Origin of the sequence: Paraburkholderia sp. MM5496-R1 (assembly GCF_050436205.1) — a bacterium.
Classification (GTDB): domain Bacteria; phylum Pseudomonadota; class Gammaproteobacteria; order Burkholderiales; family Burkholderiaceae; genus Paraburkholderia; species Paraburkholderia tuberum.
In genome coordinates this window covers 3,445,180-3,499,714 of the sequence record NZ_JBNDLT010000002.1, presented here as the reverse complement: position 1 = coordinate 3,499,714, position 54,535 = coordinate 3,445,180, and the positions used below count along the sequence as shown (strand labels likewise).

Below are 54,535 nucleotides of genomic sequence, written 5' to 3'. Positions count from 1 at the left end.
CATAAAGTCACCAGCAGCATGCCGCCGACGAGACGCGGCGCGTCCCAGCGCCATGCGCACAAGATCAGCGCGGGGTAAGCGAGTTTCAGCAGCACCTGCCGGACGGTCCTGCTCCAGTGAGGCCGCGCGCCCGATTCGCTTGCGGCGGGACGTGGCTGCGACATCTGCGTGCGCGGGTGCGCGACCGGCATCAGCCTTGCGCCGCGAGCAGCGATTCGACCGCGCCGATCACGTCGCCGACCGTGCGCACGGATTTGAAGTTCTCCGGCTTGATGCGGCGGCCGGTCATCTCCTGCAGCTTGATCGCGAGGTCGACCGCGTCGATGCTGTCGAGATCGAGGTCTTCGAACAGGTGAGCGTCGGGCGTCACGAGCTGCGGCTCGATCGCGAAGTTTTCCTGAAAGATCGCGCGGATGCGCTCAAGAATCTCAGTCTCGGTCACGATTAAACCCCCTTCCTTGCGGTTTCGTTCGCAGCGTGCGCCGCTTCGCGCTGACTCTCGACCAACGCGGCAAGCGTGTTGATCGAGCGAAAGTGCTCGCGCGTGCGTTCGTCGTTCGCCACGATGGTCAATTGGTATTGTTTGCGCAGCACGATGCCGATTTCGAGCGCGTCGATCGAATCGAGACCGATGCCGTCGGAACCGAACAACGGGGCGTCGTCGTCGATATCGGCGGGGCTCAGGTCTTCGAGATCGAGGGCTTCGATCAGAAGCTTTTTAATTTCCAGTTTTAAAGAATCCATAGTCGAACAGGTGCTGGGTAATGTGGGCTTCTACGGCATTCGTCACGCTGCGCGCCGCAATGGCCGCGGTGGTGTCGTGCGCGGCCAGCTCGTCGACGCCAAGCGGCGCGAGCACGTTCACGCGCATCCGGAAAGCGCGCGCCGGCACGTCGTACCAGCGCATCTGCCGCGTGAACGCGGGCGGATCGCAATCCATCAATACCGGCACGATCGGCGCGCCGGCCTTCAGCGCCATGTGCGCGAATCCGCGCGAGAACGCGTGCAGCCGGTTCGGCGCCGGGCTGCGCGTGCCTTCCGGAAAAATGATCATCGTGTAGCCGGCCGCGAGCTGCTTCGCGCCGGCCTCGACGAGCGCGATCGCGTCCGCGTTGCTCACGTATTCGGCCGCGCGCACGATGCCCCAGAAACACGGGTTGTGCCAGTGCGCGTGCTTCACGACGCAGCACGCACGCGGCGTCAACGACAGCAGAACCATCACGTCGAGGTAAGTCGGGTGATTCGCGACGACGATCGCCGGCCCGCCCGCGCACAACGCCTCGGCGCCGGACACTTCGAGTTCCATCACGCCGAGACCGCGCAGCACCGCGACGAGCGCGCGGAAAAACCGGTGAATCACGACGGTCACCGCGCGCTGCCGCGACGCGCGATGCGGCCACAGCCACGCGAGCGGAAACACGAGTACCGAAAACAGCACGCCGCACACGCCGAACGCGACGAAAGCGAGGCCAGTCGCGCAAAAACGCCACGCGTAATCAAGCCGCGCGCTCATCCCACCTCCAGTGCCACAGCGCGCCGGCGCGCTGCCAGCGCGCGGGTTGGCCGGTTTCGAGGCAGTGCAGCAGCGCCTGGCTCTGGGTCGGAAAGCTCGGGGCGTCGCTCAACGCGGATCGCGGGTCGCCGCATTGCTCGGCCACCTCCTCGTCAGCGCGGGTCAAAGAGCAAACAACCTGCCCAGCCGATGCATCTTTGTCGAGCAACACCGCGATCGCACCGCCGTGCACTTCGTCTTCGATCGTGCCGTACGCGAGATCGGCCGGTTCGTCGGCATACACGAGCAGCACCGGCGCATCCGGTTGCGTTGCGTATTGCGCGTACGCTTCGAGCAGCGCATAGCCGAGCGTCTGCGCTCCAGCCGATACCGCGCTCGCGGCCGAGCGGTCGCCGCGCGCAATCCCGAACACGCCGGTCATCGCGTTCAACACCGACAGGCTGAAGGCGGTCGGCGACACCGGCTCGCCGGCACTGATGCTGCGCAGGATGTCGGTGGTACGCCGCAACTCCCCGTGCCGCGAAGCGAACACCACGCGCGCGGGTTCCTGCGCGACGCAGTCGTGCGCGACCTTGAGCGCCAGCTTGGACAGCGTGCTGAGACGCCGCCGCACGATCGGCTCGATGAAGCCGATATCGGGTGCGGCAGACGAGGTAGCCGGCCAGCTAGACCAGCGACCGACCGGAATGGTCCAGTGCAGATCGGGCATATTGGTGTTCGCGCGTGGAAACGGGGAAGGGGCTCAAGCGCCTGACGGAATACACAGCCGTCACGGCGAGCGCCGCCGCGCGGATCGGGAAGTTCCAGCCCGGGACCGACCAGTCTGCCAGTCAGGGAATGCAGCACCGGCGATCGGGCCGATTTGTCAGGCGCCCCTGACAATCGGTGTAGTGGATAGCGGCTCAGGCTCCTTTTGTGGCCGAATAGTACCGGGTATTTTGAATCAGATCGGCGAGGAAAGACGTATCCATCTGTATCCGCGCCTGTCACGCAACACATTGTTAGACGATTTGACAAGACCGGCCGCGCCGACGCACCGGAAAGGCGATCTCGTGCGTCGGCGCTGGCGCGACAACGCCGCCGGAACCGACGAAAAACCTTTCATTCGTCTTTCTTCGAATAAGCCGCAGAGCGAAAACACCGACGCCGCGTCGTGCGTGCAAACAACATTCGTGGCAATGATGCGCCCGCGCCTGCTATACTCCGGCCCTCATTGGGGAGTAGCCGCCCCGCGGCACGTCCGCACCGCTTCGCCGGTGCGTCGCACGTGTGGTTCGCGGGGGCGCCTGTCAACAGACTTGGCCTGCACGGCCATGGCAGTCGCAGCCTCTGGCCTGGCGAGACCGATGATCCACACGCGCCGCAACAGGGCCCGGCGTGTCGTGGGTCGTCGCTCGTTCATCTTCGGCCCGAGGAATCCGTTCAACGTGAATCAAGCTTTTCTGATTTCGACCGGAGCGGTCGCGCTCGCCGAGATCGGCGACAAGACGCAACTGCTATCGCTCGTGCTGGCCGCGCGCTATCGCAAGCCCGTGCCGATCATTCTCGGCGTGCTCACGGCGACGCTGATCAATCACGCGGGAGCCGGCGCGCTCGGCGCGTGGCTCGGCTCGATGCTGACGCCGACCATCATGCGCTGGGCGCTGGCGGCGTCGTTTATCGGCATGGGGCTGTGGATTCTCGTGCCCGACAAGCTCGACGAAGAGGAAGCCAACACGAACCGCACGCACTTCGGGGTGTTCGGCGCGACGGTCGTCACGTTCTTCCTCGCGGAGATGGGCGACAAGACGCAGATTGCGACGGTCGCCCTCGCCGCGCGCTTTCACGATTTCTTCGGCGTGGTGGGCGGCACGACGCTCGGCATGATGATCGCGAACGTGCCGGCGATCCTGCTCGGCGACCGCTTCGCGCATCGCCTGCCGACCAGGCTCGTGCACGGCATCGCCGCGGTGATGTTCGTCGTGCTGGGCGCGATGGCGTTGTTCGGGGTCGGGGTCTGAGCTACTGCGCGGCCTTCGGCGCCGACGCCGCGCCCGCGGGGGGCGTGGCCGCCGGCAGCGACACTTCGTTGGCGTCCGCGCCGCCACCGCCGCCGAGCGGAATTTTCACGGTGCGCACCGCGCCGTTGGCCAGCGGGAAATCAGCCAGCGCGCTACGCGCCAGATATGGCATTGCCCGCACCAGCGACGACTCCTCGCTGACATTCCGCGCCGTGACGTTGTAGACCTCCCGGCCGCTCGCGCGCTCGGTGATCCGGATGCCGAGCAGATGCGTGAACACCGGATAGCTCTGGTTCACGTACGTCGCCGGGAAAGGCCCCCACGGTCCCCACGTATCGAACGGCCGGCCCCAGTAAGGACCGGGCCACGGGTTGTAGTAGACCGGCTGCGCGACGGTCACGATGTCCGAGCGGATGCCATAGGCGAGCTCGACCAGATAGCGCGCATCGTCGTGCGAGACTTCGCGGAACGCGTGCAAGGCGAGCTCGTTCGCGACGATCCGCTCGTACGCGCTCAGTTCGAGGTTGTTCTTCTGATCCTCGTGCCGCGTGAACGCATAGGTGCGCGTCGCGTCGCTTCCGCTCCAGTCCGAGAACGCCGTGACCTGCGTGGTCACGTAGGTCGTGCAGCCGGACAGCAGCGCCGTCAGCGCGACGAACAGCAGCGCGACGCGGCGGGTCCATCGATCGATGTTCATGGTCTGCCTCGTGATGCCTCTGATTGCATCTATTCTGCTTCAATTAAAACTCTGCTTCAGTCGAGATTATTCCGTCGCGCGATCCGCTGCCCGGCGGACGATGCCGGCGCTCCGCCACGCGCGGCGCCCGATAATACGCTGACCTCGCCAGCCGGTAAATGGTTCTTCCCCTGTCCGTCGAAAGCGGCAGCGCTACCCGGCGCCGAGACTCGGCCCCCTTCCCTTCCGCACGATTGCCCGAGGCTTTGTACAATGAGTCGACCAAGCCCGGCTCGCGCGCCGTTTGCGCGCCCGACCGCTCGAGTACACCACCACAGAACGCCATGGCCGATACCGCAACGCCCAATCTGATCCGCCGCGCCGATTACGCGCCGCCCGCCTTCCTGATCGACACCGTCGCGCTGGAGTTCGATCTGGTCCCCGAACGCACGGTCGTCAGAAACACGATGCGTGTTCGCCGCAACCCGGATGCGTCGCGCGCCGCGCATCTCGAACTGATGGGCGAGCAACTGGAGTTCGTCAGCGCCGCGATCGACGGCAAGCCATTCCCGAACGCGCACCCCCACGAGCACGGCCTGCTGCTCGACCAGGTGCCGGACAGCTTCGAGCTGACCCTCACCAGCATCTGCAATCCCGCGGAAAACACCACGCTGTCGGGGCTGTATGTGTCGAGCGGCAACTTCTTCACGCAGTGCGAGGCCGAAGGCTTTCGCCGCATCACCTATTTCCTCGACCGCCCCGACGTGATGGCGAGCTTCACGGTCACGCTACGCGCGAGCAAGGCCGACTATCCGGTGCTGCTGTCGAACGGCAATCTTCTCGAACAAGGCGAGTTGCCCGACGGCCGCCATTTCGCGCGCTGGGAAGACCCGTTCAGGAAGCCGAGCTATCTGTTCGCGCTCGTCGCGGGCAAGCTCGTCGCGCTCGAAGAACGCGTGAAGACCGGCTCAGGCAAGGAAAAGCTGCTGCAGGTGTGGGTCGAGCCGCACGATCTCGACAAGACCCGTCACGCGATGGATTCGCTGATCCACTCGATCCGCTGGGACGAACAGCGCTTCGGGCTCGAGCTCGATCTGGACCGCTTCATGATCGTCGCGGTCAGCGACTTCAACATGGGCGCGATGGAGAACAAGGGGCTCAACATCTTCAACACGAAGTACGTGCTCGCGAACCCCGAAACGGCCACCGACACCGACTTCTCGAACATCGAGGCGGTGGTCGGACACGAGTACTTCCACAACTGGACCGGCAATCGCGTGACCTGCCGCGACTGGTTCCAGCTGAGCCTGAAGGAAGGCCTGACGGTGTTCCGCGACCAGGAGTTCTCGGCCGACATGGCGGGCGGCGCCACCGACGAAGCCGCGCGCGCGACCAAGCGCATCGAGGACGTGCGGGTGCTGCGCCAGATGCAGTTCGCCGAGGACGCGGGCCCGATGGCGCATCCGGTGCGCCCGGAAAGCTACGTCGAGATCAACAACTTCTACACGATGACCGTCTACGAGAAAGGCTCGGAAGTCGTGCGGATGTATCAGACGCTGTTCGGCCGCGACGGCTTTCGCAACGGCATGGACCTGTACTTCAAGCGTCACGACGGCCAGGCCGTGACCTGCGACGACTTCCGTCACGCGCTCGCCGACGCGAACGGCCGCGACCTCGCGCAGTTCGAGCGCTGGTATAGCCAGGCCGGCACGCCGCGCGTGTCGGTGCGCACGCGCTACGACGCCGCGCAGCAGCGCTACAGCGTGACACTGCGCCAGGGCTACGGCGATGCCGTGCCGGCCGCGCGCGAAACGCAGAAGGGGCCGCTGCTGATTCCGTTCGCGATCGGTCTGATCGGCAAGGACGGCCGCGATCTGCCGCTGCAGCTCGACGGCGAGCCGAAGGCGTCGGAGTCGACCACGCGCGTGCTCGAATTCACGCAGACCGAGCAGACCTTCACGTTCGTCAACGTCGGGCAGGAACCGCTGCCGTCGCTGCTGCGCAATTTCTCGGCGCCGGTGATCGTCGAATACGACTACACGGGCGAACAGCTCGCGTTCCTGCTCGCGCACGACAGCGATCCGTTCAACCGCTGGGAAGCCGGCCAGCGGCTTGCCACGCGCGAGTTGCTCGCGCTGGCCGCGCGCACGGCCACGGGCGCGGCGCTGCAGATCGACGACTCGGTGGTCGCCGCGTTCGCGCGCGTTTTGACCGACGAGACGCTGTCGCCGGCGTTCCGCGAGCTCGCACTGATGCTGCCGTCCGAAGCGTATCTGGCCGAGCAGATGGCCGAATCGAATCCGGCCGCGGTGCACGCGGCACGGCAGTTCGTGCGCAAGCGCCTCGCGAATGCGCTGCGTGACGACTGGCTGAAGGTCTACGAGCAGCATCGCACGCCGGGCGCCTATGAAACGACGCCCGAGGCCGCCGGTCATCGCGCGCTGAAGAATCTGGCGCTGTCGTATCTGACCGAACTCGACGACTCCGCGGACGCCGTGCGTGTCGCGGCCGCGCAATATGAAACCGCGAACAACATGACCGACCGCGCGGCCGCGCTGTCGGCGCTGCTCAACGCGGCCGCGCCGCAAGGCGGCAGCCCCGAGGCGCAGCACGCGCTCGACGACTTCTATCGACGCTTCGAGAAGGAGCCGCTCGTCATCGACAAATGGTTCGCGTTGCAGGCCACCCAGCGCGGCGGCGCACGACATCCGGTGATCGATACGGTGCGCAAGCTGATGACGCATCCGGCCTTCAACCTGAAGAACCCGAACCGGGCGCGTTCGCTGATTTTCAGCTTCTGCGCGGCCAACCCCGCGCAGTTCCACGCGGCAGATGGCTCCGGCTACGCATTCTGGGCCGAGCAGGTGATCGCGCTCGACGCGCTCAATCCGCAGGTGGCCGCGCGCCTCGCGCGCTCGCTCGAACTGTGGCGACGCTTCACGCCGGCGCTGCGCGACAGCATGCGCGCGGCGCTCGAGAAAGTGGCCGCACAGGTCAAGTCGCGCGACGTGCGCGAGATCGTCGAGAAGGCGTTGGCGTGATGCCTCTCTGAGTTCCCGAGTCACATCGGAAAGCCGGCACGCGTTGCCGGCTTTTTTTTTCGCGTTGTTTTCAGCTGCGTTCACGCGCTCGTGTCGCGCCGTTAGCCGTTTGGCCGACTGTTCATCGGAGCTCGCCGGGCAGAAAGTATACGTACAGGTTTGATGGTTTACATTTAACGCGGTACGTTATACGATTCGATGATCACGACATTCGCAGACAAGGCCACCGCAAGAATTTTCCAGGGCAGGTTCGTGCATTCGTTGCCACGCTCGATCCAGGCGCTAGCGCATCGCAAGTTGCTGATGATCGACGCCGCGAGCTCCGTCTCGAATTTGCACGCGCCGCCCGGAAACCGGCTCGAAGCCTTGCAAGGCCAGCGCAGCGGGCAATGGAGCATCCGCATCAATGCGCAGTGGCGCATCTGTTTTCACTTCGTCGGCGAGGACGCGCTGAATGTCGAGATCATCGACTATCACTGACTACTGGGAGACCGACATGGTCATCAAACGCTCCGCGCTCAACAGCATCGATTTCTCCCACATCGATACGGGCGCGGCCATTGCCGAGATCCATCCGGGCGAAATTCTGCGCAGCGAGTTCCTCGAGCCGCTCGGCATGTCCGTCAACGCGCTCGCGCTCGCGCTGCGGGTGCCGGCGCCGCGCATCAACGACGTCGTGCGCGGCCGCCGCGCAATCTCCGCCGATACCGCTCTGCGGCTCGAGCGCTACTTCGGCGCCAGCGCGCAGTTCTGGCTCAATCTGCAGATCGCCTACGACCTGCGCGTCGCCACCGCCGCCGCCGGCGAGCAGATCGAACGGGAAATCGAACCGATGCCGCGCGCCGAGCGCCCGAAACTGCCCCGCGTGCCGGCCGGACACGCCCGGGCCGCGGCCCTCGCGGCCAGCGTCAGCGGCACCGTCTCGGCCAAGGCGCGCCGCAAGACCTGAAGCCGGCCGTGCGACCAAAAGCACGAAGCCGACACAAACGAGCGGTTAAAATCCCATCATTCTTCTAGCCTTCCGGAGTACAGCAATGTCTTTGCAACGTCGTACCACTCTCACGAAGTATCTGATCGAGCAGCAGCGCGAAACCAACAACCTGCCCGCCGACCTGCGCCTGCTGATCGAAGTCGTCGCGCGCGCGTGCAAGGCGATCAGCTACCACGTCAGCAAGGGCGCGCTCGGCGATGCGCTCGGCTCGGCGGGCAGCGAAAACGTCCAGGGCGAAGTGCAGAAGAAGCTCGACATCCTCTCGAACGAAATTCTGCTCGAGGCGAACGAATGGGGCGGCAACCTCGCGGGCATGGCCTCCGAGGAGATGGAACAATTCTTCCCGATTCCGGCCAACTATCCGAAGGGCGAATATCTGCTTGTGTTCGATCCGCTCGACGGCTCGTCGAACATCGACGTGAACGTGTCGATCGGTACGATCTTCTCGGTGCTGCGCTGCCCGGACGGCCATCAGGCCACCGAGCAATCATTCCTGCAGCCGGGCACGCAGCAGGTCGCCGCGGGCTATGCGGTGTACGGCCCGCAAACGGTGCTCGTGCTGACCACCGGTAACGGCGTGAACTGCTTCACGCTCGATCGCGAGCTCGGCTCGTGGGTGCTCACGCAAAGCGACATGCGCATTCCCGTCGAAACGCGCGAGTACGCGATCAACGCGTCGAACGAACGCCACTGGTATCCGCCGGTTCAGCAATACATCGGCGAGCTGAAGGCGGGTAAGGACGGCTCGCGTCAGGCCGACTTCAACATGCGCTGGATCGCGTCGATGGTCTCCGACGTGCATCGCATCCTGAATCGTGGCGGCATCTTCATGTACCCGGCCGACAAGCGTACGCCGGACAAGCCGGGCAAGCTGCGTCTGATGTACGAAGCGAATCCGATGGCGTTCATCGTCGAGCAGGCGGGCGGCGCCGCAACCAACGGCGAGAAGCGCATTCTCGACGTCCAGCCGAAGAGCCTGCACGAGCGCGTCGCGGTGTTCCTCGGCTCGAAGAACGAGGTCGATCGCGTGACCCGCTATCACCTCGAAGCGAAGAAGTGATCTCGAAAGAAAAAAATGCCTCAAGGGCTTGCCAAGGCACTAAAGTAGTCCCTATAATTTCGTTTCTCCTGATGCCGGAATAGCTCAGACGGTAGAGCAGCGCATTCGTAATGCGAAGGTCGGGGGTTCGATTCCTCTTTCCGGCACCAATGAATTCAAGCACTTGGCCCAGTCCTCGCGACTGGGCTTTTTGCGTTCTGAAATCCATGTAAGTGCATGTGTAAGCATTTTTCCACAACGCGAGAGCCCTACTGTATTCCCTTCTCCCGGTAGGAAATCGACTGATAGAGAAATTGCTGGACCGCTAAATGCTCAGGCGCATCTGGCTCTAGCGGCCATGTATTAACACCGGGCCGCGGATGAATGCCGCTGTGCGGATCGATGGCTGCGTTCGCGCTAGGCTCATGATGGCACTCCAACGTAGCCCCGAACACTTCCAACAGCACCTCATGAATTGCTGAAACCGGCAGAACGGCGTAGACGTTGCTTCGGGTGGGTTTAGGCGCGCGCAGGTCGTAAGGGTCGTCAAGCTGATACTGGCGCAAAACCGCAAGCTTCCCGCTAAGGTCGGCTCCACAGAGAAGGTATTCCAGCCAATTAACCGACAGATAAGCGTCTTTCCATTGACCATCGTCCAACCGGAACTCGAACGAGGCTGGTGTCGGCTCATTTGTATCCAAGTCGAGCGATGACTTCTTGCATGTCCGCGCTACGTGATCTGTATCAGGCAGCACCTTTGCCCCGACCCGAAGCTAGGCGTTTGGCGTCTGGATGGCGCTCAAAGAAAGTCACCACGTCGCCTGAGCCCCAGTCGCGATTTACGCCGTTTTCTCCAGTGACGGTAATGGCGTACTGGAAGCGAAAGCCATCCTTGAAGCGAAGAGTGAGACACTCTCTCCCCGACGCCCACGTCGCCATCAATTTCCCGGTCGATTCAGCGGACAACAAGGGCCGCGCTGCCGTCCGGTGGCAAAAACATAAAGCGGGCAAGCCCTTCACGCGACGCCTGATCAGTCGGACGGCCATAGTCCTCAAAAAAAGCCGTCTCAATTGCCATTAGCCTCTTTTCTATCCGTTCCTTTCTCTGGAGGTCATCCAACGGAACCTCCCCAACGGCCGCTCCAGCAGCGCTATCGTCTCGCACGGAAAGACTGTTAGCCAACACTGCTCCAGCAGAACTAGCATCCAACGCGAACTGGGAACGCATCGTCGGCAGACGCAACTGGAAACCGAAAGGCATGGCCTCGATCGAGTCGGTTCGAGCATTTTGGTCGGCCCAAGCGTATTCTGTTTCCATTCTTATTCCTCTCGAAGTTGCCATTCGTTGTGCATTTCGGGTGTGGTCAAGTCCCTGAAAGCCTCTACGAGAAAATCATGAGCCAACTGTGACCATTCACCGAACGACCGCTCTTCAGAATGCTTTCCACGAACCGTCAATTCGAGCTTAAGAACCTGCGTACCGTCCAATTTTCGACCAGTGAGCGTCGATACCTGTAGTTCCCCAACGTCATTCGGAACGGGAAAACTGTACGTCACGTTGCCCTGTGTAGGTACAGGCAACTTGCGGTTTTGCGAATCCCAAGCAACGTCTCGCAAAGCCCTCTGCGCATACTGGAAGACATCGCCGGATTTTCCGACTTCCAGGATGTTGATGTACGTTAGTTCGGCGCCCGTAGGCTGTAACGGCGAACCGAGTTCCTGGGATATGAATTTCTCAAACAGATCCCAAATCCGCAAGCATTCTGATCGGACTGCCGGAAATCGTATGTAGGTCGCCTTGTTGTCCGCGTCCTGCCGCCAATTGAAGTGGAAGCGGTTTTGTTGGAGTTGGATCAAGTGGGTCGTGTCTTCCGACATCAACCATACGCGCGGCAATACTAGGCCGGAAATGTCAGGCACTAGCACTTCGTTGGCGCCATAGATAGGTACCGCATGCGCCACCTTGGGGAAGTCTTTCCTGATCTTGTCCCAAAAAGGCCCCATAGTGCGGTATGAGGAAGTCTGAGCGCTGCAAAAACGTGCGCCCGAGAGCAACCTCATTGAGCGGCGGAGCATCGAATGTGATTGTCATGTTGACGATTCCAGTTAACCACAGGACTATACCAAACGGTCGAACGGTCGCAACTGGAAAGGCCCCTAACCGATTGCCTCCCGCTCAATACATCTCCCAACATATTCAAGCTATCGGCGCCGTTTTCAAGGCCTTGAGCGGTCCGGCAGCGTAGTTCGCGAAAGTCACCAGAACGGGATGGCGAGGATCGACACTCGCTGATACTTGTGCAGCGTATGCACGCCGCAGACAGTGCAGAACTGCATGCGGGTTTTCAGCGTGCGACGGCCCGATGTGGCTGCTCGCAGCAAGCTATGCAGTCCGTTTTGCGCGACAAAACGACCTGTTATTGACATTTCCATTATGCCCAGAATGCAACGTCGTCGTCTTCCAGACATGTGACGCAATGCCGCCTGTTGACTCCTATTCGAACTGGCTGTGTGAATTCTCCCTCGCGCGTCACGACAATGTCCCTACGCGAATGGGCAAGCGCACGCGGACAAGCGCGACGGGCTGGTCGATAGATGTTGTCTATTCTCGCGTTTCTGCGCATTTACCTCCACGCATCCGGCGCGCGTCAAGCAGGTTGTCGCCTCACTCATGCAGCCAGAGGCTGTTTATTTGCGCTGATCGACGCCATCTCGACGACTGAGTCGCGTTCGGGGTTAAGCGTCACGGCACCAACCGGTGTCCAGTTGCGCGTGTGACGCGACCAGCGGGCCGGATTGCACGCGCGCGCCTTCGCGTACAGTGCGTGACGTGCCACGAGAAGCGCACGATCGTCGCCGGCATGACGCTGCGCAGGTGTCACGTAGCGGATGCCGCTATGACGATGCTCGAAGTTGTACCACTGCACGAAGCCGGCAGCCCAGGTGCGAGCAGCGTTCAGGTCCTCGAAGCCTGTGACCGGAAACTCCGGCCGGTACTTCGCGGTTCGGAACAGCGCCTCGGCGTAGGCGTTGTCGTCGCTGACCCGGGGGCGCGAGTACGACGGCTTGACACCCAGCCAGTGCAGCATCGCCAGCACGGTGGTGGCCTTGAGCGTCGCACCGTTATCGCCGTGCAGCACCGGCCGGGTCTCAGGGACGGCAATGCCTTCGGAGAGCGCCGTACGACGTACGAGATGAGCAGCGTGTTCGGCCGCGTCGCTGTCGTGCACCTCCCAGCCGACAATCTTGCGGCTATACAGGTCCAGGATCAGGTACAGGTGGAACCATCGACCTGTTACCGTTGCCGGCAGAAACGTCATGTCCCAGCACCACACCTGGCGCGGCGCCGTTGCGACGTGCGTTGTCGGCGGCCGGGCGCTCGAAGGCGTTCTGGCACGGCCACGGCGCGTCATCTGCCCATGCTCGCGCAGCACGCGTGCAAAGGTCGATTCGCTGGCGATGTACACGCCTTCGTCGGCCAGCATCGGCACGATGCGCGCCGGTGGCATGTCGGCAAAGCGCGGCTCGCTGGCTACGCGCAGCACGTTTGCCCGCTCCTGCGGGCTCAGGGTGTGCGCGGGCAATGGGCGCATCGCGCCGGGCCTGGCGTCGCCCTTGACGAGCCCCTCATGGGCCTTCCAGCGTTGCAGCGTTCGCACATCGATTCCGGCGACCTCGCAGGCCAGACGCAACCGTGCGCCAGCCCGATTGGCCGATTCGATTTCCCGGGCCAGCCGCTGGCGATCTTCGAGGCCGATCATTCGTCCTCGCCCTTGTCCGTGTTGAAGATCGCCGCGACTTTTTTTGACAGTACCTGCAGTGCTGCTGTCTCAGCCAGCGCCTTCTCCTTGCGCCGCAGTTCGCGTTCGAGCTCCTTGATGCGGCGCTGGTCCTGCTTCGTCTGCTGCGGGCTCGCGCGGGCTTCTTCGGGCTCGGCCAGCGCCTGCGTGGCCGCTTGCCGCCACTGCGCCAGAACCTGCGGATACACGCCATGCTCGCGGCACCACGCATTGCGCGCCGTCTCGTCCATCGCCGCCGTGTTCAACACCGCCTCGAAACGGGCGGCCGCTGTCCATGCCCGCTCGCGAGCGGGCATGGACAGCGCATCACTGCGCCAGCGCTCCAGCGTCTGCGCGCCCACACCGATCTCTCGCGCAACCTCTTCCACTGATGCGCTCTCCGGCGGCAGCAACCGCGCCACCGCTCTGTCCTTGAATGTCTTTCCGTAACGCGCCAACTTGTTCTCTCTTTATCGCCCCCAGATTCCAATTTTATCTAGGCGACAACCATTGTGACGCGGGGGGCCTGCGACACGGCCGTGTAGAGATCGTGGAACTTGTGGCCGATGGCGGCGTGCAGCCGGTTCCACGCCTGCCAGAACGTGACGGAGGTGTCCGGCTTGCGGTGCAGCAGACAAGTCGCCCGCACGAGGTGGTCCGAAACGCCGCTCGCGCGGTCCATGGCGCCGAGCTTCTAGTCCAGCACGCCAGCGAAGGCAAGCAGATTGTTACGCTGGTTCCGCAGGGCAACGCGCGTCGCACCGATGCGCGATGGATCCTCCGGTTCGCGCCGATGAAGTTCCTCGACGATGAAGTCGACATTTCTTATCGCTTCTGTGGGGGAGCGCACGAAATACATCGCGGGCCTATACATTTCCCTAAACTTTTTACGTCACAATCGTCCGTAAAAGCAAACGAGAGAAAGGGCAACGGCACCTTGGCTTTTTCTGGTTATTTATCGAGATGAAATATGCAATGATCGCCGCGGAATCAGCGGAGCAGGTCTGAACCCCGCGCGAGCAGACGTTCCGGCAACCCTGCGGCGGGCGGCAGCCAAAATTGCGCGCATGCTTACCAGAATCTTGTCAGCCAGTTCGGCATGCAAGCCTCAATGAGCAGACGAGGAAACTGCTTTGACAACGCATCGATCGAATCATTTTGGGGAACGCTGAAGAGCGAGTTGGCCTATCGTCGGCGGTTCGCCAGTCGGCAGCGGGCGCAGCAAGAGATCACGGAATACATCGAGATCCCTTATAACCGGCAGCGGACACAAGCGCAGCTTGACTATCTGTCTCCCGCGGTTTTCACGCAGCGTTTCTACTTGAACAAGATCGCTGCTAAACCCGTTGGCGTCCACGGATTCCGACCGGCCTCATTAACTCTCATGCCATGAATCCACGCCATAACGCTACTACTGCGCCGCAACTCGCCCGTCCTGCGCACGCGGCATACATCGACGGTTTGCGTGCGGTCGCAGTGTTGTCGGTCATCGTTTATCACCTGTACGCGCAGTGGTTACCCGGCGGGCTTGCAGGGGTCGATATCTTTTTCGTGGTTTCCGGGTTTGTTGTCAGCGCATCCGTTGGAAACCTCGAATCGATGCAGTTGTCGCGCTTCGTGTTCTATTTCTATTCGCGTCGAGTGCAGCGGATCGTGCCAGCGCTCGGGGTGTGCCTGCTGGTGACCGGCTTGTTTTCAGCACTATTCATTCCAAACGCGTGGCTGAGCGATACCAACAAATACACCGGCTTCTTTGCTTTCTTTGGGTTGAGCAATGTGGTGCTCGCGTTCATCGGTGATGACTATTTTTCGCCACGCGCCGAATTCAACCCGTACCTGCATACCTGGTCGCTTGGGGTAGAAGAGCAGTTTTATCTGATCTTTCCATTGCTTTTCTTCATGTGGGTGAGCAAACGTCCGAGAAAGACGCTTTGCGTTGTTCTGTTCGCCGGCGGGCTCGCTCTGTCCGTGTTGAGCGCATGGTGGCTTTCGAGGCGAAATGAGGGGCTAAACTTTTACCTGATTCCAGGGCGTTTCTGGGAATTGGCATCCGGTATCCTGCTATACCAGTTCCTCGCGCTCGCGAAGCGCCCGCTCGGCGTGATCGACCGCAATGGGACGCTGGGTTCGATGGCGTTGCTCGTTGGTTCGCTGGTGCTGCTTGCGGCTGGTTTCAAGGTCTTGCGCCCGGAGCAGCTTCCTTTTCCGGGAGCGCTGCTGCCGGTTGCCGGCACGCTTGGCGTACTGTACGCGCTGCACGGAAGAGCGCCGCGGGATTGGCTGCACAGGCTGCTCATTTCACCAGCGGTGACTTTCGTCGGCAAGATCTCATATTCGCTTTATCTCTGGCACTGGCCTGTGATCGTGCTGCTGCGGTGGACGACGGGGATCGATGCGCCTGTCTGGCGCGTGCTTGCGGCCGTACTGAGCTTCGCGCTGGCGACGGCGTCGTGGTACTACGTCGAGAATCCTGTGCGGCGCTCGGCGGTCCTGAAAGGCATGCGGCGTCCCGCTCTCGTAGGTGCGGGCTTAGCTACGTTGACGTGCGCAGCGCTGTTGTGGGTCGGCATTCAGGCAGCCCAACTGAAACTGAATCTGTCGCTGAGCGTGGTGTCACAACGTGCCGACGACTGGTATCCGAGCCGCCCCCTTGAGCCCAGCAATGACGGATGTCTGGACACGTGGAACAGGACGAAGCTCAACGGGGGGCCCGTATGGACATATTCGCGTGCGGGATGTTCGCTTCCGGCGACCTATCGCGGGCGCCTGTACGTGATCGGCGATTCGCACGCGATGGCCTACAACAGGATGTTGCGCGAATTCGCCCGTGATACTGGCGTGAAGGTCTTCGCGTACAACAATGGAGGCTGTCCGTTCATTGCTTTGCTGCCGCGCAAACAAGATGAGGTGGCGAGCTGTGCGCCGGGGACGGATGCGGCAATCGCTCAAATCGAGGCGCAGGTCAGGCCCGGTGACGTGGTCTTCCTGCCTTCGCTGCGGCTGCCACGTTTCTCCGACGAGTGGGCCCGCTTCGACGACTCGAGCGCCTGGGGCTACATGTTTGGTCCAGAGGCCGTGCAAAGCCGGGTAGACGGCGTGCGAGAGGCCATTCCAATCTTGCAGAAACTGGCAGCCAAAGGGGCGAAGGTCATCCTGGAGGGGCCGACACCCGAGTTTCGGAGCCAGCCGTTCCGATGTTCGGACTGGTTCAATCGCGACAATCCCATCTGTTCCGGCGGCGACCGCATCGCCCGTGCGGATCTGGAAGCCTTGCGGGCGCCGGTGCTCGAATCCTATGCGCACATCGTGCAGGCGGTCCCCGAAGTTAGCGTATGGGACCCGTTGCCACGACTGTGCCCAGATTCGGTCTGCTCAACGCACACCGCCGACGGCCGGCCGCTCGTCTTCGATGGCGATCACCTCAGCGGCTATGCGAACAGGCTTCTGTTGCCAAGCTTTAAGCAGCTCGTCAGCAAGCTTATGGAAGCGGGGGCCGCGAGCTGATGCGGGGAAGAGTTCCGGCGATGGCTGGCGAGGTAGTTAGTCCGAAGATCGAGTACCGGCTGTGCGAGCTTGGGTACTGTCAGGTTGACGGAGGGGGCGACGAATATTATGGGGCATGCAGAAAGGTTCCCTGTCCGTTCTGCCGTCGGCCGATACACCGGTTTCGTTCAACGGCTCACCCGCGGCCCTTCTCTGGCCCGGGCGGGTGTCGCGGTGGATAACCTGTGAGAAGGCCCTCCCGGTTCATCCGTTCAGCGGTAACATTCCCCAGGTCGTCAGGGACACGATTCGGCATCCAGCGGCGAGACAGGCTGCGCACCGATAAACGGCCTTGCTGGGCGGTGTCGTTGCATGCCCGGGCCCGGATAATAACCGCGCAGCAGGACTCCATTCGGGACTCGGTGTACGTTGTCACGTCACCAGGTTGTAGCTCGAGTTCGCCCGCTGCCGGTCTGACCTTGTCGCTACCCTTGCCGTTGTGTCCTTGGTGTGGTCCCCACGTGCGTGGGGATGAACCGTACGGCATTAGCGCGGCCTCGTATGCGAACGACGTGGTCTCCACGTGCGTGCGTGCGGATGAACCGATGACAGAATAGTCGTGGACGGCGCCAATCAAGTTGGCCTTCCGGCCGTGCTGCTTGACGCTGTCTAAGTCGCCCGATCAGGCGCGCGAGTGGTCCCAACGCGTTTCCTCCAACGAAGCGTCGGAATCGGCGCAACATTCGCGTGCCATGTGTTCGGCAAGCGCCAACTCATCAAGCCACGATTCGCAGCCCGCGTTGGGCAGTGATTTATACCAGCAACGGCCTTGGCAAGGGGAGCCGAGGCTGCGGCGAACCGGTTCAACCTCACCGGTTGCAAGGTATTTCTGGAAAGCGAAAATCCGGCCAGCGTGAGCGTCCGTTTCGGATCAAGATAACAGGCCGTTGTGGGTCGCTATGTAAACCTCTGCATAGCGACCCTGCCCTGCCGTTTGCTTGTCCGTCGGCCGAATGGCCGCCTTGAGATGGGGATGCGACACAGCCTCCTGCCGGCATAATCAGGAAATCTGCCAGTGCCGACAAGTGGGGCCAAGCCGATTCCATCGAGCATGCACGCTGCTCGCCCGAGGCCATCGTTGACGCGTCCGCGCATTGAAGTCATTGATCAATCGGCTGATCCAGTCGTGCAGTAGTGAGCAAACTGTTCTGCCGAGAGCGCGAAACCCTTCTGCTTGGCGAGTTCCCAAGGACGTTCGCATTGGTGCGTGGATTCACACCAGGAATACCCAGCCGAACCAATACAACCATGTGCATCGCGATCTGCACCGACAACGGGTGACGGGCTGCTGGGCGGCGAGGCGGCGCAAGCGCTTAGCAAGCATGTCATCGTGACAGTGGCCAGGTAAAGAGAAAAGTAGTCTCGGCGCATAAAATGAGTCCCAGATTTGTGTGACGTCGGATTTTGGTCTTTTTGCCGTTTGCGAGTCGCGCAATAGCGCTTGTGGGCTAACCGGCAGCGAGCCGCTGCCGGTTCCGACCGCGCTCGATGCTAACGGCCAATCTGCTGTATCCCCGCCAGTCGCCAGGCGGGGTCGCCATGCCCGTGGCCCACGATGTTCCAGACCTCCTCAAACGGTTGCGCCGTCTGCGCGTCCTCGTCTTCGCGCATCTGGCCGTGAAAGCGAAGGCTAACCAGTGTTTCGCTGCCATTGTGTTCCGTGCTCAACAATTCCACGTCCAGCTGCGTGATTTCCGTATGGCTCGGCTGGTTGCCCCGATCTTCCAGGTCCCGCTTGATCACCGCGAACATTTCCGGGGTTGTCAGCTCGAAAAGGTCGCCTTGTTCGTTCTGGTCCCAGGCGCGTTGCAGACGCAGGAACAAGGTCTTGGCCGATGCCAGCAAGACCGCCTGATCGAGCCCGACAGGCAGCCCCGGCACTGTCGTTGTTTGTGCCGCTGCGGCGGAATTCATCGCTGTGCGCGGCCAGGCACCGAAATTCGTCTCAGGCGCCGCCTGCCCGCTCTGATTCATGAGCAAGGAGCCGTTCATGCGCTGCCCGTTCGCCGCGTCGTGCCCATAAGCGAGATCCGGACGGCGCCGGTTGGCAAGGAAGCGGAACAGCATCATGCCGGCGACAATCACGAGGCCAATCACCACTACGCTCGACAGCATCTGGGCCAGCCCTTCACCCAGCCCCAACGACGACATCAGCGCGGCAATGCCGAGTCCTGCGGCCAGGCCGGCGAGCGGGCCCATCCAGCGGTTGGCTGGCTTCGCGGCAGCGGCCGCCGGTGCGGCCTGCTGCGCCGGTTGAGCTTGCTGGCTCCGTTGGCCTTGCCCGGACGGCGACGCCGTCTGCGACTGGCGGCCGACACTACTACCACCGCCAATACGCTTCGCTTCGGCATGGTTGGATGCGACAGTGCCCGCGACGAGCACTAGCGCCATGGCCAGGACAGCTGCACCACGCGTCACGACACTCGCAAGGCGTCGCAACTGATTGATTGTGTGCGAATACATAAGAATCTCTTTCGTGTAGGACAGAAACTCGCGAAGGTCGCCCGAACGCGTCTTTCCATCGCGGACCGCAAATAGCGAGCAATACCGCTCGTACGATGCCACCGTAGCCGTGCAAGCATGGCTTGCTTAGACGGCATCAGGCTCAGCGCTCCAGGTGCACTCGCGTTGACTCGCGCGGCGCCTCGCGACGCGCGCCTGGCGCCTGCGGACGATCGAAGAAACGGCGCGGGCAAGCGCGAGATCGAGGGCGCCGCGCCAGTCTTTCGCAATCGACGTCACCACGACCGGATTCGCACCGGGCACCTGCACCTGCACCTGGCAACGCTTATCGAGTCCGCGGCGCGGGCCGTTGACGTCGGAGAGATTGACGGTGGCCCGGGAAACCAGCCAGGCCATCCGGCGGAACACAAACTGGGTGCGTTGGCGCGCAAAGCTGCGCAAGCGTGCAGCTTCAATGTCGCAGGACTTGAACAGGACTTGCATGAGACCTCCATCAGAAACAGAAAGAAAAGACGGGTTAGCGAAACAACGACCGCCGGGGCGGAAGCCTGAGTGCTTAGTCGTTGAAGCCAGTTTATCGGTTTAACGCGCCATTACAATCACCTTTCACCCAATAAATACTTGTCGCGTCTGCAACGTCACCCCAGTGGGCGCAAAGCAATTACAAACGACGAAACGCCGGAGCGAATGACGAATTCGCGCCGGCGCAAAAATGCAATGAAACGCTAATACTGGAAGGGGATGGAATGCCGGTCTGCGCGGCTGAATGCAGGCCCGGTTGCAGACGATGAAGCGGCGACGATGCCGCTCGCCGGAGATCACCGGGCCGGGCAGTTGAAAGCGCCCGGCCATCCGGCTGATAGCCCATTAACTTCCTTTGTAGATCGAATGATCCGAGGCCACCTGGGTCGGTGCGCCGGAAGCGGCCGAGCCCGATTTCACGCCACCGTGGCCACTGAGTGCCGGCTGAGCCGCCACGCTTTTCAGCGCGGCCTGGAGGTGCGTGGGGTAGTGCGCGTCACCGTGGTTGCCGTCGTAGCCCGCTTGCCGCAACTGCGCCAGCTCCGCGCGCACTTGCTCACGGGTGAGGGGGCCGTTGCTGTTAGCGGATGCCATCGTCGGCAGAGCGAGGACCGAAACGAGTGCGATAACCGGAATGAATGTTTTAGCCATGGTTAATTCTCCAATTTAATTTCAGAAACAGAAAATACTGGGTTAGCGAAACAACGACCGCTGGGGCTGAAACTTGTGTGCTTAGTCGTTGAAGCCAGTTTATCGGTTTACCGCACCATTACAATCACCTTTCACCCAACAGATACTTTCCGCATCTGCAACGTCATCGGGGTACCTCGCGGCGCAAAGCAATTACAAACGACGAAACGCCGGAGCGAAACGAATTCGCCCCGGCGCAAGAATGCAATGAAACTGTCGTTAATACTGGAAGGGGGATGGAATGCCGGTCTGCGCGGCTAAGTACAGGCTGCCGTCACGCGCGTTCGTCAGGCCGCTGGCCGCGACCTGCGCAGTCGTGGTGGTCTCGTGCAAAATCCAGGCCGGTGTTGGTTATCGCCGCAAGACGTTATTCATCGTGGCCCGGCGTCCTGCGACTGCGCGCCATCGAATCGCACCCAGTTGGGCGCACTACCGGACAGCGGTGCGCCAGCCTACAGCAAAAGCAGCGTTGCCGAGACGACGCACGTCGGCACGACGGCAGCGAGCAACAGGCCGAGCAGGCTGACTGACTCATCATGGAATCCCTTGTGCACGATGGCGAGTCCTGCGGGATTCGGCGCGTTGGCGATCACCGTGAGACCGCCTCCAGCCACTGCGCCGGCCAGCAGCATGTACTTCGCCTGGTCCGGAAGGCCCGCGATCAGCGAGCCGAGATAGGTAATCGCCGCGTTGTCCATGATCGCCGTCAGGCCAAGCGCGCCGGCGTAAAGTGCGTAAGCATCGAGCGATGCGACGACCGGCTGCAGCCACCATCGCTGCAACCCCCCGAGCACAACCAGGCCGCCGAGAAAGAACGCTACCAGCAGGCTCTCGCGCAACATCAGCGGCGACTGGTACTGCTCGTATGCCTGCGTGAAGCCCAAAAAGAAAAGCAGGAGGCCGATGAAGATAACCGGGTGATGGGCCGACAGCACCACCGCGACGAGAAAGCCGGTGTGTATCAGCGTGACGCCCGTCGGAACGGGAACCGCGGCGGCGGGCGCCTCGTTGCGCTGTGCGTGCTTCGGGAGCTTGCGGTGCATGAATAGCAGCAGGCCTGTTGCGTTGACCAGCACGGCAATGGCCGCCTTCCAGCCAAACTGCGCCGCCATAAACGCGCTGTCCCATCCCCAGGCGGCGGCAACCATCAGCACCGGAGGCGCGGCATAGGCGGTCAGCATGCCGCCGACCGACACGTTGACAAACAGCACCGCGAGCGTCAGATATTTCCAGTGTTCGGCGATCGGCGACCTGAAAAGCCGGTCTCGCAGGATCAGCGCCGCCAGCGTCATTGCGGCCGGCTCCGTGATGAACGACCCGAGCAACGGAACGAGGGTCAGGGAAAGCCAGATGACGCCTGTTTCCGTCTTGACGGGAAGGACCCGCGCGATGTGCGACACGAGCGTCGTGACCGCGTCGAGAATGGGCCGGCTCGCGGCGATCACCATGATCACGAAGACAAACAGGGCTTCGGTGAAGGAGCGCGATTCAGCATAGGCCACGGCCTGCGCAGAACCGGCCAGCGCGACGATAGCCAGACACAGGATCAGGGCCCAGAGGCCGAAGACGACTTCCACTTCGCCGAGAAAGTGAAACAGGCCCGCGTGGTGCGGGTGCCGGTGGGCCAGAACCTCGAAGCGTTTCGCGAGGAGCGTATGGAGCAGGGCCAGTCCGAAGATGACTGTGCCGGCGATTTCAACTGAATGTGGCATGTGTTCGCTTTGAATGGCGATGGAACGGACTCTGGAACGCACGCGGTTGGTGTTGCCGCCGGCCGGATCGCTGGCCTCGCTTTTAGGCAGCTCTCAGCGTAGCCACGACATCGTGCCGCGTATCGGTATCGACGCGGGCAAGCAGCCTGACCGTGTGGAGGCCGATCCTGAGCGCGTCGACTTCGAGAAAGTTTCCGGAGGCCGCCATGAGGTTTGTAGTGCAAATTAATTGTGTCAATCCAGAATTCTGGCGACAGGGCCGAGCGGCGCCTGGAATTCGTTGAACTTAAATTCTTATCGAGGGGCTAGCCGGACTCAATGGCCAGTTGACAGTTTCATTTGATCTATGAGGGTTGGCGGCCGAAATTCCCCTCGATTCTGCGCGTGAAGCATGCGCGGCAGCAATTGGCGTGAGGCGTCTAACGCGCTCAGCCATTCACATCTGATCGCCTGGCACGGACCCTTTGTTCAATGGAGTGTTACTCCGGCATCGCCGACGAATGGTGATTGAGGATCTTCCACTCCCCATCAACCTTCTTGTACACGAATGTATAGCGCGCATGCACCTTCTGATGCTTGCCGTTCTTCACCGTGTCGAACGTATAGACGCCCGTGTCCAGCGCCGAATCGTCGCTCAGCAAGCGGATCTCGCGGAGGTTGATCGTACCGTGCGGTTTCAGCTTCAGAAACCTCACGAAATAGTCCTTGATGCTGGCGGGAGTCGTGCGGACTTCATTGGAAACCGTTGGCTCCAGTACGGCATCGGGTGCGTACAGCCTGGCAACGGAGTCGGCGTCGCCCGTTGCGAGCGCCTCATTCCACCGATCGAACAGCGACGCGATTTCAGCTTCGCGCTGATTCGTCGGCGCCACGGCGATTTCGCGATAGACCTTCGGTACGAGGGCTTCGCCTGCAAACACGCTAGTGCTGAAAACAACTGCGGCGGCGATCAAAATCTTCTTCATTTTTGCGTTCAATCCATTTAAACGAGAGCCAACGAGGAGTCGGGAAACTACAGCCACCAGGCGCCTTAGGCTACAAGGGAACCTTTCAGGTATCGCCGGCTGCCAACGGCCAGCCAGCTATGTCGTCAGTCGACCTGTCTGGGACGTATTGTGATATTACACCCAATATTGATGTATTCGTCAACTATGACGTTATAGGAAAGTTTTAGCCTCGTTGTTCGCAAACGCTTCGCGCGAACAGACGCCTGATGACGTTGCAAGCGCGGAAACTCACGCGTCGACGCGCACGACGCAACGCTACGACCCACATTCGAGCGCGATCCAGTTTGAAGAGGTTGAGCGGATAATCAAGCAATTCGCGCCGTCGAAAATTCTTTTCACGTTCGACGGCATGCACGATTTGGACAGAGTGATAGATCGCCTCGCTAATGCGTTTCCAGAACGCATTGTTGACAATCCAGCCCGCTGTGTCGAACGGCCGAAAGGGCCGGGCCCGGACGGTCGACCTGTGTTGCTGCGATTGCGCCAGCATCGCCGCCAACTTCCGTAGCCGACCCACTTCCGACGTCAGGTCCAACGTTGTGCCAGTGGCTTTTCCACGTGGACAAGCGGCGGTCAAACTCTTTGTTCGACCATCGGCGGTCGGTACGTTCTACTCCTGTAGACTGCCGCAATGACCCAAGAAATCGATTACCTCAATCCCAGCCTTCCTTCTGGCCTTCGGCGCGTGTCAATGCCCGTGGTCGATGCGACCCCCACAACGCTTGATGGATTCGGCAGGCTTGTAGCAGACCCGAGCGAGTGTTCGATCGAGATTGTGCAGTGGCCGGCAGTGGGTGCAAGGCCCGTTGACCCCGGAACCGGTGATGAGGCAGGCACGACCGAAGGCACATTTGTGAGCGAATGGCGCGGGGACATTCTGTACGGTCGAAACGAGGCTGTGGGCGGCAACTACATCCTTGCGTACGCAGTGGAGCCTGAAGCAGCCCGTGACGACAACACCAATGTACCGGAGCGCATGTTGCTTTGGCACGCGAACTACCACCCAGACGGTGGACAACTGTTCTTTCCTCTCGACCATCGCCCGTTCTACGTTCCCTTGGCGCTGCCCGGGGACGACATAGCGCCAGAGAAGTTCGTGTGCTTTCGCTTTGATGGACAGCAGGGCCTCTACATCCATCCAAACATCTGGCATGAAGGGGTGTTCACTCTCGAAGGAACCCAGCGGTTCTTTGACAAGCAGGGCGCCGTCCACGCGCGCGTCTCTGTCGACTTTGCCCGCGAGTTTGGTTGTCTCCTCGAGGCACCGCTTGCCCGCGACGCCCCAACCCCTTCGAGGCGGCGGCCTACAGCTGTAGCGCGAAGGGAACACCCGCTCCCGACCCGAAGCGGTTGGCCATCGCATAGCGGGCGCCAGCGTCCCCATCTAAAGGTCCAGCGGACATACGTCCTCGGTTCGCCGGTATCGCATCCCTTTATGAGAGTGATGAGGCGCGCGCCACGCGCACGAAGTATCCCTGAAATCAACGGACGTTACCGACAGGCGAACAACGTTAGTCATCGTTCGTCAGGAGAACTGCGAAACGACGTGTCGATTCGAACGTGGAAAACGCAATGACCAGGCCGACGGTGATCGGCACTGCGAGGAAGGCGCCCGCGATGCCCCAGATCGACGACCACACCGCCAGACTGATCAGGATCACCGCGGGGCTCAGGTTCAGTGAGCCGCCCATCAGCCACGGGTCGAGGAGATGGCCGACCACGAAGTTCGCGAGCGTGAGCGAGATGAACAGCACGATCGCCGCGTTCCACTGACCGAACTGCAGCGCGGCGAGCAGCGTCGGCACCGCGACCGAGATCCACGAGCCCGCATACGGGATGAAGTTCAGTAGGCCGGCCAGCACCGCCCAAAGCTCCGCGAATTCGAGTCCGACGAGCCGCATGCAGGTTCAGCTCGCGATGCCAAGGATCGCGCCGAGCAGGGTCTTCATCGCGAGATAGACGCCGATCTTCGAGTTGATCTCGTCGATTACCGACACGATCCGCGTCGAGTCGCCCGCGAAGTTCACGAGCTTGCGGCGGTATTTCGCGTGCTCGATGAGAAAGAACGTCGCATAAAGCAGCACGACGATGATCGCCGCGAGCAGCGACGACACCGACGACAGCGTGGCGGTTATGATCGCCTGCACGTTGACGCTCGCTAACAGGTCGCGGCGGATCGCAGCCCAGTTGGCCTCCGTTTCGATGTGCAGCAGCGCGGCGAACTTCGTAAACAGTACGAGCAGCGTCGCCTCGTACTTCGGCGCGACGGCCATCAGCCGGTCCCCTGTCGGACAGCAGCAGGTCGACCGACAGGTAGACCGTGAAGAGCATCAGCGTCGCAGCGATCGCGTGGCGCAGGCCGTCCCGCAGGCGTGCACCGAGGTAGGGAATGCGGCGCAGCAGGTTGGCGAGACCGAAGACCACGTACGTCGCGATGGTGCCAAACGCAACTGGCACCAGCACGGGGCGGCCGACATACAGTCCCCACCCGGGCAGTGTGGCGAGCACGGCCGCACATGTGCATTTCAGCAGGCCCGGGTTCATGCGTTTCCTCGCGAGCAGCGCTGCCTGGCGGGTTGTGGGCCGCCGCGTCAGTCGCAGGGGGACTTTTCGTCGGGTAGCGTCGGGTCGGCGGTGCGGCGCTTGCGCCGTCCTCGCCACAGCAGGCTGACGACGAGCGCGACGACACCCGCGCCGATCACGATCGCCATCGCAGCCGGCAGGTGCGAGCGGACCCACGGCACGTTGCCGAAAAAATACCCGGGACCCGCAAGTGAGCATATCCAGATCACCGCGCCGCCGGTCGCGAAGCGCACGAAGCGGCGAAACGGCATCTTCGTCGCGCCGGCGAGCGCGGGCGCGACCGCCCGGACGATTGCGATGAACGGAGAGTACAGCAGCAGCGCGGCGCCGTGACGTACGTAGAGCGCGCGCGTTCGCGCAGTCACCTTGTCGATCCAGCCGCTGCGCTTCGGGTTCCATACCGACGCGACGGCACGTGCCAGCGCATAGTTGAACACTTTTCCTGCAACCGCGGCCGCGACCAGCAACGGCGCGAGCCACACAGGCTGCAGCACGCCGACGGCAGCGAGCGCGCCGGACAGGAACAGGAGCATGTCCGCGGGCAGAATGACGAGCGGCAGTACGCCGACACTGCAGAAGACGATCGCCCCGAGGATTGCGTAGGCCAACGGCCCATGCCGGACCAGCAGCGCTTCGAGGTCCTGGTCCAGTTGCAAGACGAATTGCACGAACGTGGCCATGTGTGCCGGCTACGTGTCCGTTGGTGGAGGGGGAAGTATAGCGGCAAGCGCGCGGCAGTCCCGCGCTTCGGCGAAGCGCTCTACAACTCGCTGGCCGAACCGAGACAGCTGATGGTGGTGAGGCGGCTGAACATAACGACCGGATGGGCCGCGTCGACGAAACCTGGTGGCGGGAGGCGATCGGCTTCCTGCTCACGCCTTCGCATTGAAATATGAAAGCACGCTCCGTCCCGTCGAGCTGGAAACGCTTCTATGTCCTCGATGCGAAGAGCAGGCCTGTCGAGGTGTTCGACCGCGGCGAGTGGTCGCGCTGGATGACTGAGAACGAACTGATCTTCCGCCGCACGCTGCTGGACGAATCCGGCGTGACGGTCACGACCCGCTTCCGCGGTGTGTCCGAACCGAAAACCGGGGAGGTTTCGCTGTTCGTGACGCGCATCGCCGGAATGGAAGCGCGAGACAACACGAGCTACGGAGCACGTACGCTCGATGAGGCGCTGGAGCAGCATGAGCGCATCGTGCAGAAAATCCTCCGGATGCTGACCGCGCGGTGATCGCCACAGCGCGACGATTCTCCGCGAGACGCAAATGCCACAGAAGGCGCAAGGGCGTGTAGATTAGGATCTTGTTGCGACCCACCACTGTGTCTTCGAATCGGTCGCCATCCGAACCAGTCCTGAAGTTGCACAGGAGCCGGCATGAACACGAAGCACAGCAAGAAAGGGCATCTCGAAGCCGCGGCGTCACACCACGAGCAGGCCGCGCGACATCACCGCGAGGCGTCGCGGCATTTCGATGACGGTCAAGACCTTGCCCACGCCGCACATCAGGCGATGATGGCCCATGGCCACACGTTGCATGCGATCGATCAGGCACACGACGCTGGCGCGCACAGCGCCAATACGCCATCAATAACGCCTCCATCGACCGGCTTAGGCGCAAGTGCCGCGGACGTGGCAAAACATCATGCGGCGGCCGTGGAGCTTCACATGCAGGCGGCGCAGCATATGCGCCACGCCGTCAAGCTCTTCGATCAGGATCGTAGCGCGGCATCCCACGACGCACAGCTAGCGCTCTCCCTTGCACTGCGCGCTTTGTCCCATGGCAACGAAGCAGCCAGACTATTTGTCAAGCTCGCTGCCAGTGGTGCATCGTGAGTTAAGGCCGGTTGAATTCAAGCCAGTCACGTCTTATTTGGTGGAGTATTCGGAGTGGTGCGGTATCCGCTTATACCGATTCTTGAGCGCACCGAAAGGCCTGCCGCAAAGATCCGCGCATTGATAGGTATGGCGCAATCCAGCGCGCCACTCGCGACCAGGCCTTTCGCTCCGCTCAGGTGAAGCCGGTAAGGAAAGGTGCTCAACCGGCGTAGCGCTGAAACTGGCTCGTTCAACTACACTTCGTCGCCTGAGCGGACGGGCAAGGAGGAACGCGCTGGTCATCTGGGAACGAGCTGTAGATGCGGTGCTGTACGCGCTTAAACCGCGACCGCTAAAAGAGCCGCTGATGGATGTTGGATTCGCTCGTTGACAATGAGATCAGGACTCAACTCTTGTTTGTTGAACGACCCAAACTGGGCCGAAACCAGAAGTTCCTCTCCCTGCTCGCGCGAGGCCACGCAAGTACTAGTGCATGGTATGCGTGACGTGGAAATAGATTTCAGGCGCCTCATCGCGCCCCGTCCTGCGCTTCGCGGTCCGACGCATCAATGCACGCATATGCGACGCACGTACGAGATTTGCCGAAACCGCCACATTGGCATCGCGGAGCGCAGTGGCCAGTTCGTGCGCAAATATGCGTTGAAACACCGCCAGCGCTCCTTCATTTCCTCTACCACCCGTTGCGAATAGCCAGCGGGCGAGTCACGACAACCATTTGCGGTATCGCGCTCGAAAAACTCATCCGCTATCCGCTGCGCCGCCGTTTGCCAGTTATCCCGATTCGCCGGTTCACCAGCCTCGGTGGGTAGTTTCGCATCGCACACTGGGAGCGCCATTTCGTCGGGCAAGTCATCCCAGATGTCCCGCCACGCCTGCAACACGATCCGTAGCACACCGAACGTGGTCAGCCCGACATCGCCGTCGTTATAGAGGAAGCAGTACACGCACAACGTCGGCCAGCACACCAGCACGATCACACCGAAAGTCACGCGCGACAGCCGGCTCAGCACTCTCGCGCACAGCGAAAACAGAAACAGAAAGGCAAACCATTCGGCGCTGATCGACCACGACACGAAGTTCCAGCTCGCTTCGCGACGAAACATCGGCCGACGAACACCAGAAACGTCACCAGATACAGCGGATACACGCGCGCAAACCGCTTGACGATAAACGATCGATAGTCGACCCAGCCGAACGCGGTCGCTCGCGAAGGAAGATCCGTATAGGCAAGGATGAAGCCGCGCAGCATGAAAAAGATGTCAACGCCCCAGACCCAGTTATCGATGAGTTGCACAATGCCCAGTGGCAGCCCCCTTCGTTGTCGGCAAAGTGATGAACGACGGCGAGCAACGCCGCGAACGCACGCGGTCCAGTCAGGCCGTAGATCTTTCCCATTGAATTGCCCGGCGATCACGCAAGTGAGCACGACGCAGCGCCAGGTAAAAGAGGTGCGGCCACGCGATGCGCGGCTCCCAGCGGCAAATAGTGTTGATGCAACGATGTTGCGAGACAGGCCTACCCTCCTCGCGCAGCCGGCCTTCGGTATCGGCTGTTTGCAGACTGATGCGGGTGTGGTTGCCGGTTCACCCGACAACGGGTGAGAGGCCGACGGCAGCCCGGCAATTGCATCGTATAAGTTCGCCGCAACGCGGTGTGTGCGCTAACACCCCACTTGATCGGTAAGGTCTCGAGGGTGCGCCGACGAGTCGCTTCGGGCCTGATACAGCCGTTTGCGGTCAGCGTTGCGCCGCGTCCGGCGCGATGTCGTGGCGCAACGCATGGCCAGCCTGGTCGGGAACGTGGAGCGGGTCGTACGACCGTGGCATCGCGAGGTTGCGCGCAACGACGGTATCGGCCTGTGCGCTCGGCTGCTGGCGTGGCGCGCCGTATGCGGCTATCGCTTGCGCGGGTGCCGACGCGAACCACAAGATCCTGCCGGTGCATTCCAGGCCAACCTGACGTCCGTTCCAGTAGACAGCGCTTTCCATCGCGACCTCTCCCGAACATGAAGAACGTCATCATCCGCGCTGCGCCTCGCGTGTCCGTCTGCCAGCGCACGTCGAGCCATCAGTAGTCGCTTCAATCATAGGTGGCCCGGTGCGCTGCGCATGACTTGTCACCAAATGAGGTCCTTTTGTCACGGCAATGCGGGAATGTGTTTGCCAACCCCTGTCAGTCAGTTGATTAATGACCAAATCTTTAAATAGTGTTTTGCGCGGTCAACGCGATGGGGAATGGGTCGTTTACAAAGAATTAGACTGCAAGTTATGCAATCGGCAAATTGCGTACGTTCAGTTCAGGAAAAGCGAAAAACCTGTCGATGCGGCAATGCACAAGTTTGTCACGTTTTAGTCATGCAATAACGTTAGATGCAGCGCGGCGAAAATATCGATCGGTCGTGCTGAAACATAGGCTGGCAAGGCTCGATAGGGACCGGCAGAAGGAGCGGGAAAGAGATGATTTCGCGCTGGCAATTAAGCGGATCAAACAGACCGCGAAACGCAGGCAATAGTCAGACGATAAATTTTATTCAATCCCTCCGCTGGTGTGTCGGCTTGTGCCGTTAAAGCAACAGAGTGTGTATGACTCGCATCGGACACTGGTGCGATGCAGGGAACGAGGCCGATAATCGATTCGCAAAGGAGAAAGATCATGGATGCCAAACCACCGAAGATTCCGACCCCGGACAAAGTTCTTTACCCGGATCCGGAACCTGTGGCCGTCGAGTTTTTGGGAGCCGAGCTGCCCGAGCATGTTCGCGCTTTCTTTGACGAACAACGCAAGTCGTGCGATCCGAAGTAACGGTTCCTTGGGGCGGCGCAGCATTCGCTCTCGTCGATTTCACGCGCAGCGAATACTCGCGTCCTCATTACGCGTCCGACATCTCCGTCATGACGTTGGATCAGTTCGCCTGAGCACAGCAGTTGCACTGGGCCACGCGGCTCGAGCGTGTACGCGCGTCCTTCTCTCGCCCACTTCGCCGCGACGATCCGTGTGAATCGACCCGGTGCTCGCAGGTTGCGGCGCATCATTTATTCTTCTGGTTTTTCCGTCAACGGCCGCCCGGCCATGTCCACCTCATGAACCATTTGCATCGCTTCGGCGCGTCATGCGCGCTCGTCATCGCCGCCGCCTTCGCCTTCTCGCCCGCCCCCGCCCTCGCCGACGGTGACGACACCGCGCTCACGAGCCTGATCGCGCTGGTTTCGCAGCGCCTTGCACTCGCGGAACCGGTCGCACGCTGGAAGTGGGCGAACCACCAGCCGATCACCGATACGCCGCGTGAAAACGCGCTGCTCGCCGAGGTGGAAAAGCGCGCCGCGGCGGCAAACGTCGACCCGGCGTTCGCCCGCGCGTTCTTCCAGGATCAGATCGATGCGAGCAAAGACGTGCAGAACGCGCTCTTCGCGAACTGGCGTCGCACCCAGCCACCGCAAGGTCCCGCACCCGATCTCGCAACCAGCACCCGACCGCAGCTCGACAAGCTGACACAGTCGTTGATGGCGAGTCTGGCGCGCGTGCAGCCGCTGCGCGCGGCGGACGATTGTCCGTCGCGGGTCGCGCAATCGCTGGCTAACTGGAAGGCGCTGACGCGCTATGACTCTGCGCATTCGAGCGCGTTGACGCACGCACTAGGTCACGTGTGCGAGACGGGCGGAGTCGGCGCCACCGGCTGATTCCGGTAACGCCACGGCGCGCGCACGTCGCATAAGCGTCACGCGACGATGCTCGACTCAGGGCTATCACGCGACACGCTCAACGGCATCACGCGCAGGCCTCGCGCCAGATGGCTTTGCAGGATACGGTACGTCGAGAGTTCGAACGAGAACGACCCAGCCAGCGTCGACGCATGCAGCTGCGCCGCCGCGACGAGCGAGGACGCGTGTCCGAGGTAGCGCCAGCGATCGACCACGTGGAAGATACCCTGCGCGTCCTCACGCTCCTCGAACACGATGGGCCCCTCGAACGGCCACGGCGCGTTCGCGGGATCGCTCTTCGTCACGCGCGGCAAGCGGTTGTGGCCCGGCCGCAGCGTTGCGATCCACTGCGCCTCCGCGAGCATCGCGCCGAGTTCTCCGCCGGTCGCGTGCCATTCGACGCGTCGCACGAGCTGCGCTAGCCGCATATCCTTCGACGAACGCCGCTCGCCAGTCAGATGCGAGCGCAGCCGCTGACGCACGCGCACGCTGCGACCGACATACAGCGGCGCATCGTCTTCGCCATAAAACGCATACACGCCACAGCCAGCCGGCGCGGTGTCGAGCAAATCTTCGGTGATGTCGCCCGCGAGCCGGTAGCGACGCGTCGTGCGCTCGATCTGCGCGCGCAGCGCTTCCAGCGGCACGAGCGTCGGCAGACGCTGCCAGAACTGCCAGATCAGATCGGCGTCGGCGAGCGCGCGGTGGCGGTCGGACGGCACCAGCGCATGGCGTTCGACCAGCGCATCTAGACCGTGGCGCTTTTCGCCGGGAAACAGCGCGCGCGACAGCCGCACCGTGCACAGCACGTCCGGATCGAACGCGATTCCCGCGCGACGAAATTCGCTGCGTAAAAATCCGCGATCGAAACTCGCGTTGTGCGCGACGAACAGCTTGCCGTTCAAACGCTCGAACAACGCGGGCGCGATCGACTCGAACGTCGGTGCGCCGCGCACCATGTCGTTCGTGATGCCGGTCAGCTGTTGGATGAACGACGGAATCGGCTGCTGCGGGTCGATCAGGCTGCTCCAGCGCGAGACGCCGGCCAGCCCGACTTCGACGACGCCAACCTCAGTAATGCGGTGCTCGCTCGTGGAGCCGCCGGTCGTTTCGAGATCTACGAAAACGATGGGTGAGTCGAGTGCCGGTTCCGGCGAAAGCAGTTCAGACATGGGACAAGGGATTCCGGCATGAATTTGCGGGAAGTATGCACCAGTTGGACGTTGCGCATCCAGACAGCGCCGCGTGCGCAGCTGGAAGCTGCGTCGGCATGGGCCGTCGATTTTGCGCTGAAATCCCGCAGACGCTTAAACCAGACCATTAATCCAGACGTAGTCAATTCGCTTCGATGGATTATCTTCCGACAAAAACGCGTATTGTTGAACCACGCAGTTACCGAAGATCCGACCTGGAGACATCTAGATAAAAATAAAAACCCTCGCGCGACGGCGAGGGTTTTTCGCTCCCGACTGCGCGGGCGGCGCGCCCAGCCCAGCGCATTTACAGCGGCTGAATGTTGGCCGCCTGCTTGCCCTTCGGGCTGGTCTTGACTTCAAAAGACACGCGCTGATTTTCCTTCAACGACTTGAAGCCCTCGCTGCGGATCTCCGAAAAGTGCGCGAACAGATCCTCGCCACCCACGTCCGACGTGATGAAGCCAAAACCCTTAGCATCGTTGAACCATTTGACGATACCAGTTTCCATCTGCTGTTTTCCCTCTGTGATTTATCCAAAAGCGGGCGTTGCCCTTGAATCGATCCAACCCCGATTCAATTGCCTATATCTGGTCAAGGCAGAAACAGCCAATCAAATTCGGCTTTGCCGTTATACGGGGAACAGAGAATGACCGTCAAGTAAACTTTTCATATGCGTTTAGCGTATAAAAAGGTAAGGCTTCAAACTACAGGGATATAGGTCGGCGCGTCAAATTTACCTGAACGAAAATAATCCGAGTCCGCAAACGGGAAAATTTGCGAAAATATGCAATACAAATGTAACAAAGTCTATCTTTGCGTAAGTGTTTGTCCGACTTGTTGCGGCGCCGCCTCACTCGCATGATGGAAGTCAGTTGTAGCGATGCGCTTCAGGAGGTTGCCATGCTGTCCAAGGAAATTCACCGTCTCTTCACCTGGCTCACTCATTCGCACGCAAAGGTCATATCAGACCAGCCCGCACAGATCGGGGATTCATGCACCGTTTTCGACTTCGATCCGATGTGGCACGGAGACCACTGGCAGAACCTGCTCTCCTCGCCAATGGATGCGCGCCGTTATGTGATGGAAGACTGGAGCGTGCCCGCGCAGGCGGACTGGGACGACGCGGAAGGTACTGCGCCCGCTCATTAGAGACATTCGCGAAACTCGTCCGCCATAAAAAAAGCGCGACTGGAAGGTCGCGCTGACAAAGGTTTGGAGATCTTTTTCGTCAACGAAAAAGTCTGCTTCGAAAAGCAGAAATAAGAGTATAGCGGTCATATGCAAGTTCGATTATTCACATAATTAACAATCGTCTATTGCCGCCACAACAACAATCGTTTTCCCGCATTTCTTCCCGTTGTTTTTCCGCATCGTTCGGTGTCGCGAATCAGCAACGCGCTTTAGGAAAATTCAGACGCCGAATCCGCCCAGTCGACGCAAAGCCTTTATCCATAAGGCTTGAATGGCGATTAGCGATCGTTTCTCGTCGCGTAATACTTTATTGCGCGAATCGGAACGCCAACTCCCGGAAGTGTCTCTCTAAACTCTGCCTAATCGGAAACCGGCGCGGATGTGGTCAACGCGCTTCTCACGCGGATTCCGCTTCTCGCAGCGCTCGCGTGAAGGTCTCCTAAGCCAGGGTTTTATACCTCTCTCGCTCTTGGAGTTATATCAATGAAGAAGACACTCATGGTCGCTGCCCTGTCGGGCGTTTTCGTAACGGCAGCGCACGCGCAAAGTAGCGTCACCCTGTATGGCCTGATCGACGCCGGAATCACTTATACGAACAACCAGCATCCGAATCCGAGTAGTAACCAGCACGGCGCCAACGTGGCGATGACGAGCGGCTCGGTGAACGGCAGCCGTTTCGGCCTGCGTGGCGCTGAAGATCTGGGCGGCGGTCTGAAGGCCATCTTCACGTTGGAGAACGGCTTCGGCATCAATGACGGCACGCTCAAGCAGAACAGCCGTCTGTTCGGCCGTCAGGCCTTCGTCGGTCTGTCGAGCGACCAGTTCGGTGCCGTGACCCTCGGCCGTCAATACGACAGCATGGTCGACTACGTCGGCCCGCTGGCACTGACCGGCACGCAGTACGGCGGCACGCAGTTCGCGCACCCGTTCGACAACGACAACTTGAACAACTCGTTCCGTATCAACAATTCGGCCAAATTCCAGAGCGCGAACTACGGCGGCTTCAAGTTTGGCGGCTTGTACGGCTTCTCGAACCAGGCTGCCGGCTTCGCCAACAACCGCGCTTACAGTGCGGGCGCGTCGTATAACTGGGGCGGCCTGAACGTTGCCGCTGCGTACATGCAACTGAACAGCAATGGCGCGAACAGCGCAGCCGCTGCGTTCAACTCGGGTGGCGCGGTGTCGGGCGACAACACGTTCTTCGCTCAGCGTCAGCAAACGTGGGGCGCAGGCGCCAACTACGCGTTCGGCCCGGCAACGGTCGGCCTCGTGTACTCGCAGACGAACCTGCATGGCTTGGCAGGTATCAGCGCGGCCGCATCGGGCATAACGAGCGGCATCGGCTTCCCGACCAACAGCGCTCAGTTCCAGAACTTTGAAGCCAACGCCCGTTACGCGCTGACGCCGGCAATCAGCATCGCTGGCGCGTACACGTACACCCGCGCCAACCTGTCGAGCTCGCACGTGCACTGGAACCAGGTCAACCTGCAAACCGCGTACGCATTGTCCAAGCGTACCGACGTGTATCTGCAAGGCGTGTATCAGGCAGCAAACGAAGACTCGATCGTTAACGCCTACATCAATGGCGTGGGCGGTGCTTCGGGCAACAACAAGCAAGTCGCTGTGACCGCAGGTCTGCGTCACCGCTTCTAAGCACTGCGCAAGGACTGGCAGTAGAGAAGGCGCCGTTCGCGGCGCCTTTTTTTATGTCCGTGCCGACGTGGGTTTTTGCCGCTTTGTGCGCAGGCCTGCGTGCGTGCACGTGAGCCCACGTCCTCGCCAGAGGCCTAGCGGCCGCTATCAGGCAGCGGATACTTGACGTCGAGAATGTCGATCGACTGCGGACCGGCCGGCGTGAACAGCGTGACCGTATCGCCGACTTTAGCCTTTAGCAGCGCACGCGCAATGGGCGAAATCCAGCTTACGTGCCCGATGTCCAGGTCGACCTCGTCGACACCGACGATCGTCACCTGATGCTCTTCGCCGTCCTCGGTCGCATAGTCGACCCTCGCGCCGAAAAACACCTGGTCGACGTTTTCCTGCCGGCTGCTATCGACGACCTCGGCTAGATCGAGCCGCTTGGTCAGAAAACGGATGCGCCGGTCGATTTCCCGCAGACGGCGTTTGCCGTAGATGTAGTCGCCATTCTCCGAGCGGTCGCCGTTCGACGCCGCCCACGACACGAGCTTGACAACCTCGGGCCTCTCGACATCGATCAGATGCAGCAATTCATCACGCATACGCCGATGACCGGCGGGAGTCATGTAATTTTTGGTGCCTGCGGGCACGTCGGGCTGGGCGATGTCGAGATCGTCATCGTTGTCTTCGCTCGACTCTTTGACAAAGGCCTTGTTCATAATCATCCATTAACAGCAACTAGCAACAATCTCATAAAAGGTTACACGATCGGGCCGGGGACACAAATCGCCGTGATGGGCTTCCGTTTTTCAGATCTGTTGGCTATAATCTCGTTTCTGTGTGCGGCTGTAGCTCAGTTGGATAGAGTACTTGGCTACGAACCAAGGGGTCGTGGGTTCGAATCCTGCCAGCCGCGCCACCTTATTCGAGAGCGCCCTTACAGGGAGCTCTCAGGTTTCATCAGTTTTTATAGTAAGCATCACCGTTTTGCGTGCGGCTGTAGCTCAGTTGGATAGAGTACTTGGCTACGAACCAAGGGGTCGTGGGTTCGAATCCTGCCAGCCGCACCACCTGTGAAGGGCCTTCCAACCGGAAGGCCCTTTGTTTTTTCTGGCGCACCATGCCGTGCCCGTGCGCCAGCAACTCATCGCGGCGGCGACTGGATATCCCCAATTTGCCCATCCGGGTGCGGCAAGTCCTCGACGACCCCGCCCACCGTTTGCTCGCTGATCGTGTCGGTCCGCATGCCGGTCAGTGCTTGGCGCTCGCGCAGCACGTCGTCGACGGTATCGCCGAAACGGCTCACGACAAACGCCCGCAGCAAAGCAATGCGCAGCGAGTCGCCCATTCCCTCCGAGGCTCGCTGCCCGCCCTTGAACTCAGCGACGCATACCGCCCCTTTATCGCTCTGCTCGCGCACGTCGAGCCGCATCGCGCGCTCGAGCACAACGGCAGCCGCCTCCCATGATGCGGAAGGCGTGAAACGCCCGTCCCACGGACGACCACGATCGTTGCCGCGGATCGCAACAGTCTCGCCACTATCGGTAAAGTAGATTTCGCGCACGAAGTCGTGCAGGCTGCGCGCCACCCAGTAATCGAGCGCCACGTCAGCGAGGTCGGACACGTTCATCTGCGTTCCCCCTGGAGTTCAGGTGAGACCAGCCTTGAGTTGTATCCTGAGCCGCCGCACGAAAGATGCCTGACTGGCGTGAAGCGCCAGTCCAAGCCGCGCCGACGCCCAGCCGGAAGCCGTTCAGTAATCCGCGCGCTCGCGGTCGATGCGCATGCCGCCGTCGTGGCGGTGATGCCCCTCTTCGCTCGGCCGCTCACGCGTGATGCGCATCACATCGGGATTCGTGCGCACGCGCCGCATCACATTGGCCAGATGCACCCGGTCGCTGACCTGGATCACGAAGCGCAGAATCGTGGATTCCTGCGACAGATCTTCGTCCATCGCGATATGGACGATGTTCGCGTCCGCCGATGTGATGTCGGCCGCTACGCGGGCGAACACGCCCTTGGTGTTCTTGACCAGTACCTTGACCGCGACATCGAACAGCCGCCCCGGCTGCGGCGCCCACGCGACGTCGATCCAGCGGCCCGGATCGCGCCGGTGGATACGCTGCGCGACGCGGCAGTCGGTGGTATGAATCGCCATGCCGAGACCGATGCCGATATAGCCCATGATGTCGTCGCCCGGAATCGGACGGCAACACGCGGACAGCTGCACCGACATGCCCTCGGTACCGGTGATGACGACCGGCGGCGCGTGCGGCGTCGAACCGGACTCGGAGCGCGAGCCGTCGTCGTCGGCGTCGCGCCCGCTCATCAGCACTTCGATGCGCTTGGCCATCACCGCGGCGACTCGCCGGCCGAGACCGATGTCCGCGAAAATTTCCTGACGGTTCTTGTTGCCCGTCCACTGCACGAGCTTTTCCCACGCCTCCGGCGTCACGTCCGATAGCGCAAGGCCATAGCCCTTCAACGCCTGATCGACGAGACGCTCGCCGAGCTGCACCGACTCGTTCAGACGCATCGTCTTCAGATAATGACGGATCGCCGAGCGCGCCTTGCCGCTGCGCACGAAGCCGAGCCATGCGGGGTTCGGCTTCGAATACGGCGCCGTGATGACTTCGACGATGTCGCCGCTCTTCAGCTCGGTACGCAACGGCAACAGCTCGTTGTTGATCTTCACCGCGACGCACTGGTTGCCGAGGTCGCTGTGGATCGAGTACGCGAAGTCGAGCGCGGTGGCGCCGCGCGGCAGCGCCATGATCTTCGACTTCGGCGTGAACACGTAGACCGCATCCGGGAACAGGTCGATCTTCACGTGCTCGAGGAATTCGCTCGAATCGCCCGCTTCGCTCTGAATGTCGAGCAGCGACTTCAGCCACTGGTGCGCACGCTTCTGCACGTCGTTCAGATCCGCGCTGCCGTTCTTGTACAGCCAGTGCGCGGCAACGCCCGCCTCGGCGATCTCGTGCATCTTGCGTGTGCGCACCTGAAACTCGATCGGTGCGCCGAACGGGCCGACGAGCGTGGTGTGCAGCGACTGATAGCCGTTCACCTTCGGGATCGCGATGTAATCCTTGAACTTGCCCGGAACAGGCTTGAAAAGCGCATGCAACGCGCCGATGCAGGTATAACACTCGAGCGCGCTCTCGACGACCACGCGAAAACCATACACGTCGAGCACCTGCGAAAACGACAGCTGCTTGTCGCGCATCTTCTTGTAAATGCTGAAGATGGTTTTCTCGCGACCGGTGACTTCGGCGTCGAGCTTCGCGTCCGCAATCGCGCGCTGCACCGATTCGAGAATCTTGCCGACCACCTCGCGACGATTGCCGCGCGCCGCCTTCACGGCTTTTTCGAGTGTCGCGTAACGGTGCGGGTTGAAGTTCGCGAAACTCAGGTCCTGCAGCTCGCGATAGGTATTATTCAGGCCGAGCCGGTGAGCGATCGGCGCGTAAATGTCTAGCGTTTCGCGCGCGACACGGCGACGTTTCTCCGACGGCACCGCGCCGAGCGTGCGCATGTTGTGCAGCCGGTCGGCGAGCTTCACGAGGATTACGCGCACGTCGCGCGCCATCGCGAGCAGCATCTTGCGGAAATTCTCCGCTTGCGCTTCCTCGCGATTGCGAAACTCCATCTTGTCCAGCTTGGACAACCCGTCGACCAGTTCCGCGACCTTCGCGCCGAAGCGCTCGGCGAGCTCTGCCTTGGTCACGCCCTGGTCTTCCATCACGTCGTGCAGCAGCGCCGCCATGATCGCCTGGGCGTCGAGATTCCAGCCCGCGCAGATTTCCGCGACGGCGACCGGATGCGTGATGTAGGGCTCGCCGCTCTGGCGATACTGGCCGAGGTGGGCTTCGTCGCTGAAGTGGAACGCCGCCTTGATGTCCTTGATCTCTTCCGGCTGCAGATAGCCGGACAGCGCAGACGTCAGATTGGCGATGGAGACGACATCATGCCGGCGCGGCTGCTCCGGCGTGGCGGTCGGCCCGAACAGATGGCGAAACGATTGCTCGAGGACCGCGTCGATGTACTTGCGTGCAGAGGACGGCGAGTCGGTGTCGTGCTCCGCTTCCGTGGCGGTGGGCGGGGTAGCACTCATGGTCGCCTCCGGTAGCGGTCAGGGTTGGACGCAGTTCTGCACGTTGAGCAATCCGGTGTGGCGAATACCGGCAAGTCGAAAACGAAAATCCTTGCGCCTTAGACCGGCACCTTCTTCAGCATTTCGACGCCGACCTGACCCGATGCGATTTCACGCAGCGCGAGGACGGTGGGCTTGTCGCGGCTTTCGATTTTCGGCGTGTGGCCTTGAGCGAGCTGACGCGCGCGATAGGTTGCGGCAAGCGCGAGTTCGAAACGGTTCGGGATCTGTTTGAGGCAGTCTTCGACGGTAATGCGGGCCATGTTGGGTTCCTTCTCAGTATGTTGCTTATTCTACCTTATGTGCTTGACACCACGCCGCGCTCACGCGTGCGGCAGGTGGATGCCGAGCTGCATGAAAAGCTGCGTGTGACGCGCGTACTGCGACGCGAAGCGCGAGCGCGTCGCGCCGACGAGGCACTGCAACTCCGCCAGCGCGCGATCGAAGTTCTCGTTGATCACGACGTACTCCGCTTCGGCCGCGTGCGCGATCTCGCCGCCCGCCGCGAGCAAGCGTCGCGTGATTACGTTCGGCTCGTCCTGGCCGCGCTTTTTCAGACGCTCTTCGAGCGCTTCGAGCGACGGCGGCAGAATGAAAATCTCCACCGCGTTGTTGAATTGCTTCTTCACCTGCTGCGCACCCTGCCAGTCGATTTCGAGCAGCACGTCATGGCCGTTTTTCATCTGCTCCTCGATCCACACGCGCGACGTGCCGTAATAGTTGCCGTGCACTTCCGCGCTTTCGAGAAACTCGCCCGCGTCGTGACGCTGCATGAAATCTTCGACGCTCGTGAAGTGATAGTGCTCGCCGTCCTGCTCCTTCGGACGCGGCGGGCGCGTCGTGTAGGAGATCGACAGACGGATCGCGTCGTCGCTCGCGAGCAGCGCGTTCACGAGCGTCGACTTGCCCGCGCCTGACGGCGCGACGACCATGAACAGGTTGCCGGGATACGCGCCGGCGTACGAATGGCGCGCCGCGCCGGTTTCGCGTGGATGGTGGTCGGTCATGATGTGTGGTGCTCCAGCCTTATTCGAGATTCTGTACCTGCTCGCGCATCTGTTCGATCAAGAGCTTCAGCGTCATCGACGAATCCGCGAGTTCCTTCGCCACCGCCTTCGAACCGAGCGTGTTCGCTTCGCGGTTCAGCTCCTGCATCATGAAGTCGAGCCGCTTGCCGACCTTGCCGCCCTTCTCGATCACGTGACGCGTTTCGTTCAGGTGCGCGGTGAGGCGCGACAGCTCTTCGGCGATGTCGATGCGAATGCCGTACATCGTCACTTCCTGGCGAATCCGCTCGTTGATCTCTTCGCGCGATACGATCGTCACGGCCGCATCCGGCGCGGCGATGCCGAGCGCTTCCTGCAGACGCTCGACGATTTTCTGCTGATGTCGCGCAATCAGCTCGGGCACGAGCGGGGTGATCTTCACGACGATCGTCTCCATTTCGGTGACGTTGGCGAGCAGCATCGTCGCGAGTTGCGCGCCCTTCGCGCGCGCGCACGTCGATCAGGTCCGCGATCGCCTGCTTGCCGCATCCGAGCACCGCATCGCGCAGCGTCTCGGGCGCGATGCCGCTTTCGGCGAGCACGCCCGGCCAGCGCAGAATTTCGCCGGTGCGCAGACGGCCGGCTTCAGGAAACGTGCCGAGCACCGTGCGTTCCAGCTGCGCGAGTTGCGCGAGCGCGTCGCGGTTGATCGCGCCCGCGTTCGCCGACTGCTCGCTGCGCTGCAGATTCACGCGAATGTCGACCTTGCCGCGCGACAGCTTGTTCATCAGCATCTCGCGCAGCGTCGGTTCGACGACGCGCACGTCTTCCGGCATGCGGAAGTTCAGATCGAGAAAGCGCGAGTTCACCGTGCGCAATTCGACCGACACGCTGACGCCACCCGTGCCCGAGGCTGCCACGAGTTCGCGCGTGGCGCTCGCATAGCCAGTCATGCTGTAGATCATCGTATTTCTCGCGATTGGGGCCATGCGGTAGACGATGGCCTGAGAAGCGGATCGCCCGGCGTGTACGAGACGCGGGGCGGGGAATCGGCATTATCCCATTTTTGTCGCAGCCATCCGTATGGGCAACCGCCCTATCCGATCGGCGGTAAAATTAGGGTTTTTCCTCCGCCCTCCTCCAGCCCATCCCGACCCATTCCGACATGAGCAACGACACCCAACGCCCCAGCGGCCGCCAGCCCCACCAGTTGCGCGACGTGCGCATCACGCGTCACTACACGAAGCATGCGGAGGGCTCGGTGCTGGTCGAATTCGGCGACACCAAGGTGATCTGCACCGCGAGCGTCAGCGAGAGCGTACCGCCGTTTCTGCGCGATCGCGGCCAGGGCTGGCTCACCGCCGAATACGGCATGCTGCCGCGCGCCACCCATACCCGCAGCGACCGTGAAGCCGCGCGCGGCAAACAAACCGGCCGCACGCAGGAAATCCAGCGGCTGATCGGCCGCGCGCTGCGCTCGGTGTTCGATCTCGAGAAGCTCGGCGCGCGCACGCTCAATCTCGACTGCGACGTGATCCAGGCCGATGGCGGCACACGCACCGCGAGCATTACGGGCGCGTTCGTCGCCGCGCATGATGCGGTCGCCAGATTGCTTGCCACGGGCCGCATCGAAAGCTCGCCGATCCTGGATTACGTCGCCGCGATTTCGGTCGGCGTGTACGACGGCGTGCCGGTGCTCGACCTCGACTACGACGAAGACTCGCAGTGCGACACCGACATGAACGTCGTAATGACGGGGGCGGGCGGCTTCGTCGAAATTCAGGGTACCGCGGAAGGCGTGCCGTTCTCGCGCGAAGAAATGAATGCGCTGCTCGATCTCGCGAGCGACGGCATCAGCACGCTGATCGCGAAGCAGAAAGAGGCGCTGGGAGTGCAGCAGTGAATGAGGTTCGTCAGGACGGTGGCGGGAACAATGCTCACGGCGTAACGTCGGGAATGCCGCTGAAAAAGGTCGTGCTCGCGTCGAACAACGCGGGCAAGCTGCGCGAATTTGCGGCGCTGCTCGGCGCGGCCGGCATCGAGTTGATCGCGCAAGGCGAACTCAACGTGCCGGAAGCGGAAGAACCGCATCCCACCTTCGTTGAAAACGCGCTGACGAAGGCCCGTCACGCTGCGCGGCTCACCGGCCTGCCCGCGCTCGCCGACGACTCGGGCCTTTGCGTGCGCGCGCTGCGCGGCGCGCCGGGCGTCTACTCGGCCCGCTTCGCGCAACTCGCCGGCGGCGAGAAAAGCGACGCGGCGAACAACGCGCGCCTCGTCGACGAACTGCGGGACGTGAGCGACCGCCGCGGCTATTACTACTGCGTGCTCGCACTCGTGCGTCACGCGGACGATCCCGAGCCGCTGATCGCCGAAGGCCGCTGGCATGGCGAAATCCTGGACGCGCCGCGCGGCGAGCATGGCTTCGGTTACGACCCGTACTTCTATCTGCCGTCGCTGAACGCGAGCGCCGCCGAACTTGAGCCGGCGGTCAAGAACGCGAGCAGCCATCGCGCGATCGCGCTGCGGCAACTGCTCGCGCGTCTGTCGGAGGAAGCGTGATTCCGATCCGATCGACGCCGGCGGACATCGGCAAGGGTGTCGTCAGTGCGTTCACGTCGCCGGGCAGCATCCGTTTGACGTCGCTGCCGCCACTTGCGCTGTACGTGCATTTCCCGTGGTGCGTGCGCAAGTGCCCCTACTGCGACTTCAATTCGCACGAGTGGAAAGGCGAGACGTTCCCGGAGAACGACTACCTCGACGCGTTGCGCGCCGACCTGGAAATGGCCTTGCCACTGATCTGGGGCCGCCAGGTGCATACGGTGTTCATCGGCGGCGGCACGCCTAGTTTGCTGTCGGCGGCGGGGCTCGATCGCATGCTGTCGGATATTCGCGCGCTGCTGCCGCTCGACGCCGACGCGGAAATCACGCTCGAAGCGAACCCCGGCACGTTCGAAGCCGACAAGTTCGCGCAGTTTCGCGCGAGCGGCGTGAACCGGCTGTCGGTGGGCATCCAGAGTTTCAACGAAACGCATCTGAAGGCGCTCGGCCGCATTCACGACGCGGCGCAGGCACGCCACGCGGTCGAAGTCGCCGCGACCACGTTCGACAACTTCAACCTCGACCTGATGTTCGCGCTGCCCAGGCAAACGCTCGCCGAATGTCAGGCCGACGTGGAAACGGCGTTGTCGTTTGCCCCGCCGCATCTGTCGCTGTATCACCTGACGCTCGAACCGAACACGCTATTCGCCAAGTTTCCGCCCGCGTTGCCCGACGACGACGCGTCCGCAGACATGCAGGACTGGATTCATCAACGCACCGCCGAGGCCGGCTACGGGCGCTACGAGGTGTCCGCGTATGCGCAGCCGCATCGGCAGAGCAAACACAATCTGAACTACTGGCGCTTCGGCGACTATCTCGGCATCGGCGCGGGCGCGCATACGAAGCTGTCGTTTCCTAATCGCATCGTGCGCCAAGCGCGCTACAAACATCCGACCACGTTCATCGAGCAGGCCAGGGCTGGTGCAAGCGTGCAGGAAGAGCATGAGGTCGGGCCGCGCGATCTGCCGTTCGAGTTCATGCTGAACGCGCTGCGCCTGGTAGAAGGATTTCCGGTGCATCGGTTCATCGAGCGCACGGGCCTGTCGATCACGACGATCGAGCCGGCGTTGCAGGAAGCGGAACAGCGCAAGCTGATCACACGCGACCACGAACGGATCGCGCCGACGCCGCTTGGGCAGGCGTTCCTGAACGACTTGCAGGCGCTGTTTCTGAAAGATCCGCAGTGATGGCGGGTCACCTAGACTCGGCAGCGAAGTCTTTTCAGGTTACAATTTGCGGCTTGGAGGTGTGGCCGAGTGGTTTAAGGCACCGGTCTTGAAAACCGGCGAAGGAGCAATCCTTCCGTGAGTTCGAATCTCACCGCCTCCGCCAGGCTTTCAAGAAAAACCCCGTAAGTTCAGTGACTTACGGGGTTTTTGTTTTTCTGGCCCGAGGTGGAGCAGTTCTCCGCTCTGATAGACCAGCGGTACGGTCGCTGCCCGCGAGCATCCGCGCTACGGGCGCGAAAAGCCGCAATGTTCGTGCGGGCGCTTTTTTCCGTTTCGTCGAGAGCCGTCGAGATTTTGGGCGGTCGCCCATGTACGGACTGCCTGTCGCACAGTAATTATCTGACTGCTGTCAACTCCGGCAGCGACTTCAGATAGACCATCGACACACCCATGTCCCTGTCCGTATTTGAAATGCACTCCGTGGAGCTGTTCTGCCAGCGGCCACCGGGTGCCTGTTATGTCATCTGCGACGAATGGCACTATAAGGCGTGCCTCGGCAAGGCCGCAGACCTTCAGAGGGCTAGGGCGGAGACCCGGGAATTTCTTGCTATCGCCGCACTGAATCGCAGGAAGTGGGAGGAGGACCGGAAACTGATTAGGAATCTCATTGGCAGTCACTGGCTGTTTTTTCATGATGTACGGGACCGCAACCCTGATACCGATGGCTGGTGGGTGATCGTTGCTCTTCTCGAAGAGATTCGCCGGGGCAAACTGCTTGCCGTTAAAGGTCCGCGTAATGGCCTGTTTCCGTCACCGTACAGCAGCACGCCGTTAATGAATCCCATAGCGAGGACAGGCAGTCACCCGGACGGCGAACCCATTTTGTCCGTCCAGTATGATCCGGCCACCTGGCAAACCCGGTTGAACGCTGCGCGGGCAGCCAGGGCTGGCGATAGAGGCTCATCAACGCTGCTCGGCGACGCGCAGCCGTTTGAGTATGTGCCTGATGCGTTGAGCGGCGATGTGGTTGAACTCGCCGAGAGCACGAACAACCCAAACTACGCGGCGAAGATGCTGGGGTATGACCGCAAGACCTTCGGCAGGATGATCCATATGATGAAAGAAGACAATCGAATGCGCGGGGACGACAACGTTATTTGGCACGACGATGGGAATGTCGAGTTCAGAGGCGCGATCATCGACAACATGCATAGCTGGGCACCCTGAGAGAAACAGAGATGGCACCCGAACACAAACTCGCCCACGCAGCGTTCACGATCTATCAGGACACCGAGCCGCCCGAATTCTGGACGAACTATTTTGGCGTATCACCATCTCGCGCGGGAGCCAAAGGGCAGCCCAGGTTAATGCCGTCCGGCATGATGAGCAGCATTCCTTGGCGGCAAGGCACATGGATCGTTTCGAGCGCGGAGGCAATAATGAGCGACGATCTGACGCCTCATCTTCGCTATCTGGTGGGCCACCTCGGGCTACCCCGTGCCGATTTGCGAGAACTCATCGAGCGCACTTGCGCGCAGATGCGCTTCTTCTGCTATTGGGACAACGAGAGCGGCGACCGCGTGCCTGACGTGCCCGACGATATTCGCACCATGATGGAAGCCATGGGCGGCACGGTCGAGATCGATGAATATCGATAGAGCCTCGCTCGAATGCACAAGCCGATGCTCGGGAATTGGCTTTTTTTGCAACCCTGCAAGGCACAGCGCGAGTGTTATGGGCCGCACTTCTGAATTAATCCTCTATGCTGCAAACAGGCACGGCCCACACTTCCATCATCGGCCGGCGCTGTTCCATCAAATCGGTGCGGTGATAAGCCGCCTAAATCTTGTTCGACACGGTATGGGCAAGCGCCCGCTCGGCAAGGTCGCGCGCATAGCCCTGTTCGCTGGCCCAATCGCGGGAGCTTGAACGGAAGCCGTGCAATGTCGCCGTGCGCCCCGGCGTGTTGCTGTTCGCCTTCACAGGCTGCGCAATTGTCGATTTTGGTCTCTTCGAGGATGCGCTCGCGGATTGCGGGCGCTGCGCGCGCAGCCAGGGCTGGCAATAGAGGCGCGTCAACGCTGCTCGGCGACGAATCTAGAAAAACATCATCGGCAATATGCAGGACTATGCAAACTGATCTTCATACGATGAACGCACATCAACTCGCACATGCATCATTTTCGATAGCCGGGGATGATTTAGATCCCGAAGTCTGGACCCGATATTTCAGCGTTACACCGGATACGGCGATAGTCAAAGGGGAGCGGTTTATGACTCCGTCGGGGCGACTGAGCAGCGTTCCGGGGCGTACCGGCGTATGGGGGGTGAGAAGCAAAGCCGCCGTTCGTAGCGACTCCCTGGAACCGCATCTCCGCTATCTTATTGATCGCCTGAACTTGCCGCGAGATGACTTGCGCCAGCTACTCGCAGACAAGGGCGCACAGATGCGTTTCTTCTGTTATTGGGACAACGAGAGCGGCGACCGCGTGCCTGATGTGCCCGACGATATTCGCACCATGATGGAAACCATGGGCGGCACCGCTGAGATCGATGAATATCGATAGAGCCTCGCTCGAATTCACAAGCCGATCCTCGCGAGTCGGCTTTTTTGTGCGACCTTGTAAGGCACAGCGCGAGTGTTATGGGCCGCACTTCTGAATTAATCCTCTATGTCGCAAACATGCACGGCCCCCGTACCCACCATCACGACCTAAACCACCGCCACCGCCTCAACCTCGATCTTGAACCCATAGTGCAACTGCGGCACCGGCACGACCGCGCGCGCCGGCCTTGCCTCGCCGGCCCACCCCGCATAGATCTGATTGAAGCTCGCCCAATGTTCGACATCGACGACATACACGCGCACCTGCACCAGTTGCGCGACGCTGCTGCCGACGCTTTCGAGCGCCGCCTTCACATTGGCCAGAACCTGTTCGGCCTGCGCGTCGAACGACGCATCGGCGAGCTTTTCGCCTTGCGCGTTGATCGGCAACTGCCCGGACACGAAGACGAAGCCATTCGCGACCGCGACATGACTGTAGTGGCCGCCGGGTTTCGCCAGCGCGGCCGGATTGTCGGTGTGGGGCAAACGTGAGGCGTGCGTGCTATCGGTCATCGACCACTCCAGAAGTGAAAATCTCGGAGCGATTCATCGCCGTGCTTCATTCAGCACGAACCCGCGCACGACGCATCACGCATCACGCGTCCGCCATCTCGAGCTTTTCGCGCGCATCCGCGCAACGACGATTCAGATCGCGATGCATCAACTGGCTATCGAGCAGAGCCGATACATCCGTCAACCCGTGATCAAAGCGCAAGACGTATTCGATGTCGGTGTAATCGTAATAAGCGCCGCTGTCGGCCAGCCGTTGCGCTTCGGCGAATGCCGCAAATTGCCGTTCGCCGTTCATCAGGTCTTTGATCGCCATGAGTGCCGCTCCGAGGAACAGTGACTTCATCATAGCAATGCAAACCGCAACGCACGGTGGTGCGCGCGCAACACCAGGTGTTTTCCGGAGACGCGTCCGATGAACTCACGCGTCGGCCGATGCCCACAGCCGCAATAGCACGATCGCCATCCGGTTTTCACGCCGTTTTCACAGCGCTCGCGCAGCGCTCACCCTCGATATCCGAACAACACGCTCACACAGCCGCAACCGGCGACTTCGTCCCGTGCCAACGCATCACGAGCATGCGTCCGACAAAGCACAGACAGCCCGCCACGCCGACCACGATACCCATGCCCTTCGGCGTGCCGTCCTGCCACAGTCCGACCGCGAGGCTCGACAGTGCGCCGAGCGCGAGCTGCACCGCGCCGAACACGGCCGCCGCGGCGCCCGCGTTGGCGGGATAGCGATGCATCAGATCGGTCGTGCAGTTGGCGGACAACACGCCCACCACGCTGACGACAAAGAACAGCCCGAACACGATCGACCATAAGCCGCCCCACCCCGTCAGCGACACGACGGACACGAACAGCGACGCGACGAAGCTCACGGTCGCCGCGAACGAGATGATCGGCACCGGCCCGAGCCGGCCGACGAGCCGCGTGTTCAGGTAATTGCCGAACATGATGCCGACGATGTTCAGCGCGAACAGGAATCCATAGTGCTGCGCGGACACGTGGAAATACTCGATGTATACGAACGGCGTCGCCGTGATGTACGCGAACATCGACGCGAACGCCATGCCGCCGCACAACATGTGTCCCCACGCGACCGGATCGCGCAGCAGCGTGCCATACGCGCCGAACGACTTCAGCAGCGCCGACTGCGCGCGCATCTCGCGCGGCCACGTCTCCGGCACCTTCAGGAATGCGGTCACCGCGCACACGGAACCGAACAGCGTCAGCGCGACGAACACGGCGCGCCAGCCGCCCAGCAGCAGCAACTGTCCGCCGATCAGCGGCGCGAGCAGTGGACCGATCGCCGTGACGATCGCGATCATCGACAGGACGCGCGCCGCGTCGCCCGGCTCGTGCGCGTCGCGCGCGATCGCGCGAGCCAGCACCGACGCCGCGCCCGCGCCCAACGCCTGCACGAAGCGGAAACCCACCAGCGAGCCGATCGAGACCGACAACGAGCAGGCGATGCTCGCGAGCGCATACATGATGATGCCGCCAAGCAGGATCGGCCGACGGCCATAGGTATCGGACAGCGGACCGTACAGCAGCATGCCGATCGAAAAGCCGAACATGAAGCTCGTGAGCGTCGATTGCGCGGCGCCCGTGCCGACCGCGAAGGCCTGCGCGATGGTCGGCAGGCTCGGCAGATACATGTCGATGGAAATCGGCCCGCACGCGGCCAGCGCGCCGAGCAACAGGATCAGCCGGCCATCGGGCCGGCGTCTGACGACGTGAGACATGGGAAATCCGGATGGAACGCCGCGCCGGCATCGGCTGCGGAACGGGTGAAGCGGGAACGGCCATCAGTTGACCGGCTCGATTGTACGCGACGGTTAATCCGCTGACGGCGCTCGTGGCCCGCTGCGTGGACGTTGCGCGACAGCGCCGCGCGGCGCGGCGCAATCAGCCTCGATCGGTTAAGCTGCCGCCAGCATGCCCAACGCGCTTCCGTATGCGCAGCTTGACGGCCCGACATAAAAGCTCGACGTCGCGCAACACCCTTCCCTTGATCCCGTTCGAACCCGCGATGACCGCCTTCCTGCTCATCTGGAGCCCCAAAAAATGGCCGTGGCCCGAGTTGCCCGACATCGCGAAACGCGTGGCGGCCGGCGACGCGGTGGCCGACGTGTGGGGCTCCGGCTTTGCGCGCGGCATCCTGCCCGGCGATCGCGTGTTCCTGCATCGCGTCGCGCAGGAGCCGAAGGGCATCTTCGGTTCGGGCTACGTGACGCGCGCGCCCTACGAAGTCCCCGACGCGTCGACCAAACGCGGCTACCGGCTGTGCATCGATTTCGTCTACGACTGGCTCGTCGATGCGCATCACGCGCCGGTCATCACGCGCGATCAGCTGCGTGTGCATCCGTTCTCGGTGCAGACGTGGGATGCGCAAAGCTCGGGCACGATCATCAAGCCGATCGCCGAAGGCGCGCTGGAGAAGCGCTGGGCCGAATTGACCGGCAGGCGCAAGCCGCCGACGATACCCGCACCGGGCAGCTAGGCGAAACACGCGCCGCCGCGACCGCCCGCCCGCACAGCCCGCAGGCGCCGACTCCGGTACAATTTCTCGATCCACCCCAGCATCGCGCGAAGGGTCCGCGGGAATCGTCCGAGGCCCTTTGCGCCGCTGCGCAACCCCTGCTCCCTATTCCAGCCATCGCCATGTCCAGAAACGAAACCCTCTTCGAACGCGCGCAACGCACGATCCCGGGCGGCGTGAATTCGCCGGTGCGCGCTTTCCGTTCCGTCGGCGGCACACCGCGTTTCATCGAGCGCGCGCAAGGCCCGTACTTCTGGGACGCGGACGGCCAGCGCTATACCGACTACATCGGCTCGTGGGGCCCCATGATCCTCGGCCACGTTCATCCCGAAGTGCTGGAAGCCGTGCAGCGCGCGCTCGTGAATGGCTTTTCGTTCGGCGCGCCGACCGAGTCGGAAGTCGAGATCGCCGAGGAAATCTGCAAGCTGGTGCCGTCGATCGAACAGGTGCGCATGGTGTCGAGCGGCACCGAGGCGACGATGAGCGCGCTGCGTCTCGCGCGCGGCTTCACGAACCGCAGCCGCATCGTCAAGTTCGAAGGCTGCTATCACGGCCACGCGGACAGCCTGCTCGTGAAGGCCGGCTCGGGCCTGCTGACCTTCGGCAATCCGACCTCGGCGGGCGTGCCGGTCGATATCGCGAAGCACACCACCGTGCTCGAATACAACAACGTCGCCGAGCTCGAAGAAGCGTTCAAGGCGTTCGGCAACGAGATCGCCTCGGTGATCGTCGAGCCGGTCGCTGGCAACATGAACCTCGTGCGCGCGACCCCTGAATTCCTGCAGGCGCTGCGGCGCCTGTGCACCGAGTACGGCGCGGTGCTGATTTTCGACGAAGTGATGTGCGGCTTCCGCGTCGCGCTCGGCGGCGCGCAGCAACTCTACGGCATCACGCCGGACCTCACCTGCCTCGGCAAGGTAATCGGCGGCGGGATGCCGGCGGCGGCGTTCGGCGGCCGGCGCGACATCATGGCTCACCTCGCGCCGCTCGGCGGCGTCTATCAGGCGGGCACGCTGTCGGGCAATCCGATCGCGGTCGCGGCCGGCCTGAAGACGCTGCAGCTGATCCAGGCGCCCGGCTTCTACGACACGCTCGCCGCGCGCACCACGCGTCTCGCGCAAGGGCTCGCGCGGGCGGCACGCGAAGCGGACGTGCCGTTCGCGGCCGATGCGCTCGGCGGCATGTTCGGCATCTACTTTCGCGAATCGATCCCGACGAGCTTCGCCGACGTCACGAAGAGCGATGTGCCGCGCTTCAACGCGTTCTTCCACAAGATGCTCGACGCGGGCGTGTACTTCGCGCCGTCCGCGTATGAGGCCGGCTTCGTGTCGAGCGCGCACGACGATGCGGTGATCGACGCGACGATCGACGCCGCGCGCGGCGCGTTCGCAGCGTTGAAAGGCTGAAGCCGGGCCCGAAGCAAAGGCCGCAACTCGCACGACCCAGACACCGCACCACAACGGACACCGATGTTCTCGCAAACCGATTTCGTCCACATGGAACGCGCGCTCGCGCTCGCGAAGCGCGGCATGTACACGGCCGACCCGAATCCGCGGGTCGGTTGCGTGCTCGTCAGAAACGGCGAGGTGATCGGCGAAGGCTTCACGCAGCCGGCCGGCCAGGATCACGCCGAAATTCGCGCGCTGAAGGACGCGCGCTCGCGCGGCCACGACCTGCGCGGCGCAACCGCCTACGTGACGCTCGAACCGTGCAGCCATTTCGGCCGCACGCCGCCGTGCGCGAACGCGCTGATCGAAGCGCAGATCGGCCGCGTGATCGCGGCGATGGAAGATCCCAACCCGCAGGTCTCCGGCCGCGGTCTCGCGATGCTGCGCGAAGCCGGTATCGAAGTACGCTGCGGGCTGCTCGCGAACGAAGCGCGGGAGCTGAACATCGGCTTCGTGTCGCGCATGACGCGCGGCCGTCCGTGGGTGCGCATGAAAGTGGCGGCATCGCTCGATGGCCGCACCGGCTTGCCGTCGGGTGAGAGCCAGTGGATCACGAGCGCGGCCGCGCGGGCCGACGGTCATGCGTGGCGTGCGCGCGCGTCGGCGATCCTGACCGGCATCGGCACTGTGCGCGAGGACAATCCGCGCATGACCGTGCGCGCGGTCGATACGCCGCGCCAACCGCACCGAGTGCTGATCGACAGCCAGCTCGACGTGCCGCTCGACGCGCTGATCCTGGCCGGCGCGCCGACGCTGATCTTCTGCGGCGAGCTCGACGCGCGCCTCGAAGAACGCGCGAGCGCGCTGCGCGAGCGCGGCGCCGAGATCGTGCCGCTGCCGAACGCGTTCGGCAAGGTGGATCTCCCGCGCATGCTGAGCGTGCTCGGCGAGCGTCACGTCAACGAGCTGCACGTCGAAGCCGGCTACAAGCTGAACGGTTCGCTGCTGCGCGAAGGCTGCGTCGATGAACTGCTGGTCTATCTCGCGCCGAGCCTGCTCGGCGTGGACTCGATGAGCATGTTCAATCTGGACGCGCCCGACCAGCTCGAAGACCGCGTGAAGCTGAATTTCCACACGGTCGAGCGGATCGGCGACGATCTGCGGATCCTCGCGCGTTTCGCGCCGACAGCCTTACCCGGGACCGACACCGTGTCTCCCACCGTTTCGAAATGATCAAGGACTAGCACGATGTTTACAGGAATCGTCGCGGCAGTGGGCCGCATCGAATCAGTCAAGCCGCTCGGCACGGGCGGCGACGCGGGCGTGCGCCTGAACGTCGAGGCGGGCGGGCTCGACCTCGCCGATGTGCAGCTCGGCGACAGCATCACGATCCAGGGCGCCTGCATGACGGTGGTCGCGAAGACCGCTCATTCGTTCGAGGTCGACGTGTCGCGCGAGAGCCTGAACCGCACGGCCGGTCTCGGCGAACCCGGCGAGGTCAATCTCGAGAAAGCGCTGCGCGCACATGACCGGCTCGGTGGACATATCGTGTCCGGACACGTCGACGGGCTCGGTATCGTCACGCGTTTCGCCCCGGTCGGCGAATCGCACGAGCTGCGCATTCTCGCGCCGCGCGACATCGGTCGTTATCTCGCGTACAAGGGATCGATTACGGTCAATGGCGTGAGCCTGACCGTGAACTCCGTCGTTGATCGCGACGACGGCTGCGAGTTTTCGATCAATCTGATTCCGCATACCGTGCAGGTGACGGCGCTCAAGCATCTGCACGACGGGGTAAAAGTGAATCTGGAGATCGATCTGATTGCGCGGTATGTGGAGCGGATGCTCAATGCGCCGCGCGATGGCGATCCATCCTCGACGTAACCTGGCCACTTCCCTCGAGACCGTTACGCGATACCAGGAGCGCATGCTCGGTGCGTATCGGGACAGCGATCGATCCGCGCAGCAAGCCGGTTTGAGCGAGGCGAATCCGGGGTCGTGACCCAGCGCGCATGCACGATCCGAAGCTGACAATCACAATGAAAGAGCCGCACCTGCTCCGGCGCTGCGGTCGCGCACGCGCCGCGTCCCCATGCGATCGTGCGTGCATCGGTCGACGAACGTGGACAGAGCAGCGACGCGGTCGTCGAAGTCTCGTCCGGCAATCCAGCGTTCGACAACCTCGCCCTTCAGGCATCGCGGCGTGCCCAGTGCAGCGCGCTCACGGGCATGGACAATCAGCCTGTGGCGGTCGAAACGAATTTCGTTTTCAATCTACCGCACGCGAGTGGCGATACGGCTCACTCCGGCGCAGGCGTCGCGGCGGCCGCGAGCAACGCGGACTCCCCGCGACCGCCGTCTTCTCCCGCGGGCGCGATCGGTTCTTCGCTGTTGCTCGAGCCTTGCGAGCGCCCCTTGCGACGACTCGCCCAGAACGCCAAGCAACGGCAGCACGACGCTTCAGGGATTCGGCCGGCAAGACCGCCGGCCGTTGGCAACGAAAGGCGGCGGCCGTGTCGCCACGGCGCCGCCTCGTGCGATTACGCTTCGGCCGAAGCGCGCAGACGATGGACGAGCTGGTTGTCCTTACCCTGGACCAGCGGCGTGATCGTGAAGTTGAACTCGATCTCCTTGTACGTATCGGCCTTCAGGCCCAGCGCCGCGCCACCGCTTTTCTCGACGACCGGCGGAATCAGCTCTTCGCGCGTTGCATACGCGAAGTCGTCCCAGATCAGCGGATCGCCTTCGATGTTGAACTGCGTGGTCAGCTTGCGATGGCCGTCGCTGCTGACGAAGAAGTGTACGTGCGCCGGACGGTTGCCGTGACGGCCCAGCACGTTCAGCAACTGCTGCGTCGAGCCGTGCGGCGGGCAGCCGTAGCCTACCGGCATCAGCGTGCGGACCTCGTACTTGCCGTCGGCGCCGGTCTTCACCGCGCCGCGCAGGTTGAAGTCGCTCTGCGCGCCGGTCGGATCGAAGTGCGAGTAGAAGCCCTTCGAGTTCGCGTGCCAGCACTCGACGACCGCGCCGGCGACCGGCTTGCCGTCCAGATCCTTGACCGTGCCGCGGATCACCAGCGGGCCCGCGTCTTCGTCCGGGTTGATGTCGATCTTCGAGACGCCCTCGCGCACCGTCGCGCCGGCGACGTACAGCGGGCCTTCGATCGTACGCGGCGTGCCGCCTTCGAGACCGATCTTCTTGTCCTCGGCGTCCATGCGGATGTCGAGATACTTCTCGAGACCGAGGCCGGCCGCGAGCAGCGCCGCTTCGCCGTCCTGACCGAGCTTGTTCAGATAGTTGACGCCGGCCCAGACTTCGTCGGGCGTGATGTCGAGGTCATCGATTGCCTTGAACAGGTCGCCCAGCAGACGGAAAACGATCTGCTGGAAACGCGCGTTGCCACTCCCGGCATCGACGTTGGAAGCGGCTTTCAGCAGATCCTGCACTTCTTTG

The 54,535-nt window shown here is 62.1% G+C and carries 60 protein-coding genes, 4 tRNA genes, 3 pseudogenes and 1 riboswitch (2 of these 68 running past the window's edge); of the genes and pseudogenes, 30 read left to right on the top strand and 37 right to left on the bottom strand.

What is annotated here, in order from left to right:
- The 5 genes in view from OKW38_RS23360 to OKW38_RS23340 are tightly spaced (at most 2 nt apart) and all read right to left on the bottom strand, a layout consistent with a single transcriptional unit that may run on beyond the window.
- Positions 1-191, bottom strand: the start of a protein-coding gene (locus tag OKW38_RS23360; RefSeq protein WP_429363233.1) for a hypothetical protein. It extends 478 nt beyond the left edge of the window; 191 of the gene's 669 nt are visible here — the first part of the coding sequence; its start codon is at positions 189-191; the stop codon falls past the left edge of the window.
- Positions 191-442: an acyl carrier protein gene (locus OKW38_RS23355; protein ID WP_429363232.1), complete on the bottom strand. Its 252-nt coding sequence runs from the start codon at positions 440-442 to the stop codon at positions 191-193. Before OKW38_RS23355 ends, OKW38_RS23360 begins: the two co-directional genes overlap by 1 nt.
- A 2-nt stretch (positions 443-444) precedes the next feature.
- Positions 445-744 carry a phosphopantetheine-binding protein gene (locus OKW38_RS23350; RefSeq protein WP_090801395.1) on the bottom strand — a complete coding sequence of 100 codons (300 nt, stop codon included), beginning with the start codon at positions 742-744 and terminating at the stop codon, positions 445-447.
- Positions 719-1,513 carry a lysophospholipid acyltransferase family protein gene (locus OKW38_RS23345; RefSeq protein ID WP_184027438.1) on the bottom strand — a complete coding sequence of 265 codons (795 nt, stop codon included), beginning with the start codon at positions 1,511-1,513 and terminating at the stop codon, positions 719-721. Before OKW38_RS23345 ends, OKW38_RS23350 begins: the two co-directional genes overlap by 26 nt.
- A complete protein-coding gene (locus OKW38_RS23340) occupies positions 1,497-2,222 on the bottom strand; it encodes a beta-ketoacyl synthase chain length factor (RefSeq protein ID WP_429363230.1) in 726 nt (241 codons plus the stop codon). The genes OKW38_RS23345 and OKW38_RS23340 overlap by 17 nt, the downstream gene beginning before the upstream one ends.
- Before the next feature lie 494 nt (positions 2,223-2,716).
- A riboswitch (yybP-ykoY riboswitch) is annotated at positions 2,717-2,930 on the top strand.
- A 10-nt stretch (positions 2,931-2,940) separates the two neighbouring features.
- Between OKW38_RS23340 and OKW38_RS23335 the strand changes: the two genes are divergently transcribed.
- Positions 2,941-3,513, top strand: a complete 573-nt coding sequence (locus tag OKW38_RS23335) for a TMEM165/GDT1 family protein (protein WP_090805421.1) — start codon at positions 2,941-2,943, stop codon at positions 3,511-3,513.
- A 1-nt stretch (position 3,514) separates the two neighbouring features.
- Here the strand turns inward: OKW38_RS23335 and OKW38_RS23330 are convergent, their stop codons facing one another.
- Positions 3,515-4,210, bottom strand: a complete 696-nt coding sequence (locus tag OKW38_RS23330) for a DUF4136 domain-containing protein (RefSeq protein WP_429363228.1) — start codon at positions 4,208-4,210, stop codon at positions 3,515-3,517.
- A 323-nt stretch (positions 4,211-4,533) separates the two neighbouring features.
- Here OKW38_RS23330 and pepN point away from each other — a divergent pair, with 323 nt between their 5' ends.
- From pepN to OKW38_RS23305, 5 genes are all read left to right on the top strand, one after another.
- Positions 4,534-7,230: an aminopeptidase N gene (gene pepN / locus OKW38_RS23325; protein ID WP_429363226.1), complete on the top strand. Its 2,697-nt coding sequence runs from the start codon at positions 4,534-4,536 to the stop codon at positions 7,228-7,230.
- A gap of 198 nt (positions 7,231-7,428) precedes the next feature.
- On the top strand, positions 7,429-7,710 hold the full coding sequence (locus OKW38_RS23320) for a type II toxin-antitoxin system RelE/ParE family toxin (RefSeq protein WP_090801404.1): 282 nt from the start codon (positions 7,429-7,431) through the stop codon (positions 7,708-7,710).
- Between the two features lie 16 nt (positions 7,711-7,726).
- Entirely contained in the window at positions 7,727-8,179 is a 453-nt protein-coding gene (locus tag OKW38_RS23315) for a HigA family addiction module antitoxin (protein WP_429363225.1), read from the top strand.
- An 85-nt stretch (positions 8,180-8,264) separates the two neighbouring features.
- Entirely contained in the window at positions 8,265-9,281 is a 1,017-nt protein-coding gene (locus tag OKW38_RS23310) for a class 1 fructose-bisphosphatase (protein WP_184053084.1), read from the top strand.
- Positions 9,282-9,354: 73 nt separating this feature from the next.
- A tRNA-Thr gene (locus OKW38_RS23305) sits at positions 9,355-9,430 on the top strand.
- A gap of 99 nt (positions 9,431-9,529) precedes the next feature.
- Here OKW38_RS23305 and OKW38_RS23300 read toward each other — a convergent pair.
- From OKW38_RS23300 to OKW38_RS23280, 5 genes are all read right to left on the bottom strand, one after another.
- Entirely contained in the window at positions 9,530-9,919 is a 390-nt protein-coding gene (locus OKW38_RS23300) for a hypothetical protein (protein WP_429363223.1), read from the bottom strand.
- 296 nt (positions 9,920-10,215) lie between these two features.
- Complete coding sequence (locus OKW38_RS23295; protein ID WP_429363221.1) at positions 10,216-10,578, bottom strand: hypothetical protein; 363 nt, start codon at positions 10,576-10,578, stop codon at positions 10,216-10,218.
- Positions 10,579-10,580: 2 nt separating this feature from the next.
- Positions 10,581-11,264, bottom strand: a complete 684-nt coding sequence (locus OKW38_RS23290) for a TIGR04255 family protein (protein ID WP_429363803.1) — start codon at positions 11,262-11,264, stop codon at positions 10,581-10,583.
- Between the two features lie 252 nt (positions 11,265-11,516).
- On the bottom strand, positions 11,517-11,642 hold the full coding sequence (locus tag OKW38_RS23285; RefSeq protein ID WP_429363220.1) for a hypothetical protein: 126 nt from the start codon (positions 11,640-11,642) through the stop codon (positions 11,517-11,519).
- A 287-nt stretch (positions 11,643-11,929) separates the two neighbouring features.
- Positions 11,930-13,497 (bottom strand): IS3 family transposase gene (locus OKW38_RS23280; protein WP_429363218.1). Its coding sequence is split into 2 segments (ribosomal slippage): positions 11,930-13,059 and positions 13,059-13,497, totalling 1,569 coding nucleotides; the frame shifts between segments, so codons are not numbered across the junction.
- 92 nt (positions 13,498-13,589) lie between these two features.
- Between OKW38_RS23280 and OKW38_RS23275 the strand changes: the two genes are divergently transcribed.
- The 3 genes and pseudogenes from OKW38_RS23275 to OKW38_RS23265 all read left to right on the top strand — a co-directional run bounded on the left by OKW38_RS23275 (position 13,590) and on the right by OKW38_RS23265 (position 16,543).
- A complete protein-coding gene (locus OKW38_RS23275; protein ID WP_429363216.1) occupies positions 13,590-14,006 on the top strand; it encodes a hypothetical protein in 417 nt (138 codons plus the stop codon).
- 81 nt (positions 14,007-14,087) lie between these two features.
- Positions 14,088-14,432: pseudogene (locus OKW38_RS23270) on the top strand (transposase); the annotation flags it as partial.
- Positions 14,429-16,543 (top strand): acyltransferase family protein, encoded by a 2,115-nt coding sequence (locus tag OKW38_RS23265; protein ID WP_429363214.1) that lies wholly within the window; start codon positions 14,429-14,431, stop codon positions 16,541-16,543. The pseudogene OKW38_RS23270 and the gene OKW38_RS23265, both read left to right, overlap by 4 nt.
- Positions 16,544-17,689: 1,146 nt before the next feature.
- On the opposite strand, the gene OKW38_RS23260 is transcribed toward OKW38_RS23265, so the two are convergent.
- The 8 genes from OKW38_RS23260 to OKW38_RS23225 all read right to left on the bottom strand — a co-directional run bounded on the left by OKW38_RS23260 (position 17,690) and on the right by OKW38_RS23225 (position 23,466).
- Positions 17,690-17,953, bottom strand: a complete 264-nt coding sequence (locus tag OKW38_RS23260) for a hypothetical protein (RefSeq protein WP_429335159.1) — start codon at positions 17,951-17,953, stop codon at positions 17,690-17,692.
- A gap of 120 nt (positions 17,954-18,073) precedes the next feature.
- Entirely contained in the window at positions 18,074-19,045 is a 972-nt protein-coding gene (locus OKW38_RS23255; RefSeq protein ID WP_429363212.1) for a Tim44 domain-containing protein, read from the bottom strand.
- Positions 19,046-19,171: 126 nt separating this feature from the next.
- Positions 19,172-19,528, bottom strand: a complete 357-nt coding sequence (locus OKW38_RS23250; RefSeq protein WP_090801418.1) for a hypothetical protein — start codon at positions 19,526-19,528, stop codon at positions 19,172-19,174.
- A gap of 384 nt (positions 19,529-19,912) precedes the next feature.
- Complete coding sequence (locus OKW38_RS23245) at positions 19,913-20,218, bottom strand: DUF4148 domain-containing protein (RefSeq protein WP_429335161.1); 306 nt, start codon at positions 20,216-20,218, stop codon at positions 19,913-19,915.
- Between the two features lie 491 nt (positions 20,219-20,709).
- Complete coding sequence (locus tag OKW38_RS23240) at positions 20,710-21,969, bottom strand: putative Na+/H+ antiporter (RefSeq protein WP_429363211.1); 1,260 nt, start codon at positions 21,967-21,969, stop codon at positions 20,710-20,712.
- A gap of 82 nt (positions 21,970-22,051) precedes the next feature.
- Positions 22,052-22,177 (bottom strand): PliI family lysozyme inhibitor of I-type lysozyme, encoded by a 126-nt coding sequence (locus OKW38_RS23235; protein WP_143037115.1) that lies wholly within the window; start codon positions 22,175-22,177, stop codon positions 22,052-22,054.
- Positions 22,178-22,448: 271 nt separating this feature from the next.
- Positions 22,449-22,934 (bottom strand): SgcJ/EcaC family oxidoreductase, encoded by a 486-nt coding sequence (locus OKW38_RS23230; RefSeq protein ID WP_429363209.1) that lies wholly within the window; start codon positions 22,932-22,934, stop codon positions 22,449-22,451.
- Between the two features lie 205 nt (positions 22,935-23,139).
- A complete protein-coding gene (locus OKW38_RS23225; protein WP_429363208.1) occupies positions 23,140-23,466 on the bottom strand; it encodes a hypothetical protein in 327 nt (108 codons plus the stop codon).
- A gap of 141 nt (positions 23,467-23,607) precedes the next feature.
- Between OKW38_RS23225 and OKW38_RS23220 the strand changes: the two genes are divergently transcribed.
- On the top strand, positions 23,608-24,552 hold the full coding sequence (locus tag OKW38_RS23220; protein WP_429363206.1) for an ureidoglycolate lyase: 945 nt from the start codon (positions 23,608-23,610) through the stop codon (positions 24,550-24,552).
- Here OKW38_RS23220 and OKW38_RS23215 read toward each other — a convergent pair.
- From OKW38_RS23215 to OKW38_RS23205, 3 genes are all read right to left on the bottom strand, one after another.
- Positions 24,488-24,877, bottom strand: a complete 390-nt coding sequence (locus OKW38_RS23215) for an AI-2E family transporter (protein WP_429363205.1) — start codon at positions 24,875-24,877, stop codon at positions 24,488-24,490. The genes OKW38_RS23220 and OKW38_RS23215 overlap by 65 nt on opposite strands.
- Before the next feature lie 6 nt (positions 24,878-24,883).
- Positions 24,884-25,249, bottom strand: coding sequence for a hypothetical protein (locus OKW38_RS23210; RefSeq protein WP_429363203.1), 366 nt, complete (start codon positions 25,247-25,249; stop codon positions 24,884-24,886).
- 318 nt (positions 25,250-25,567) lie between these two features.
- On the bottom strand, positions 25,568-26,239 hold the full coding sequence (locus OKW38_RS23205) for a VTT domain-containing protein (protein WP_187613216.1): 672 nt from the start codon (positions 26,237-26,239) through the stop codon (positions 25,568-25,570).
- 212 nt (positions 26,240-26,451) lie between these two features.
- Here OKW38_RS23205 and OKW38_RS23200 point away from each other — a divergent pair, with 212 nt between their 5' ends.
- Together OKW38_RS23200 and OKW38_RS23195 are read left to right on the top strand one after the other, a co-directional pair.
- The gene (locus tag OKW38_RS23200; protein WP_184012527.1) at positions 26,452-26,793 is read left to right on the top strand and encodes a hypothetical protein; all 342 of its coding nucleotides are present in this window, start codon (positions 26,452-26,454) and stop codon (positions 26,791-26,793) included.
- Between the two features lie 144 nt (positions 26,794-26,937).
- Complete coding sequence (locus tag OKW38_RS23195) at positions 26,938-27,396, top strand: hypothetical protein (RefSeq protein WP_429363201.1); 459 nt, start codon at positions 26,938-26,940, stop codon at positions 27,394-27,396.
- Between the two features lie 548 nt (positions 27,397-27,944).
- Here the strand turns inward: OKW38_RS23195 and OKW38_RS23190 are convergent.
- On the bottom strand, positions 27,945-28,502 hold the full coding sequence (locus tag OKW38_RS23190; protein WP_429363200.1) for a hypothetical protein: 558 nt from the start codon (positions 28,500-28,502) through the stop codon (positions 27,945-27,947).
- A 633-nt stretch (positions 28,503-29,135) separates the two neighbouring features.
- The gene (locus OKW38_RS23185) at positions 29,136-29,387 is read right to left on the bottom strand and encodes a hypothetical protein (RefSeq protein ID WP_429363198.1); all 252 of its coding nucleotides are present in this window, start codon (positions 29,385-29,387) and stop codon (positions 29,136-29,138) included.
- A 664-nt stretch (positions 29,388-30,051) separates the two neighbouring features.
- Between OKW38_RS23185 and OKW38_RS23180 the strand changes: the two genes are divergently transcribed.
- Complete coding sequence (locus OKW38_RS23180) at positions 30,052-30,201, top strand: hypothetical protein (RefSeq protein ID WP_018421453.1); 150 nt, start codon at positions 30,052-30,054, stop codon at positions 30,199-30,201.
- Between the two features lie 278 nt (positions 30,202-30,479).
- The gene (locus OKW38_RS23175) at positions 30,480-31,076 is read left to right on the top strand and encodes a chorismate mutase (RefSeq protein ID WP_184023301.1); all 597 of its coding nucleotides are present in this window, start codon (positions 30,480-30,482) and stop codon (positions 31,074-31,076) included.
- 38 nt (positions 31,077-31,114) lie between these two features.
- Here the strand turns inward: OKW38_RS23175 and OKW38_RS23170 are convergent, their stop codons facing one another.
- Positions 31,115-32,269: an exonuclease domain-containing protein gene (locus OKW38_RS23170; RefSeq protein WP_429363197.1), complete on the bottom strand. Its 1,155-nt coding sequence runs from the start codon at positions 32,267-32,269 to the stop codon at positions 31,115-31,117.
- A gap of 328 nt (positions 32,270-32,597) precedes the next feature.
- Positions 32,598-32,801 carry a cold-shock protein gene (locus tag OKW38_RS23165; protein ID WP_090801445.1) on the bottom strand — a complete coding sequence of 68 codons (204 nt, stop codon included), beginning with the start codon at positions 32,799-32,801 and terminating at the stop codon, positions 32,598-32,600.
- A gap of 392 nt (positions 32,802-33,193) precedes the next feature.
- Here OKW38_RS23165 and OKW38_RS23160 point away from each other — a divergent pair, with 392 nt between their 5' ends.
- Both OKW38_RS23160 and OKW38_RS23155 read left to right on the top strand, forming a co-directional pair.
- Positions 33,194-33,442, top strand: coding sequence for a hypothetical protein (locus tag OKW38_RS23160; RefSeq protein ID WP_090805424.1), 249 nt, complete (start codon positions 33,194-33,196; stop codon positions 33,440-33,442).
- A gap of 525 nt (positions 33,443-33,967) precedes the next feature.
- Positions 33,968-35,137: a porin gene (locus tag OKW38_RS23155; RefSeq protein WP_090801447.1), complete on the top strand. Its 1,170-nt coding sequence runs from the start codon at positions 33,968-33,970 to the stop codon at positions 35,135-35,137.
- A 134-nt stretch (positions 35,138-35,271) separates the two neighbouring features.
- Here OKW38_RS23155 and greB read toward each other — a convergent pair whose 3' ends face one another.
- A complete protein-coding gene (gene greB, locus OKW38_RS23150) occupies positions 35,272-35,841 on the bottom strand; it encodes a transcription elongation factor GreB (protein WP_429335170.1) in 570 nt (189 codons plus the stop codon).
- Positions 35,842-35,964: 123 nt separating this feature from the next.
- Here greB and OKW38_RS23145 point away from each other — a divergent pair.
- Together OKW38_RS23145 and OKW38_RS23140 are read left to right on the top strand one after the other, a co-directional pair.
- Positions 35,965-36,041: transfer RNA gene (locus tag OKW38_RS23145), tRNA-Arg, on the top strand.
- 74 nt (positions 36,042-36,115) lie between these two features.
- A tRNA-Arg gene (locus tag OKW38_RS23140) sits at positions 36,116-36,192 on the top strand.
- A 74-nt stretch (positions 36,193-36,266) separates the two neighbouring features.
- On the opposite strand, the gene OKW38_RS23135 is transcribed toward OKW38_RS23140, so the two are convergent.
- The 5 genes and pseudogenes from OKW38_RS23135 to OKW38_RS23115 all read right to left on the bottom strand — a co-directional run bounded on the left by OKW38_RS23135 (position 36,267) and on the right by OKW38_RS23115 (position 41,226).
- The gene (locus OKW38_RS23135; RefSeq protein ID WP_090801449.1) at positions 36,267-36,752 is read right to left on the bottom strand and encodes a phage protein NinX family protein; all 486 of its coding nucleotides are present in this window, start codon (positions 36,750-36,752) and stop codon (positions 36,267-36,269) included.
- Between the two features lie 123 nt (positions 36,753-36,875).
- Positions 36,876-39,236 carry a RelA/SpoT family protein gene (locus tag OKW38_RS23130; RefSeq protein ID WP_090801451.1) on the bottom strand — a complete coding sequence of 787 codons (2,361 nt, stop codon included), beginning with the start codon at positions 39,234-39,236 and terminating at the stop codon, positions 36,876-36,878.
- 98 nt (positions 39,237-39,334) lie between these two features.
- The gene (gene rpoZ / locus OKW38_RS23125; protein WP_008921215.1) at positions 39,335-39,538 is read right to left on the bottom strand and encodes a DNA-directed RNA polymerase subunit omega; all 204 of its coding nucleotides are present in this window, start codon (positions 39,536-39,538) and stop codon (positions 39,335-39,337) included.
- A gap of 60 nt (positions 39,539-39,598) precedes the next feature.
- Entirely contained in the window at positions 39,599-40,282 is a 684-nt protein-coding gene (gene gmk, locus OKW38_RS23120) for a guanylate kinase (RefSeq protein ID WP_090801453.1), read from the bottom strand.
- A 19-nt stretch (positions 40,283-40,301) separates the two neighbouring features.
- Positions 40,302-41,226, bottom strand: a pseudogene (locus tag OKW38_RS23115) (YicC/YloC family endoribonuclease).
- 200 nt (positions 41,227-41,426) lie between these two features.
- On the opposite strand from OKW38_RS23115, the gene rph reads away from it, so the two are divergent.
- The 6 genes from rph (at position 41,427) to OKW38_RS23085 (ending at position 45,689) form a co-directional block, all read left to right on the top strand.
- On the top strand, positions 41,427-42,164 hold the full coding sequence (gene rph, locus OKW38_RS23110) for a ribonuclease PH (RefSeq protein WP_090801456.1): 738 nt from the start codon (positions 41,427-41,429) through the stop codon (positions 42,162-42,164).
- Complete coding sequence (rdgB, locus tag OKW38_RS23105; protein ID WP_409258975.1) at positions 42,161-42,823, top strand: RdgB/HAM1 family non-canonical purine NTP pyrophosphatase; 663 nt, start codon at positions 42,161-42,163, stop codon at positions 42,821-42,823. Before rph ends, rdgB begins: the two co-directional genes overlap by 4 nt.
- Positions 42,820-44,049, top strand: a complete 1,230-nt coding sequence (hemW, locus tag OKW38_RS23100) for a radical SAM family heme chaperone HemW (protein ID WP_429335171.1) — start codon at positions 42,820-42,822, stop codon at positions 44,047-44,049. The genes rdgB and hemW overlap by 4 nt, the downstream gene beginning before the upstream one ends.
- A gap of 55 nt (positions 44,050-44,104) precedes the next feature.
- A tRNA-Ser gene (locus OKW38_RS23095) sits at positions 44,105-44,194 on the top strand.
- 287 nt (positions 44,195-44,481) lie between these two features.
- Entirely contained in the window at positions 44,482-45,258 is a 777-nt protein-coding gene (locus OKW38_RS23090; RefSeq protein WP_090801461.1) for a hypothetical protein, read from the top strand.
- 11 nt (positions 45,259-45,269) lie between these two features.
- Positions 45,270-45,689 carry a DUF4279 domain-containing protein gene (locus OKW38_RS23085; RefSeq protein WP_090801462.1) on the top strand — a complete coding sequence of 140 codons (420 nt, stop codon included), beginning with the start codon at positions 45,270-45,272 and terminating at the stop codon, positions 45,687-45,689.
- Positions 45,690-45,870: 181 nt separating this feature from the next.
- Here OKW38_RS23085 and OKW38_RS23080 read toward each other — a convergent pair whose 3' ends face one another.
- Positions 45,871-46,110, bottom strand: a complete 240-nt coding sequence (locus OKW38_RS23080; protein WP_222944933.1) for a hypothetical protein — start codon at positions 46,108-46,110, stop codon at positions 45,871-45,873.
- A gap of 71 nt (positions 46,111-46,181) precedes the next feature.
- On the opposite strand from OKW38_RS23080, the gene OKW38_RS23075 reads away from it, so the two are divergent.
- Positions 46,182-46,598: a DUF4279 domain-containing protein gene (locus OKW38_RS23075; protein ID WP_090805427.1), complete on the top strand. Its 417-nt coding sequence runs from the start codon at positions 46,182-46,184 to the stop codon at positions 46,596-46,598.
- A 146-nt stretch (positions 46,599-46,744) separates the two neighbouring features.
- On the opposite strand, the gene OKW38_RS23070 is transcribed toward OKW38_RS23075, so the two are convergent.
- The 3 genes from OKW38_RS23070 to OKW38_RS23060 form a co-directional block, all read right to left on the bottom strand.
- Positions 46,745-47,149 carry a RidA family protein gene (locus tag OKW38_RS23070; protein WP_090801464.1) on the bottom strand — a complete coding sequence of 135 codons (405 nt, stop codon included), beginning with the start codon at positions 47,147-47,149 and terminating at the stop codon, positions 46,745-46,747.
- An 82-nt stretch (positions 47,150-47,231) separates the two neighbouring features.
- Positions 47,232-47,462, bottom strand: a complete 231-nt coding sequence (locus tag OKW38_RS23065) for a hypothetical protein (RefSeq protein ID WP_090805429.1) — start codon at positions 47,460-47,462, stop codon at positions 47,232-47,234.
- A gap of 214 nt (positions 47,463-47,676) precedes the next feature.
- Positions 47,677-48,897, bottom strand: a complete 1,221-nt coding sequence (locus OKW38_RS23060; protein WP_090801465.1) for a Bcr/CflA family multidrug efflux MFS transporter — start codon at positions 48,895-48,897, stop codon at positions 47,677-47,679.
- A 287-nt stretch (positions 48,898-49,184) separates the two neighbouring features.
- On the opposite strand from OKW38_RS23060, the gene OKW38_RS23055 reads away from it, so the two are divergent.
- The 5 genes and pseudogenes from OKW38_RS23055 to OKW38_RS23035 all read left to right on the top strand — a co-directional run.
- Positions 49,185-49,655: a hypothetical protein gene (locus OKW38_RS23055; RefSeq protein ID WP_429363195.1), complete on the top strand. Its 471-nt coding sequence runs from the start codon at positions 49,185-49,187 to the stop codon at positions 49,653-49,655.
- Positions 49,656-49,816: 161 nt separating this feature from the next.
- A complete protein-coding gene (gene hemL, locus OKW38_RS23050) occupies positions 49,817-51,100 on the top strand; it encodes a glutamate-1-semialdehyde 2,1-aminomutase (RefSeq protein WP_184058077.1) in 1,284 nt (427 codons plus the stop codon).
- A gap of 63 nt (positions 51,101-51,163) precedes the next feature.
- The gene (gene ribD / locus OKW38_RS23045; RefSeq protein ID WP_090801471.1) at positions 51,164-52,315 is read left to right on the top strand and encodes a bifunctional diaminohydroxyphosphoribosylaminopyrimidine deaminase/5-amino-6-(5-phosphoribosylamino)uracil reductase RibD; all 1,152 of its coding nucleotides are present in this window, start codon (positions 51,164-51,166) and stop codon (positions 52,313-52,315) included.
- A gap of 15 nt (positions 52,316-52,330) precedes the next feature.
- On the top strand, positions 52,331-52,966 hold the full coding sequence (locus OKW38_RS23040; protein ID WP_429363193.1) for a riboflavin synthase: 636 nt from the start codon (positions 52,331-52,333) through the stop codon (positions 52,964-52,966).
- 216 nt (positions 52,967-53,182) lie between these two features.
- Positions 53,183-53,299 (top strand): annotated as a pseudogene (locus OKW38_RS23035) (TonB family protein); the annotation flags it as partial.
- 323 nt (positions 53,300-53,622) lie between these two features.
- On the opposite strand, the gene catA reads toward OKW38_RS23035, so the two are convergent.
- Positions 53,623-54,535, bottom strand: partial view of a catechol 1,2-dioxygenase gene (catA, locus tag OKW38_RS23030; protein WP_429363192.1) — the 3' portion only. It continues 23 nt past the right edge of the window; 913 of the gene's 936 nt are visible here — the last part of the coding sequence; its start codon lies beyond the right edge, outside the window — the gene reads right to left on this strand; it ends in the stop codon at positions 53,623-53,625.

Coding starts and splice junctions, on each gene's coding strand:
- OKW38_RS23350 (WP_090801395.1), bottom strand. CDS start 744: ATGGATTCTTTAAAACTGGAAATTAAAAAGCTTCTGATCGAAGCCCTC.
- OKW38_RS23345 (WP_184027438.1), bottom strand. CDS start 1,513: ATGAGCGCGCGGCTTGATTACGCGTGGCGTTTTTGCGCGACTGGCCTC.
- OKW38_RS23340 (WP_429363230.1), bottom strand. CDS start 2,222: ATGCCCGATCTGCACTGGACCATTCCGGTCGGTCGCTGGTCTAGCTGG.
- OKW38_RS23330 (WP_429363228.1), bottom strand. CDS start 4,210: ATGAACATCGATCGATGGACCCGCCGCGTCGCGCTGCTGTTCGTCGCG.
- pepN (WP_429363226.1), top strand. CDS start 4,534: ATGGCCGATACCGCAACGCCCAATCTGATCCGCCGCGCCGATTACGCG.
- OKW38_RS23320 (WP_090801404.1), top strand. CDS start 7,429: ATGATCACGACATTCGCAGACAAGGCCACCGCAAGAATTTTCCAGGGC.
- OKW38_RS23315 (WP_429363225.1), top strand. CDS start 7,727: ATGGTCATCAAACGCTCCGCGCTCAACAGCATCGATTTCTCCCACATC.
- OKW38_RS23310 (WP_184053084.1), top strand. CDS start 8,265: ATGTCTTTGCAACGTCGTACCACTCTCACGAAGTATCTGATCGAGCAG.
- OKW38_RS23295 (WP_429363221.1), bottom strand. CDS start 10,578: ATGGAAACAGAATACGCTTGGGCCGACCAAAATGCTCGAACCGACTCG.
- OKW38_RS23290 (WP_429363803.1), bottom strand. CDS start 11,264: ATGGGGCCTTTTTGGGACAAGATCAGGAAAGACTTCCCCAAGGTGGCG.
- OKW38_RS23265 (WP_429363214.1), top strand. CDS start 14,429: ATGAATCCACGCCATAACGCTACTACTGCGCCGCAACTCGCCCGTCCT.
- OKW38_RS23260 (WP_429335159.1), bottom strand. CDS start 17,953: ATGCGCCGAGACTACTTTTCTCTTTACCTGGCCACTGTCACGATGACA.
- OKW38_RS23255 (WP_429363212.1), bottom strand. CDS start 19,045: ATGTATTCGCACACAATCAATCAGTTGCGACGCCTTGCGAGTGTCGTG.
- OKW38_RS23250 (WP_090801418.1), bottom strand. CDS start 19,528: ATGCAAGTCCTGTTCAAGTCCTGCGACATTGAAGCTGCACGCTTGCGC.
- OKW38_RS23245 (WP_429335161.1), bottom strand. CDS start 20,218: ATGGCTAAAACATTCATTCCGGTTATCGCACTCGTTTCGGTCCTCGCT.
- OKW38_RS23240 (WP_429363211.1), bottom strand. CDS start 21,969: ATGCCACATTCAGTTGAAATCGCCGGCACAGTCATCTTCGGACTGGCC.
- OKW38_RS23235 (WP_143037115.1), bottom strand. CDS start 22,177: ATGGCGGCCTCCGGAAACTTTCTCGAAGTCGACGCGCTCAGGATCGGC.
- OKW38_RS23230 (WP_429363209.1), bottom strand. CDS start 22,934: ATGAAGAAGATTTTGATCGCCGCCGCAGTTGTTTTCAGCACTAGCGTG.
- OKW38_RS23225 (WP_429363208.1), bottom strand. CDS start 23,466: ATGCTGGCGCAATCGCAGCAACACAGGTCGACCGTCCGGGCCCGGCCC.
- OKW38_RS23220 (WP_429363206.1), top strand. CDS start 23,608: ATGACCCAAGAAATCGATTACCTCAATCCCAGCCTTCCTTCTGGCCTT.
- OKW38_RS23215 (WP_429363205.1), bottom strand. CDS start 24,877: ATGCGGCTCGTCGGACTCGAATTCGCGGAGCTTTGGGCGGTGCTGGCC.
- OKW38_RS23210 (WP_429363203.1), bottom strand. CDS start 25,249: ATGGCCGTCGCGCCGAAGTACGAGGCGACGCTGCTCGTACTGTTTACG.
- OKW38_RS23205 (WP_187613216.1), bottom strand. CDS start 26,239: ATGGCCACGTTCGTGCAATTCGTCTTGCAACTGGACCAGGACCTCGAA.
- OKW38_RS23200 (WP_184012527.1), top strand. CDS start 26,452: ATGAAAGCACGCTCCGTCCCGTCGAGCTGGAAACGCTTCTATGTCCTC.
- OKW38_RS23195 (WP_429363201.1), top strand. CDS start 26,938: ATGAACACGAAGCACAGCAAGAAAGGGCATCTCGAAGCCGCGGCGTCA.
- OKW38_RS23190 (WP_429363200.1), bottom strand. CDS start 28,502: ATGTTTCGTCGCGAAGCGAGCTGGAACTTCGTGTCGTGGTCGATCAGC.
- OKW38_RS23185 (WP_429363198.1), bottom strand. CDS start 29,387: ATGGAAAGCGCTGTCTACTGGAACGGACGTCAGGTTGGCCTGGAATGC.
- OKW38_RS23180 (WP_018421453.1), top strand. CDS start 30,052: ATGGATGCCAAACCACCGAAGATTCCGACCCCGGACAAAGTTCTTTAC.
- OKW38_RS23175 (WP_184023301.1), top strand. CDS start 30,480: ATGAACCATTTGCATCGCTTCGGCGCGTCATGCGCGCTCGTCATCGCC.
- OKW38_RS23170 (WP_429363197.1), bottom strand. CDS start 32,269: ATGTCTGAACTGCTTTCGCCGGAACCGGCACTCGACTCACCCATCGTT.
- OKW38_RS23165 (WP_090801445.1), bottom strand. CDS start 32,801: ATGGAAACTGGTATCGTCAAATGGTTCAACGATGCTAAGGGTTTTGGC.
- OKW38_RS23160 (WP_090805424.1), top strand. CDS start 33,194: ATGCTGTCCAAGGAAATTCACCGTCTCTTCACCTGGCTCACTCATTCG.
- OKW38_RS23155 (WP_090801447.1), top strand. CDS start 33,968: ATGAAGAAGACACTCATGGTCGCTGCCCTGTCGGGCGTTTTCGTAACG.
- greB (WP_429335170.1), bottom strand. CDS start 35,841: ATGAACAAGGCCTTTGTCAAAGAGTCGAGCGAAGACAACGATGACGAT.
- OKW38_RS23135 (WP_090801449.1), bottom strand. CDS start 36,752: ATGAACGTGTCCGACCTCGCTGACGTGGCGCTCGATTACTGGGTGGCG.
- OKW38_RS23130 (WP_090801451.1), bottom strand. CDS start 39,236: ATGAGTGCTACCCCGCCCACCGCCACGGAAGCGGAGCACGACACCGAC.
- rpoZ (WP_008921215.1), bottom strand. CDS start 39,538: ATGGCCCGCATTACCGTCGAAGACTGCCTCAAACAGATCCCGAACCGT.
- gmk (WP_090801453.1), bottom strand. CDS start 40,282: ATGACCGACCACCATCCACGCGAAACCGGCGCGGCGCGCCATTCGTAC.
- rph (WP_090801456.1), top strand. CDS start 41,427: ATGAGCAACGACACCCAACGCCCCAGCGGCCGCCAGCCCCACCAGTTG.
- OKW38_RS23090 (WP_090801461.1), top strand. CDS start 44,482: ATGTCCCTGTCCGTATTTGAAATGCACTCCGTGGAGCTGTTCTGCCAG.
- OKW38_RS23085 (WP_090801462.1), top strand. CDS start 45,270: ATGGCACCCGAACACAAACTCGCCCACGCAGCGTTCACGATCTATCAG.
- OKW38_RS23075 (WP_090805427.1), top strand. CDS start 46,182: ATGAACGCACATCAACTCGCACATGCATCATTTTCGATAGCCGGGGAT.
- OKW38_RS23070 (WP_090801464.1), bottom strand. CDS start 47,149: ATGACCGATAGCACGCACGCCTCACGTTTGCCCCACACCGACAATCCG.
- OKW38_RS23065 (WP_090805429.1), bottom strand. CDS start 47,462: ATGGCGATCAAAGACCTGATGAACGGCGAACGGCAATTTGCGGCATTC.
- OKW38_RS23060 (WP_090801465.1), bottom strand. CDS start 48,897: ATGTCTCACGTCGTCAGACGCCGGCCCGATGGCCGGCTGATCCTGTTG.
- OKW38_RS23055 (WP_429363195.1), top strand. CDS start 49,185: ATGACCGCCTTCCTGCTCATCTGGAGCCCCAAAAAATGGCCGTGGCCC.
- hemL (WP_184058077.1), top strand. CDS start 49,817: ATGTCCAGAAACGAAACCCTCTTCGAACGCGCGCAACGCACGATCCCG.
- ribD (WP_090801471.1), top strand. CDS start 51,164: ATGTTCTCGCAAACCGATTTCGTCCACATGGAACGCGCGCTCGCGCTC.
- OKW38_RS23040 (WP_429363193.1), top strand. CDS start 52,331: ATGTTTACAGGAATCGTCGCGGCAGTGGGCCGCATCGAATCAGTCAAG.